The organism is Kitasatospora sp. NPDC001225 (genome assembly GCF_053597855.1).
Window position 1 is genome coordinate 1 of the sequence record NZ_JBSFJC010000071.1, and the last position, 45067, is coordinate 45067.

Genomic DNA, 45067 nt, shown 5'->3' on the forward strand with positions numbered 1-45067 from the left:
GTGCGGACGCGTCCGCACGGACCCCTCAACGGGACGTTAGATCAGACCGGTCAGCCGACCGCCTCGACGCTCTCACCGGGGGGGCGTCCGCTCACCCGTTCGGACTCAAGGGCGGTCTGCAGGATCACCACCGCGGCGGCCTGGTCGACCACCGAGCGGCCCTTCTTCGCCTTGACCCCCGAGGCGCGCAGCCCGTGGGTCGCGGTGACGGTCGACATCCGCTCGTCCACCAGCCGCACCGGCACCGGGTAGAGCCGGTTCGCCAGCCGGGTCGCGTACGCCCGGACCTTCTCCGCCGCCGGGCCCTCCTTGCCGCTGAGCGAACGCGGCAGCCCGACGATCACCTCCATCGCGTCGTACTCCTCGACGATGGCGGCGATCCTGGCCTGCGACTTCACCCCGGCCGGGACGGTCTCCACGGGCGTGGCGAGCACCCCGTCGGGGTCGCAGGACGCGACCCCGATCCGGGCGTCCCCGACGTCGACGGCGATCCGCCGCCCCCGTCGGAAGGGCCTCTCCTCGAGCTCCATCAGCTGGCGCGCTCCGCGACCAGGCCGAGCACCGCGGCGATGGCCTCGCCGACCGCGGCCGGGTTGGAGCCGCCGCCCTGGGCGACGTCGTCCTTGCCGCCACCGCCGCCGCCGAGGGTCTTGGCGGCGGTCCGGACCAGCTCGCCGGCCTTGATGCCGCGGCCGCGGGCGTCCTCGTTGGTGGCGATCACGGTCAGCGGGCGGTCGTTCGCCACGGTGAAGGCGGCGACCACGGCCGGGCGCGAGCCGAGGCGGCCGCGCACGTCCAGGACCAGCTTGCGCAGCTCGTCCGCGCCCACGCCGTCGGCGACCTGCGCGGCGACCACGGCGATGCCGTGCACGTCCTCGGCCGAGTCGGCCAGGCCCGCCGCGGCGGCCAGCACCTTCTCGGCGCGGAAGCGCTCGATCTCCTTCTCGGCGTCCTTGAGCTTGGCGAGCATGCCCGAGATCTTCTCCGGCAGCTCCTCCGGACGGCCCTTGACCAGCTCGGTGAGCTGGGCGACCACGGTGTGCTCACGGGCCAGGAACCGGTAGGCGTCGCTGCCGACCAGCGCCTCGACGCGGCGCACGCCGGAGCCGATCGAGGACTCGCCGAGCAGCTTCACCAGGCCCAGCTGGGCGGTGTTGCCGACGTGGGTGCCGCCGCACAGCTCCTTGGAGAAGTCGCCGATGGTGACGACCCGGACCTCGTCGCCGTACTTCTCGCCGAACATCGCGATGGCGCCGGCCTTGCGGGCCTGGTCCATCGTCATGACCTCGGCGGTGACCTCCAGCTCGCGGGTCAGCACGTCGTTGATCTTCTGCTCGACGTCGACCAGCACGCTGCCGGGAACGGCGGCGGGCGAGCCGAAGTCGAAGCGGAAGCGGCCGGGGGCGTTCTCGGAGCCGGCCTGGGCGGCCGTCGGGCCGAGCGCGTCGCGCAGCGCCTGGTGGGTCAGGTGGGTGGCCGAGTGGGCGCGGGCGATCGCCCGGCGGCGCTCGGTGTCGATCGTGGCGTACGCCGAGGCGCCCAGCACGACCTCGCCGAACAGCACCCCGCCGGAGTGCACGATGACGCCCGGGACGGGCTGCTGCACGTCGCGGATCTCCACCACCGCGCCGGACTCCAGCCGGATCCGGCCCTGGTCGGCGAGCTGGCCGCCGCCCTCGGCGTAGAACGGGGTGCGGTCGAGGATGATCTCGACCTCGTCGCCCTCGGAGGCGGCCGGCGCCGGGACGCCGTCCACCAGCAGGCCGACCACGGTGGCCTCGCCCTCGGTGAGCGAGTAGCCGGTGAAGACGCTGGCGCCGGACGTGTCGGCGACCTCGCGGTACGCGGCGACGTCGGCGTGGCCCATCTTCTTGGCCTTGGCGTCGGCCTTGGCGCGGTCCCGCTGCTCCTGCATCAGGCGGCGGAAGCCGGCCTCGTCCACCTGGAGGCCCTGCTCCTCGGCCATCTCCAGGGTCAGGTCGATCGGGAAGCCGTAGGTGTCGTGCAGCTTGAACGCCTGGTCGCCGGAGAGCACCGCGCCGCCGGACTGCTTGGTCTCGGTGACCGCGGCGTCCAGCAGGTTGGTGCCGGCCTTCAGGGTCTGGAGGAAGGCCGCCTCCTCGCCGACGACGACCGTCTCGATGCGCTTGCGGTCGCTCTCCAGCTCCGGGTACTGCGGGGCCATCGCCTTGATGGCGATGTCGGTGAGGTCCTTGGCCACCACGCCGGTGGCGCCCAGCAGGCGCATGTTGCGGATGGCGCGGCGCAGGATGCGGCGCAGCACGTAGCCGCGGCCCTCGTTGCCGGGGGTGACGCCGTCGCCGATCAGCATCAGCGCGGTGCGGATGTGGTCGGTGACCACGCGCAGCGAGACGTCCGCCTTGTGGTCGGCGCCGTAGGTGTGGCCGGTGAGCTCGGCGGCGCGGTCGAGGATCATCCGGCTGGTGTCGATCTCGAAGAGGTTGTCGACGCCCTGCAGGATGGCGGCGAGGCGCTCCAGGCCGAGGCCGGTGTCGATGTTCCGGCTCGGCAGGTCGCCGAGGATCTCGAAACCGTCCTTGCCGTCGCCGTGGCCGCGCTCGTACTGCATGAAGACCAGGTTCCAGATCTCCAGGTAGCGCTCGCCGTTGACGGCCGGGCCGCCCTCCTCGCCGTACGCGGGGCCGCGGTCGTAGTTGATCTCCGAGCACGGGCCGCACGGGCCGGGGACGCCCATCGACCAGAAGTTGTCCTTCATGCCCAGGCGCTGGATGCGCTCCGAGGGCACGCCGATGACGTCACGCCAGATCTGCTCGGCCTCGTCGTCGTCCTTGTAGACGGTGATCCAGAGCTTCTCCTTCTCCAGGCCGTAGCCACCGTCCGCGACGGGAGTGGTGAGCAGCTCCCAGGCGAACTTGATGGCTCCTTCCTTGAAGTAGTCGCCGAAGGAGAAGTTGCCGCACATCTGGAAGAAGGAGCCGTGCCGGGTGGTCTTCCCGACCTCCTCGATGTCCAGGGTGCGCACGCACTTCTGGACGCTGGTGGCGCGCGAGAACTGCGGCTTGACCTCGCCCAGGAAGTAGGGCTTGAACGGCACCATGCCGGCGTTGACGAGCAGCAGGGTGGGGTCGTCGGCGACCAGGGACGCCGACGGAACGACGGTGTGGCCGCGCTCCTCGAAGAAGCGCAGCCAGCGGCGGCGGATCTCAGCCGACTCCATTAGTGGTCCTTCCGGTTCGGGGTGCCGCCCCGCGGCGGCAGGGCGCGGCGGGGCGTTTCTTCAGTGGTCTGGGGGGTGGTACGGGCGCTGCGGGACGGAGGCAGGGCGGCGGCCGGGCTACCGGGCACCGCCGAGATAGCTCGGTACTGCGGCTCGCCGCGCAGGACCCGGCGGTCGCCGCGGGGCTCCACCACGGCGGTGCCGTGCAGCCCGAGGTCGTCCTTCAGCTGCTCCTCGCGCTCGGCCATGCCGGCCCTCACGTCCTGGGCGAACTGCTTGGCCAGGTCGCCCAGGTGCAGCGCGCCGCGGGCGGCGGTGCCGGAGAGGCTGTCCGGGGTCAGCCGGTGCACGGCCTCGTTGGCCTTGTTCATGGCCCAGACGGTGGCGCCGGCGCCGACCGCCATCCAGAAGATGCGTCGCACCATGCCGTCAGCCCCTCACCGCGCGCCGGACCCGGGAGAACAGTCCGTTCCTGGGCGCCGTCGCGGCGCGGACCTCGGCCCGGATCAGCCGGGCCAGCTCCTCGCGCTCGCCGGCCTGCGAGGGCGCCGGCGGCACGCCGCCCTGCTGCCGGGCGACGGCCTTGCGCACGCCGTAGCTGAACGCCGCGACCTTCACCAGCGGTCCGCCCAGGGTGGCGGCCACGGTGGAGGAGAGCGCGTTGGCGTTGGCGGCGGCGTCCTGCACGTTGGCGGTGATCTCGTCCACCCGCTCCAGCTGCTCGTTGGCGCTGCGCACCGCGGCGCCCGCGTCGGTCAGCAGCGGGACGGCCTGCTCGGTGACGGCGGAGACCAGGACGGCGGCCTCCTTGAGGACCCGGGAGAGGCGGACCAGCACCACGGCGAGCAGGGTGACCAGGACCGCCCAGAAGACGGCGACGAGCAATCCGGCCAGCTCTCCCACGGACACCTTTGCGCGCTCCCTCGCCTTGCAGCTCTTCAGAGGGAACCCTATCGCGCCGACGCCCGGTTTCCGGACCGGGTTCTCTCCCCGGCGATCCGGTCGGGTGTGCGATCGGCGCGCGTAACCTACCGGCCGGTCACCTCGTTCTGCCTGGCAGGCCGTCGCCCGTACGGCCCGACGCACGTCCGGACCGCGACGGTCCGGCCTGGAGCACGGGGAGCAGCCCTTGGCCGGGGACTGGAGAGCGGAGCCCGCGGGGCCCGAGGCGGGGCCGCCCGAGCCGGAGCCCGGCCGGCTGCCGGCCGAGCTGACCGGCTTCGTCGGGCGGCGGGGCGAGCTGGCCGAGCTGGCCGGCCTGCTGGCCACGGCCCGGCTGGTGACGGTCACCGGGCCGGGCGGCGTGGGCAAGAGCCGGCTGGCCCTGCGCGCGGCGGCCCGGGCGGCCGACGCGTTCCCGGACGGCACCTGGCTGGTGGACGTGGCCCCCGTGCAGGACCGGCTGCTGCTCGGCCACGCCGTCCTGGAGGCGCTGCGGCTCACCGACAGCGGCGCCCGTCCGCCGCTGGACGTCCTGACCGACCGGCTGGACGGCCGGCGCCTGCTGCTGGTGCTGGACGGCTGCGAGCACCTGGTGGAGGCCTGCGCCGAACTGGCCGACGCGCTGCTGCGGGCGCTGCCCGAGCTGCGGCTGCTGACCACCAGCCGCACCGCGCTGCGGGCCTCGGGCGAGCACCTGCTGACCCTCGCGCCGCTGCCGGTCGGCCCGGCGCCCGCCGGCCCGGTGCGGTCGGGCGCGCTGCCGGACGCGGTGCGGCTGTTCGCCGACCGGGCCCGGGCGGTGCTGCCGTCCTTCGAGGTGACGGAGGACAACGCGGAGGCGGTCGCGCTGCTCTGCCGCCGGCTGGACGGCATCCCGCTGGCCGTGGAGCTGGCCGCCGGCCGGCTCCGCGCGCTGTCGGTGGAGCAGGTCACCGCCCGGCTGGACGACCGCTTCCGGCTGCTCACCGGCGGCTCCCGGACTGCTCTGCCCCGGCACCGGGCGCTGCGCACGACGATCGGCTGGAGCCATGAGCTCTGCACCGTGCAGGAACGTTTACTCTGGGCCCGCCTGTCGGTCTTCGCCGGCGGTTTCGACCTGGAGGCCGCCGAGTACGTCTGCGCCGGCGAGGGCATCGAGGCCGAAGAGGTGCTCGACCTGCTCGACGAGCTGGTCGCCAAGTCCGTGGTGCTGCGCGAGGACAGCGCCTTCGGCGTGCGCTTCCGGCTGCTGGACACCCTGCGCGAGTACGGCGGCCAGTGGCTGCGGGCCGCAGGCGAGGAGCCGCGGCTGCTGCGCCGCCACCGGGACTGGTACCTGGGCGTCGCCACCTGGGGCGAGGTCGAGTGGTTCGGCCCCCGGCAGGCGGAGACCGCCGAGCGCACCCAGCTGGCCCACGGCAACCTCCGCGCGGCGCTGGAGTTCTGCCTCGCCGAGCCCGGCGAGGAGCAGATCGCCCTGCTGCTGGCCGGCACCCTCTGGTTCTACTGGATCGGCTGCGGCCACCTCGGCGAGGGGCGGCACTGGCTGGACCGGGCGCTCGCCCTGGATCGCGAGCCCACCGAGGCCCGGGCCAAGGCGCTCTGGGTGACCGGCTACACGGCCACCCTCCAGGGCGACCTCGGCTTCGCCCGCCCGGCGCTGGAGGAGTGCCGCCGCCAGGCCCTGAACACCGGCGACGACCGGGCCCTGGCCCACGCCGTCCACCGCCAGGGCTGCGTCGCCCTGGTCGGCGACGACCCCGACCGGGCCGCCGAGCTGTTCGAGGAGGCGCTCTGGCACTACCGGACCATCGGCGAGCTCAACAGCAACGTGGTGATGGCCATGCTGGAGCTGGGCCTGGCCTACCTGTTCCAGGGCGACCTGGACAGCGGCGAGCTCTGGTTCGGCCAGGCCCGCGAGCTGTGCGAGGAGCACGGCGAGCAGTGGGCCTACGGGTACGTGCTCTACGCGATGGCGTACTCGCACTGGCTGGACGGCGCGGTCCAGCCCGCCCGGATGCTGGCCCGGGAGTGCGTGCGGCTGAACCACCTCTTCCGCGACCTGCTCGGCATCGTGCTGGGCATCGACCTGCTGGCGCTGCTGGAGACCGAGCCGAGCCGCCCGGGCGAGCCGGGCGACCTGCGCGAGGCCCGGGTGCTCCAGGGGGCCGCGCACCGGATCTGGCGCGCGGTCGGCAACCCGTTCCTGGGCTCGCGGAACTTCTTCGGCCCGCACCAGGAGTGCGCGGAGCGGGCCCTGGCCGGGCTGAGCGCCCAGGAGTACGAGGAGTGCTACGAGGCCGGCACCCTGCTGGACCTGGACGCGGCGGTCGCCCGGGCGCTCGGCGGCGGGGGCGCGGCGGAGGGCGCGGAGCCGGTGCCGGATCCCCGCGCGGTGCCGCCCGCGCCGGCGCCCTCGGCGGTGCGGAATAGTTGAAACTTGCCGATTGCTTGAGGAGGCAAGGAACTGCTCGGAAGGAGCACCATGGCCGTCCACAACGCCGCCAACGAGTACCGCATGGCGAAGTTCTACTTCGATTCCAAGGCGTACACCGACGCGGCCCGCATGCTCGAAGGCGTCCTGGCCGAGGAGCCGACCAACCTCTCGGTCCGGATGCTGCTGGCCCGCAGCTACTTCCACTCGGCCCAGCTGCGGCGCGCCGAGGCCGAGCTGCTGCGGATCCTGGAGGCCGACCCGGCCGAGGACTACGCCCGGCTGATGCTCGGCCGCACCCTGGAGCGCCAGGGCCGCGCCGAGGAGGCCCGCCCGCACCTGCGGCTGGCCGCCGCGATGGCCGGCGAGAGCATCTGACGGCAGCGGGAGGAACAGCGGGAACAGCGGAAAAGGGGCGAGCCCCCGTCGCCTCGAAAGGCGGCGGGGGCTCGCTCGTGGTGTCGCGAAGAGCGGAACCGGGTCAGCGCGAGTAGTACTCGACGACCAGCTGCTCGTCACAGATCACCGGGACCTCCTTGCGCTGCGGCGCACGGTCCAGGCGGAAGGCCAGGGCCTTCAGGTTGACCTCGAGGTACTTCGGGGTCTGGCCCTCACCCGCGTAGCCACCCTCACGGGCGACCTGGAAGGGGACCTTCTCCTTGGAGCGCTCGCGGACGGTGACCACGAAGCCCGGCTTCATCTGGAACGACGGCTTGTTGACCTTGCCGCCGTTGACCTCGATGTGGCCGTGGACGACCATCTGGCGGGCCTGGTAGATGGTGCGGGCGATGCCCGAACGCAGGACCAGGGAGTCCAGACGGGTCTCCAGGTCGGCGACGAGCGCCTCACCGGTCTTGCCCTCGGCCTTCTTCGCGCGGTCGAACGCGCGCGCCATCTGCTTCTCGCTCAGGTCGTACTGGGCGCGCAGACGCTGCTTCTCGAGCAGACGGACCTTGTAGTCCGAGTTCTGCTTGCGGCCACGGCCGTGCTGGCCGGGCGGGTACGGGCGGGCCTCGAAGTACTTGACGGACTTCGGGGTCAGCGGCACGCCGAGCGCACGCGCGATCTTGACCTTGGGACGCTTCTGGTTCGCCATGAACCAAACCTTCCTTGCTTACGAATACGGCTTCACCAGGTGTTGACGGAGGTCGCATCTCGCGACCCGGAGACAACCCATCGCCGAGGCGATGCGGTCAGCCGCTCTCCGGAGCCGGGCACGGAAGTGCTGGTCACACGGACCGGCCCGGAATCCGGGCCCGTCCGCGACACCGAAACGGTGCGCGACGCTCCTGGTGCGGGCCCCTCGAGGGGGCCTACGGCCGGTGTCCCGCTGGTGCGGCCGGTCGGTGGGGTCTCCCCCGCCGCCGTCCCGGGACATGGCACTCCGATCGAGTATACCGGTGGATCACTCGCCCTTTTCCCCGGGCTGCTCCTCGGCCCCCGCCGCCGCCTTCCGCGGCTTCTGCTCGGGCTTCTGCTCGGCCTTCTTCTCCACCCTGCGCTCCCCGCGCAGCCGCCCGCGCGTCCACTCCACGACCTCCGCGTACCGGGCCTCGCCACCGCGCCTGGTCGGCTGGTAGTACTCCCGGCCGTGCACCGCGTCCGGCGCGTACTGCTGGGCGGCGATGCCCTCCGGCAGGTCGTGCGGGTAGCGGTAGCCCTTGCCGTGGCCGAGCTTGCCCGCGCCGCCGTAGTGCGCGTCCCGCAGGTGGGACGGGACGGCGCCCGCCAGGCCCTGCCGGACGTCCGCCAGCGCCGCGTCGATCGCCAGGTAGGCGGCGTTGGACTTGGGCGCCAGGGCCAGCGCGATGGCCGCCTGGGAGAGGATGATCCGGGCCTCCGGGAAGCCGATCAGGGCCACCGCCTGGGCCGCCGCCACCGCCGTCTGCAGGGCCGTCGGGTCGGCCAGGCCGACGTCCTCGCTGGCCGAGATCATCAGCCGGCGGGCGATGAACCGCGGGTCCTCCCCCGCCTCGATCATCCGGGCCAGGTAGTGCAGGGTGGCGTCCACGTCGCTGCCGCGGATCGACTTGATCAGCGCGCTCGCCACGTCGTAGTGCTGGTCGCCGTCCTTGTCGTAGCGCACCGCCGCCTGGTTGACCGCCGTCTCGGTGGTGGCCAGCGTGATGCTCGGCTCGCCCTTCTCCAGCGCCGCCCCGGCCGCCGCCTCCAGCGTGGTGAGCGCCCGCCGGGCGTCCCCGCCGGCCAGGCGCACCAGGTGGTCCTCGGCCTCCGCGGTCAGCTCCAGCGCCCCCTCCAGCCCGCGCTCGTCGGCCACCGCGCGGCGCAGCAGCGCCCGGATGTCCTCGTCGGTCAGCGACTCCAGGGTGAGCAGCAGCGAGCGGGACAGCAGCGGGGAGATCACCGAGAAGTACGGGTTCTCCGTCGTCGCCGCGATCAGGGTGACCCAGCGGTTCTCCACGGCGGGCAGCAGCGAGTCCTGCTGGGCCTTGGAGAAGCGGTGGATCTCGTCCAGGAAGAGCACCGTCTCCCGGCCGGACATCCCGACCGCCCGCCGGGCACCGTCGATCACCGCCCGGACCTCCTTGACCCCGGCGGTGATCGCGGACAGCTCCACGAAGCGGCCCTCGACCGCCTGGCTGATCACGTGCGCCAGGGTGGTCTTGCCGGTGCCGGGAGGGCCCCAGAGGATCACCGAGCTGGTCGCCGCCGGGCCGCGCGAGCTCCCGACCAGGCGGCGCAGCGGCGAGCCGGGCTTCAGCAGCTGCCGCTGCCCGGCCACCTCGTCCAGGGTGCGCGGACGCATCCGTACGGCCAGGGGCGCCCGGCCGGGCTCCCTGGTCTGGCGTTCCTCGGCGGCGGCGGTGAAGAGGTCCGGTTCGTCCACACCGGAAGCCTATGCGAGGGCTCGGACAGCCCGCCAAGAGCTGCGCGGGCCCGTCCTACTCCAGCCCGGCGGCGTGGTCCGGGACGTACTTCTGGAGGTCCCGCGGGGGCCGCTCGTAGCCGCGCGAGGCGGGGCGGGGCGGCAGCTGCACCCGCGGCTCCCTGATCTCGTGGTACGGCACGGTGGACAGCAGGTGGGCGATCATGTTGATCCGGGCCCGGCGCTTGTCGTCGCTCTCCACCACGTGCCACGGCGAGTCCGGGGTGTCGGTGTGGATGAACATCTCGTCCTTGGCCCGCGAGTAGTCCTCCCAGCGGGTGATCGACTCGACGTCCATCGGGGAGAGCTTCCAGCGCTTCATCGGGTCCTCCAGCCGGTCCCGGAAGCGCCGCTGCTGCTCGGTGTCGCTCACCGAGAACCAGTACTTGCGCAGCAGGACGCCCGACTCGGTGAGCATCCGCTCGAAGGTCGGGCACTGGTGCAGGAACTGCCAGTACTCCTCGTCGGTGCAGAAGCCCATCACCCGCTCGACGCCCGCGCGGTTGTACCAGCTGCGGTCGAACAGGACGATCTCCCCGGCGGCCGGCAGGTGCTCGACGTACCGCTGGAAGTACCACTGGGTCTTCTGCCGCTCGGTCGGTGTGGGCAGCGCCGCGACCCGGGCGATGCGGGGGTTGAGGTACTCCGTCACCCGCTTGATCGCCCCGCCCTTGCCCGCGGCGTCGCGCCCCTCGAAGACCACCACCAGCCGGGCGCCCTCGACGCGCACCCACTCCTGGAGCTTCACCAGCTCCTCCTGGAGGCGCAGCAGCTCCCGCTCGTACGGCTTCCTGGCCAGTCGCGCCGGTTTCCCGGTCCGCTGCTGCTCGGCCACCCTCGGTTCCTCCGTCCGGCTGAATGCTGATCAGCACTCACCGTAGGCGCCCACGGCCGGTTCCGCAGGTCGGCGGGGGGCTGTGGCGACCGGGGCCGGTCTCGTGGACCGGCCCTGGGGAGAGGTGCCTGGGAGAGGCTAGACGGCGACGAAGGGCTCGGGGTAGCGGCAGAGCCCGCGCGGGGTGCCGTCGTACGACGGCAGCGGCAGCACCTGGAAGTACGCCTCCGGCACCTCGAACGGGCCGGTGACCTCGTGCCGCCCGGCCGGTGCGAAGCCGAACCGCGCGTAGTACTCCGGGTCGCCGAGGACGACCACGAGCTTCTCGCCCGCGTCCTCGGCCGCCGCCAGCGCGGCCCGGACGACCAGCTCGCCGACGCCCCGGCGCTGCCACTCGGGCGCCACCGCGACCGGCCCGAGCGCCAGCGCCTTGCCGTCGCCGACGAGCAACCGGGTGAGCAGCGCGTGGCCGATCACCAGCCCGGCCCCGTCGACCGCCACCACGGACAGCCCGGGCAGCCAGGCGGGGTCGCGGCGCAGCGCGTCCACCAGGTCCGCCTCGTCCGGGCCGGGGAACGCGGCCATGTGGACGCGTCTGGTCGCCGGGGCGTCCTCCGGACATTCGATTCTTGTGGTCACCTGCAAGAGTCAACCCTCCCTGTGTCACACACCGTTGTGGACCGGCCCCGGACGGCGGGTGAGCCGTCCGGGGCCGTTGCAGGTTAGCGGATGACGCGGTGTCAGGACTGGGGCTGGGCCTCGCCCTTGGCGTCCTCGCGGACCTTCGGCTTGGCGTCCACGCCGGCCTCGCGGCGCTGCGCCGGGGTGATCGGGGTCGGGGCGCCGGTCAGCGGGTCGCCGCCGGTGGACGTCTTCGGGAAGGCGATGACGTCCCGGATGGTGTCGTACCCGCCCAGCAGGGTGACGATGCGGTCCAGGCCGAAGGCGACACCGCCGTGCGGCGGCGGGCCGTAGTTGAAGGCGTCCAGCAGGAAGCCGAACTGCGAGGCCGCCTCCTCCTCGGAGAGACCGATCGCGTCGAACGCCCGCTTCTGCACGTCGCGCTGGTGGATACGGATCGAACCGCCGCCCAGCTCCGAGCCGTTGAGGACCAGGTCGTAGGCGTTGGAGAGCGCCGAGCCCGGGTCGGTGTCGAAGGTGGCCAGCGACTCCGCGGTCGGGGCGGTGAACGGGTGGTGCACCGCGTGCCAGCCCTGGAACTGGCCCTTGTCGTCCTCGATCGGCTCGAACATCGGGAAGTCGACGACCCAGAGGAAGGCCCACTGGGACTCGTCGATCAGCTCGCAGCGGCGGCCGATCTCCAGACGGGCGGCGCCGAGCAGCTCCTGGGAGGCGCGCTCCTTGCCGGCCGCGAAGAAGACCGCGTCGCCGTTCTTGGCGCCCGCGGCGGCGGCGAGGCCGGCCAGATGCTCCGCGGAGAGGTTCTTGGCGACCGGGCCGCGCAGCTCGCCGGTCTCGGCGTCGATGAGCACGTAGGCCAGGCCCTTGGCGCCGCGCGCCTTGGCCCAGTCCTGCCAGGCGTCCAGCTGCTTGCGCGGCTGCGAGGCGCCGCCGGGCATGACCACGGCGCCGACGTACGGGGCCTGGAAGACGCGGAACTCGGTGCCCTTGAAGTACTCGGTCAGGTCGGTGAGTTCCTGGCCGAAGCGGACGTCCGGCTTGTCCGAGCCGTAGCGGCCCATGGCGTCCGCGTAGGTCATCCGGGGCAGCGGGTTCGGGATCTCGTACCCGTGCACCTCGCGCCAGATGGAGCCGACGATCTTCTCGCCGAGGGCCAGGACGTCCTCCTGGTCGACGAACGAGGCCTCGATGTCCAGCTGGGTGAACTCCGGCTGCCGGTCGGCGCGGAAGTCCTCGTCGCGGAAGCAGCGGGCGATCTGGTAGTAGCGCTCCATGCCGGCCACCATCAGCAGCTGCTTGAACAGCTGGGGCGACTGCGGCAGGGCGTACCAGTGGCCGGGCTGGAGGCGGACCGGGACGAGGAAGTCGCGGGCGCCCTCGGGGGTGGAGCGGGTGAGGTACGGCGTCTCGATGTCGAGGTAGTCGTTCTCCTCCATCACCCGGCGGATGATGTTGTTGACCTTGGAGCGCAGGCGCAGGCCCTTGGCCGGGCCCTCGCGGCGCAGGTCCAGGTAGCGGTAGCGCAGCCGGACCTCCTCGTTGACCGTGCCCGGCTCGTACTCGGCGACCGGGAAGGGCAGCGGGGCGGCCTCGGAGAGCACCTCGATCGCGCTGACGACGACCTCGACGGCGCCGGTCGGGATGTCGGGGTTCTCGTTGCCCTCGGGGCGGACCCGGACGTCGCCGACGACCTTGACGCAGTACTCGGCGCGCAGGCCGTGTACCGAGTCGAGGTCGCGGACCACGATCTGCACGGTGCCGGAGGCGTCGCGCAGGTCGATGAAGGCGACGCCGCCGTGGTCGCGGCGGCGGGCGACCCAGCCGGCCAGGGTGACGGTGGTGCCTGCGTGCTCCGGGCGGAGCGTGCCCGCGTCGTGCGTGCGGATCACAGCTGCTTCTCCTTCAGGGTGGTGACGAGTGCGTCGAGGGCGACGGGGGTCTGTTCGCCGGTGCTCATGTCCTTGAGCTGGACGACGCCCTCGGCGAGGTCCCGGTCCCCGGCGATCAGGGCGAAGCGGGCGCCGGACCGGTCGGCGGACTTCATGGCGTTCTTGATGCTCTTGACGCCGAAGGCGAGGTCGGTGGCCACGCCGGCCCGGCGCAGCTCGACCACCTTGGCGAACAGGGTGTTCTTGGCCTCCTCGCCGAGCGCGACGGCGTAGACGGAGGTGGCCGCCGGCAGGTCGAGGGCGACGCCCTCGGCCTCCAGTGCGAGGTAGGTGCGGTCCACGCCGAGCGCCCAGCCGACGGACGGCAGCGCCGGGCCGCCGATCATCTCGGACAGGCCGTCGTAGCGGCCGCCGCCGCCGATCGCGGACTGGGCGCCGAGGCCGTTGTGCACGAACTCGAAGGTGGTGCGGGTGTAGTAGTCCAGGCCGCGCACCAGCTTGGGGTCGTCCACGAAGGCCACGCCCGCCGCGGTGAGCAGCTCGCGGACCTTCTCGTCGTACGCCTTGCAGGCCTCGCACAGGTAGTCGCGCAGCATCGGGGCGCCGACCAGCTGGGCCTGCACCGACTCGCGCTTGTCGTCGAGGACGCGCAGCGGGTTGATCTCGGCGCGGCGGCGGGTCTCCTCGTCCAGGTCCAGGCCGGCGAGGAAGTCGATCAGCGCGGCACGGTAGACCGGGCGGCACTGCTTGTCGCCGAGGCTGTTGAGCAGCAGCGAGTAGTCGCTCAGCCCGAGCGAGCGGAAGGCGTCGTCGGCCAGGATGATCAGCTCGGCGTCCAGCGCCGGGTCCTCGGCCCCGATCGCCTCGGCGCCGACCTGGGAGAACTGGCGGTAGCGGCCCTTCTGGGCGCGCTCGTAGCGGTAGTACGAGCCCGAGTACCAGAGCTTGACCGGCAGGTTGCCCTGCTTGTGGAGGTTGGCCTGGAGCGCGGCGCGCAGCACCGAGGCGGTGCCCTCGGGGCGCAGCGCGAGCTCGTCGCCGCCCTTGGTGGTGAGGGTGTACATCTCCTTGGAGACGATGTCGGTGGACTCGCCGACACCACGGGAGAACAGCTTCACGTCCTCGAAGACCGGGGTCTCGACGTAGCCGTAACCGGCCCGGCGGGCGGGCGCGGCGATGCGCTCGCGGATCGCCAGGAAGGTCGCGGAGCTGGGGGGCAGCAGGTCGTAGGTGCCCTTGGGGGCGGTGAAGGTGCTCAACTTCTCTTCCGTCACATTCCTCGTCGCGGGAAAGCCGGGGCGCCTGCCGCCCCTGCTGCCTGTCGGAGGTAGGGGTTGGTGGCGCGCTCGCGGCCGATGGTGGTCTGACCGCCGTGGCCGGAGAGGACCACGGTGGAGTCGTCGAGGGGCAGGCACACCCGGGCCAGCGAGTTCATGATCGCCTCGCTGTCCCCGCCCGGGAGGTCGGTACGCCCGATGGAGCCGGCGAACAGCAGGTCGCCCGAGAACAGCACCGGGGGGAGGTCCTCGGCACCGGGCGTCCGGAAGGTCACCGACCCCCCGGTATGGCCCGGGGCGTGGTCCACGGTGAGCTTCAGGCCGGCCAGCTCCAGCACGCCGCCGTCGGTGAGCTCGCGCACGTCGTCGGGCTCGCCGACGGTGAGCTCGCCCATCAGCTGGGTGCCCAGGGAGCGGCCGAGCGCCTTCTCCGGGTCGGACATCATGTACCGGTCCTCGGGGTGGATCCAGGCCGGGACGCCGCGGGCGCCGCAGACCGGGACCACCGAGGCCACGTGGTCGATGTGGCCGTGGGTGAGCAGCACGGCGACGGGCTTCAGCCGGTGCTCGCGGACCATCTCCTCGACGCCGCGGGCCGCCTGGTGGCCGGGATCGACGATGACGCACTCCTCGCCGGCCGCCGGAGCGACCAGGTAGCAGTTGGTGCCCCAGGCTCCAGCGGGGAATCCGGCGATGAACACGCGCGTCCTTCGGGTGTGTGGCGGTCGGCTGCGGCGGCTGCCAGTGGTGATGCCACCAGTGGTGATTCAGGTGCAGCCTACCGGCGCCGCGGGTCCGGTTGCGAACCAGATACGGGCGGCGGGGCGCCGCGGCCCGGCAGGTTCACCGGGTTCTTACAGGCCCGGTCCCTACACTTGGCCGCCGAGGGATGCGATGATCCGCTCCGGAATCCATCCACTTTTCCCGCACATCCGTAGGAGACACGGCCGGTGGTCAGCAGCGAACAGCGGCGGCGGCAGCTCGCCCGAGAGAAGTACGAGCGCCAGTTGGAGCGCCGGGTCGAGGCCCAGGCCGCGCGCAGGCGGCGCAACACGATCCTGGGCGCCTCGCTCGCCGTCGTGGTCCTGGCCGGCGGTGGCACCCTGATCGCCACCGGCGCGTTCAGCTCGGACGACAAGGGCGACAAGAAGGCCTCGAACAGCGCCCAGGCCGCGCCGACCGGTACCGAGGAGCCGTCCGCCCCGACCCGCAAGCCGGTCGAGGGCTGCGCCGCCCCGGCGCCGGGCGCGCCCAACGGCAAGCAGTGGCAGGCCGAGCCGGCCATGACGATCGACGCGGGCGGCTCGTACGCCATGACGCTGGACAGCAACTGCGGCAAGGTGACGATCGCGCTGGACGCGGCGAAGGCCCCGCACACCGTGAACTCCTTCGCCTTCCTGGCCGGTGAGCAGTACTTCGACCACACCAAGTGCCACCGCCTCACCACCGACGGCATCTTCGTGCTGCAGTGCGGCGACCCGACCGCCAGCGCGACCGTCCCGGGCGGCTCCGGCGGCCCCGGCTACAAGTTCGCGGACGAGAACCTGACCGGCGCGACCTACCCGGCCGGCACCGTGGCGATGGCCAACTCCGGTCCGGGCACCAACGGCAGCCAGTTCTTCCTGGTCTACAAGGACACCAAGCTGCCCCCGAACTACACCCCCTTCGGCAAGGTCACCGGCGGCCTGGACGTGGTGCAGAAGATCGCCGCCGCGGGCACCCTGGAGGGCTCGTCGGACGGCCACCCGATGGCCGACGTCACCTTCAACTCCGTTACGGTGGCGAAGGGTTGACCGACTCCGGGGTCGTCGGCGGGTGGCCTGCGCGCCGCCCCCGCACGGCCCCGGACCGAAATCGCCCGGCCCGGATGCGGACAGCACCGGGCCTGGTCGCCTATGTTGGCGTTGTATAGGGTGCCCGGACCCGCCTAGCCGTCACCCTCGGCAGCAAGGCACGGCGGACGGGGACGGCGGACTCTTTCGGTCCGTCGCACATCAACTGTGGACGACGGACGCGCGCCGCCCCGGCGCGGGCGCGACGTCATGTGGAGGACGCGCTATGAGCAGCGACCCGTGGGGCCGTGTGGACGAGCAGGGCACGGTCTACGTCAGGACGGCCGACGGCGAACGAGTCGTCGGTTCCTGGCAGGCCGGCTCGCCCGAGGAGGCCCTCGCCTACTTCGAGCGCAAGTACCAGGGCATCGAGGTGGAGATCGGCCTGCTGGAGAAGCGGGTGCGGACCACCGACCTGGCCGCCAAGGACGCCCTGGCCGCGCTGGAGCACCTGCGCGCCCAGGTGGTCGAGGGGCACGCGGTCGGCGACCTGGAGGGTCTGGCCAAGCGGCTGGACACGCTCACCGGCGAGATCGAGAGCCGGCGCGAGGAGCGCAAGGCCGCCCGCGCCAAGGCCCAGGACGAGGCCCGTGCGGCCAAGGAGGCCCTGGTCACCGAGGCCGAGCAGCTCGCCGAGTCCACCCAGTGGCGGGAGGCCGGGGACCGGCTGCGCGCCCTGGTGGACACCTGGAAGGGCCTGCCGCGGCTGGACCGCAAGAGCGACGACGAGCTGTGGCACCGCTTCTCGCACGCCCGCTCGGTCTTCTCCAAGCACCGCAAGGCGCACTTCGCCACCCTGGACGCCGAGCGCGAGAAGGCCCGGCAGACCAAGGAGGCGCTGGTGTCCGAGGCCGAGGCGCTGTCCTCGTCCACGGACTGGGGCAGCACCGCGGCCGCCTACCGCGACCTGATGGCGCGCTGGAAGGCCGCCGGCCGGGCCCAGCGGGACATCGAGGACGAGCTGTGGGCGCGGTTCCGCGGCGCCCAGGACGTCTTCTTCCAGGCCCGCTCCGCGGTGTTCAGCGAGCGGGACGCCGAGCAGGTGGAGAACCAGAAGCTCAAGGAGGCGCTGGCCTCCGAGGCCGAGACGATCCTGCCGATCACCGACCTCAAGGCCGCCAAGGCCGCGCTGCGCGAGGTCAACGAGCGCTGGGAGGCGATCGGGCACGTGCCGCGCGAGGTCCGTCCGAAGCTGGACGGCCGGCTGAACGCGGTCGAGCGGGCGATCCGCGAGGCCGAGGAGGCCGAGTGGTCGCGCTCCAACCCGGAGGCCAAGGCCCGCGCGGCCGGCATGGTGGGCCTGTTCCAGGCGAAGGCCGACAAGATCCAGGCCGACCTGGACAAGGCCCGCGCGGCCGGCAACGCCTCCAGGATCGCCAAGCTGGAGTCCGAGCTGGACGGCGTGCGGACCCTGCTGGACCAGGCGCACAAGAGCCAGGAGGAGTTCAGCGGCTGATCGCCCCGGCACGCTGGACGGCGAAGGCCCTCGGGACCGTTCCCGGGGGCCTTCCGCGTTCCCCCGCCGTGCTGCCGGCGGGGGCCGCCGCTACTTGCGGGCGGAGGTGACGCGGTAGACGTCGTACACGCCCTCGACGCCGCGCACCGCCTTGAGCACGTGGCCCAGGTGCTTCGGGTCGCCCATCTCGAAGGTGAAGCGGCTCATCGCCACCCGGTCCCGGGAGGTCTGCACCGCCGCCGACAGGATGTTGACGTGCTGGTCGGAGAGCACCCGGGTGACGTCCGACAGCAGCCGCGAGCGGTCCAGCGCCTCGACCTGGATGGCCACCAGGAAGACCGAGGACTGGGTGGCCGCCCACTCGACGTCGATCATGCGCTCCGGCTGCTGGTTCAGCGCCTCCACGTTGACGCAGTCGGCGCGGTGCACCGAGACGCCGTTGCCGCGGGTCACGAAGCCGACGATCGGGTCGCCCGGCACCGGGGTGCAGCAGCGGGAGAGCTTGACCCAGACGTCCTCGACGCCCTTGACGATCACGCCCGGGTCGCCCTTGGCCCGGCGGCGCACCGCGCGCCGGTTGTCGTGGGTCGGGGTGGCGGTCTCCGCCAGGTCCTCGGTCGCGCCCTCCTCGCCGCCGAGCGCCTGGACCAGCTTCTGCACGATGTTCGGCGCGGCGACGTGGCCCTCGCCGATCGCGGCGTAGAGCGAGGAGATGTCGGGGTAGCGCATCTCGTGGGCCAGGGTGACCAGCGAGTCGCCGGTCAGGATCCGCTGGATCGGCAGGCCCTGCTTGCGCATCGCCCGGACGATCGCCTCCTTGCCGTGCTCGATCGCCTCCTCGCGGCGCTCCTTGGAGAACCAGGCGCGGATCTTGTTGCGGGCGCGCGGCGACTTGACGAAGCCCAGCCAGTCCCGGGACGGGCCGGCGTTCTCCGCCTTGGAGGTGAACACCTCGACGGTGTCGCCGTTCTCCAGGGTCGACTCCAGCGGCACCAGCCGCCCGTTGACCCGGGCGCCTATCGTCCGGTAGCCGACCTCGGTGTGCACCGCGAAGGCGAAGTCGACCGGGGTCGCCCCGGCCGGCAGGGCTATCACGTCGCCCTTGGGGGTGAAGACGAAGACCTCGTTGCTGGCCAGGTCGAAGCGGAGCGACTCCAGGAACTCGCCCGGGTCGGCGGTCTCCTTCTGCCAGTCCAGCAGCTGCCGCAGCCAGGCCATCTCGTTGACGGCGCCGGCCTTGTCGTCCTTGCGGACCTGGGTCGGGGTGTCGGTGCGGACCTTGGAGGCCCCGGCCACCGCGCGCTGCTTGTACTTCCAGTGCGCGGCGATGCCGTACTCGGCCCGCCGGTGCATGTCGAAGGTGCGGATCTGCAGCTCGACCGGCTTGCCCCCGGGGCCGATCACCGTGGTGTGCAGCGACTGGTACATGTTGAACTTGGGCATCGCGATGTAGTCCTTGAACCGCCCCGGCACCGGGTTCCACCGCGCGTGGATGGTGCCCAGCGCCGCGTAGCAGTCGCGGACGGTGTCGACCAGGACCCGGATGCCCACCAGGTCGTAGATCTCGGCGAAGTCCCGGCCCCGGACGATCATCTTCTGGTAGACCGAGTAGTAGTGCTTCGGCCGGCCGGTGACGGAGGCGGTGATCCGGGCGCCCCGCAGGTCCCCCTGGACCTGGTCGATGACGGTCGCCAGGTACTCGTCCCGCTTGGGGGCGCGCTCGGCGACCAGCCGGACGATCTCGTCGTACATCTTGGGGTAGAGGATCGCGAAGGCGAGGTCCTCCAGCTCCCACTTGATGGTGTTCATGCCCAGCCGGTGCGCCAGCGGGGCGTAGATCTCCAGCGTCTCGCGGGCCTTCTTCTCCTGCTTCTCCCGCTTGAGGTAGCGCATCGTGCGCATGTTGTGCAGGCGGTCGGCCAGCTTGATCACCAGGACCCGCGGGTCCTTGGCCATCGCCACGACCATCTTGCGGACGGTCTCGGCCTGCGCGGCCTCGCCGAACTTGACCCGGTCCAGCTTGGTGACGCCGTCCACCAGCAGGGCCACCGAGTCGCCGAAGTCCTTGCGCAGGGTCTCCAGGCCGTAGTCGGTGTCCTCGACGGTGTCGTGCAGCAGCCCGGCCATCAGCGTCGGGGCGTCCATGCCGAGCTCGGCCAGGATCGTCGCGACGGCCAGCGGGTGGGTGATGTACGGGTCGCCGCTCTTGCGCTTCTGCCCGCGGTGCCACTTCTCGGCCACCGCGTACGCCTTCTCGATGTCGCGCAGCAGAGCCGGGTCGGCCTTGGGGTCGTTGGCCCGGATCGAGCGGAACAGCGGTTCCAGGACGGGGTTGAGCACGCTGGAGCGCTGGCCGCCCAGGCGGGCCAGCCGGGCCCGCATGCCGCCGGTGGAACCGCGGCCGGAGGGGCCGAGCGAACGCGAGGAGGTCGGCGCCGGGCGTGCCGGGGTGGCCCCCGAGGGCGTGGGACGGTTTTCGGGGGTGGCCGCTTCGGCCGTGGGCACAACCTCGTCGGGCAAGGACTACTCCTCGGGGCACCGGGGCCGACCCCTGCCGAGGCCCGAACGGTCCGGGACAACCGGGAGGGGATGAATCTTCATGGTACCGAGCCGGGCGCCGGGGTGTTCATCCGGCCGGGCCAGGAAACGGAAGGACGGCGGTCGGATGTCCCGACCGCCGTCCTTCCGACGAGTCCCTCAGACCGTGACCAGCGTCTCCAGCGGAGCGCCGCCCAGGTGCCCGGCCAGCCGCTCGCGGCCGTCCAGGAAGCCCAGCTCCATCAGCACCACGACGCCCGCCAGCTCGGCCCCGGCCTCCTTCACCAGGTCCAGCGAGGCGCCGATGGTGCCACCGGTGGCCAGCACGTCGTCCACCACCAGCACCCGCTCACCGGGCGTGAAGGCGTCGCACTGCACCTCCAGCGTCGCCGAGCCGTACTCCAGCTCGTACGAGCGCCGGAACACCTCGCCGGGCAGCTTGCCCTGCTTGCGGATCGGCACGAAGCCGAGCCCGGCCGCGAAGGCCGCCGGGGCCGCCAGCACGAAGCCGCGCGCCTCCAGGCCCACGACCTTGGTCGCACCGAGCTCCGCGGCCCGGTCCGCCAGCGCCCGGGTGAGGGCGCCGAAGGCCTCGGCGTCGGCGAGCAGCGGCGCGATGTCCTTGAACAGCACACCCGGCTTCGGGTAGTCCGGGACGTCCCGGATCCGGCTGTTCAGCAGCTCGGCCAGTGCGGTGTCGGCGGTGGTCACGGTGGGTTCCTCGGGTTCGTGGTCGGGTTCAGCGCTTGGTGGACGGACGGCCCTTGGCACGGGTGCCGGCCGAGCGGCCACGCTGTCCGACCATACCCGCAGGCTGCTCCTCGTCGTCCGGCTCCCCGTCCGCCGTGACGGCGTCCCCGGCCTCCGCCTTGGCGGCGGCCGAGGCCCGGTGCTGGAGGACCCGCTTGCGCAGCGCCTTCATCTCCGGCTGCTCCTCCTTGAGCTGCGCCAGCAGCGGGGTGGCGACGCAGATCGAGGAGTAGGCACCGGCCGCGAGACCGATGAACAGCGCGAGCGAGATGTCGTTCAGGGTGCCGGCGCCCAGGAAGCCGCCGCCGATGAACAGCAGCGCGGCGACCGGCAGCAGCGCCACCACGGTGGTGTTGAGCGAGCGCACCAGGGTCTGGTTGAGGCCCGCGTTGGCGGCCTCGCTGTAGGTGAGCTTGTTCTGCTTGGTGATCCCCTTGGTGTTCTCCTTCACGGTGTCGAAGACGACGACCGTGTCGTAGAGGGAGTAACCGAGGATCGTCAGGAAGCCGATCACCGTACCCGGGGTGACCTCGAAGCCCACCAGGGCGTACACGCCGATGGTGATCAGGAGGTCGTGGATGAGGGCGACCAGCGCGGCCAGCGCCATCCGCCACTCGAAGGCGATCGCCAGGTAGACCGTCACCAGGACCATGAAGACGACCAGGCCGGTGAGCGCCTTCTGGGAGATCTGCTTGCCCCAGCTGGGGCCGATCACCTGGGCCTCGACGGTGTCCAGCGGCACGCCGAGCTTCTGGGAGAGCTCGGAGCGGATCTCGTCGGAGCTCTTCGGCTCCTCGGTGCTGACCTGGATGCGGATCTTGCCGTTGTCGGTCGACTGCACCAGCGGGTGCGAGGAGACGACCCCGTCGGCGGTTTCCTGCGCCTGGGAGACCGTCAGGCCGGGCTTGGCCACGGTGTAGACCGAGCCGCCCTTGAACTCGATGCCCAGGTGCAGGCCCATGGCCAGGCCGATCGCCGCGACCAGCACGATCACGCCGGAGATGGAGTACCAGAGCTTGCGGCGACCGACGAAGTCGAAGCTGACCTCGCCCTGGTAGAGCCGGTGGCCCAGGTTGGAGAAGCGTGACACGGTGTCAGGCCTCCTTCACGGCGGCAGAGGAAGGGTTACGGCGACGGCTGCTGCGAAGCGGCGGGCGGGCGCCCAGTCGCTTCGGGTCCAGGCCGGACCACGGGTGGCCGTTCAGGAAGAACTTGCGGCGGGCCAGCAGCGTGATCAGCGGCTTGGTGAAGAGGAAGATCACCACGACGTCGAGCGCGGTGGTCAGACCCAGGGTGAAGGCGAAGCCCTGGACCTTGCCGACCGAGACCACGTAGAGGACGGCGGCACAGAGGAAGGACACGAAGTCCGAGACCAGGATGGTGCGCCGGGCGCGCGGCCAGGCCCGCTGGACCGCCGGGCGCAGCGGGGCGCCCTCGCGGACCTCGTCGCGGATGCGCTCGAAGTACACGATGAAGGAGTCGGCGGTGATGCCGATCGCGACGATCGCACCGCAGACCGCCGGCAGGTTCAGCGCGAAGCCGATCGCGTTGCCGAGCAGGCTCATGATCGAGTAGGTCAGGGCCGCCGAGACGAGCAGACCGGCGATCGAGACCAGGCCGAGGCCGCGGTAGTAGACCAGCGAGTAGGCGACCACCAGCAGCATGCCGATCGCGCCGGCCACCAGGCCGGCCTTGAGCTGGTCGCTGCCGAGCGCCGGGGAGACGGTGGTGATGTCGCTCTTGACGAACTCCAGCGGCAGGGCGCCGTAGCCGAGCACGTTGGACAGGTCCTGCGCCTCGGCCTGGGTGAAGCGGCCGGTGATCACGGCGCTGCCGCCGGGGATCGCGTTCTTGACCTCGGGGTGCGAGACGACCTGGTTGTCCAGGACGATCGCGAACTGGTTGTTCGGCGGGGCCTGGGTGGCGAGCTGGCCGGTGACCTTGGTGAAGTCGTCGGTGCCGTTGCCGTTGAACTGCAGCTGGACCTGCCAGCCGGCACCCGTCTGGGTGTCGAGGGTCGGCTGCGCCTTGGAGACGTCCGAGCCCTTCACGGCGACGGGGCCGAGCGCGAGCTTCTCGTAGTAGCCGTTCTCGGGCTTCTGCGAGCAGGCGACGACGGCCTTGTCGTCGGGGCCGGTCTGGGCGGTGCGGACCTCGGGCTTGGAGCAGTCGAGGGCGGCGAACGCGGCGCTCAGCTCCGGCGGCACGGTGCCCTGGGTCATCGCGGCGCTGAGGTCGGCGGCGCTCGGCGGGGTGGCCGCGGCGCTCGGGGCGCCGGTGGCGGGGGCGGTGGGCGCGGTGCTCGCGCCGGTGGCCGCGGCGGTCGGGCTGGCGCCCTCGGCGGCCAGCGCCTCGCTCTCGGGGCGGCCCTGCTTGGTGGCGCTCGCGCCCGGGGACGGGGTGCCGGCCGTGGCGGCGGGCGGGGTCGCGCCCGGGGTGCCGGTGGCGGCGGCGGACGGGGTGCCCGTGGGAGCCGGGGCGGTGACGCCGCTGGGCGCCACGGCCAGGACCGGACGGAAGAACAGCTTGGCGGTGGTACCCACCTGGTCCGCCGCGTTCTGCTGGTTCCCGCCCTTGGGGATGTTCACGATGATCGTGTTGTCGCCCTGGGTCTGGACCTCCGCCTCGGAGACACCCATACCGTTGACGCGGCGCTCGATGATCCCGGTGGCGATGTCCATGTTGGACTTGGTGATCGCCTTGGGGTCGGTCGACTTCGCGGTCAGCGTGATGCTGGTGCCACCGGCGAGATCGATCCCGAGCCGGGGCTTGGTGGTGCCCGTCCCGAACATGAGGGCGACCAGTCCGACGGTGACGACCAGGATGAGGGCCAGCGCCCGCCCTGGGTAGCCGTCGCGCGGGCGCGACTTGGGTGTTGCCACCTTGCTCGTTTCTCCCTGTCCATGCCACTTCCCCGACCGGACCCCCGTCCGGCTCGTGGCGGGACAGGGGTCCGGCGGTTCTGCGGCCCTGAGGTCCTGTGGGCTCGCGGCACTGTGCCGCGCGGCCGGGCGGGTTGCCCGTCCGTACTACTTGCTCGCGGGAGCCCCGCCCTCGACGTCGCCCTTCTCGGCGCTGTCCTTGGAGAGCGACAGCGGCTTGTCCTCGACCGGCTCGGCGTCGGCCTCCTCGGCCTCCGGCTCGGGCAGCTCGTCATCGGCGGGGCGGCCGTTGATGATCGCGTCGTACTCCTGGGGGTCCAGGACGGCCGCGATGGCGCTCTTGGTGAAGTGGGTGACCACGCCGGGCGCGATCTCCAGCTCGACGGTCTCGTCGTTGACCGCCTTCACCTGGGCGTACAGACCGCCGATGGTGCGCACACCGGCCCCCGGCTCCAGCGCCGTCTGCATCTGCTGCATCTGCGACTGGCGCTTCTTCTGCGACCGGAACATGAGCACGATCGCGATGATCGGGAGGAGAAGGATGATGAGGTTCACTGCAGCCAGGGTCCTTTACGGGCCGCCGGCCGGCGGCCTGTGTGGTATTGGTCGGCCCGTCAGGTGAGAGGGGCGGTCCGGCGGAGTCTAGGCGACCCCGAATCGATCGGACAACGCCAAGCATCGCATCATGCCGCCGAAAGTGGCGACCCTCCGCCTGCACAGTTTCCCCGGACGCCACTCCCGGCTCTCCCGTGCGCCACCACGGGAGCACCGGCCGGGAACCGACCGGCCCGACTCACCCGTTCAGCCGATGGCGGTCAACTTTCGTCGGCGGGGAACAGGTCCGGCTGCGCCGGAACACGCCCGCGGGTGGTCTGGACCGGCGGGGTCAGGCCGAGGTGCTGCCAGGCGGCCGCGGTGGCGATCCGGCCGCGCGGGGTGCGGGCGAGCAGGCCCTCGCGGACCAGGAAGGGCTCGGCGACCTCCTCGACCGTCTCCGACTCCTCACCCACGGCGACCGCCAGTGTCGACAAACCGACCGGACCGCCGCCGAACAGCCGCAGCAGCGCGTCCAGCACCGCGCGGTCCAGCCGGTCCAGCCCGCGGGCGTCCACCTCGTAGACGTCCAGCGCCTGGGCGGCGATCCCGGCGTCGACCACGCCGTCGTGCCGGACCTGGGCGTAGTCGCGGACCCGGCGCAGCAGCCGGTTGGCGATGCGCGGGGTGCCGCGCGAGCGCCCGGCGATCTCGGCCGCGCCGGCCGGGTCTATCTCCACGTCCAGCAGCGCGGCCGAGCGGTGCACCACCCGCTGGAGCTCGGCCGGGGCGTAGAACTCCATGTGCCCGGTGAAGCCGAAGCGGTCGCGCAGCGGGGGCGGCAGCAGGCCGGCCCGGGTGGTGGCGCCGACCAGGGTGAAGGGCGGCAGCTCCAGCGGGATGGCGGTGGCGCCCGGGCCCTTGCCGACGATCACGTCGACCCGGAAGTCCTCCATCGCCATGTAGAGCATCTCCTCGGCCGGCCGGGACATCCGGTGGATCTCGTCGAGGAAGAGCACCTCGCCCTCGGTGAGCGAGGAGAGGATCGCCGCGAGGTCCCCCGCGTGCTGGATGGCCGGGCCGGAGGTGATCCGGATCGGGGCGCCCAGCTCGGCGGCGATGATCATGGACAGGGTGGTCTTGCCGAGCCCGGGCGGGCCGCTCAGCAGCACGTGGTCGGGCGCGCTGCCGCGCTGGCGGGCGGCCTGGAGCACCAGCGACAGCTGCTCGCGCACCCGCTCCTGGCCGATGAACTCGTCCAGGAGCTTGGGGCGCAGCGCCGCCTCCACCGCCTGGTCCTCACCGTCGGCGGCGGCCGTGACCAGCCGGTCGGTGGGTTCCGGGTCGTACATCGTCGCGGGCTCCAGAGTCTCCGGTGTCGACAAAAGGACAGATCGTCAGTTGGTCAGCGGGCGCGGTTGAGGCCGCGCAGGGCGAGCCTGAGCAGGGCGCCGACGTCCGTCACCGCCTGCGCCTCGGCCTCCGGGGTGACGGCCGCGACCGCCTCGTCCGCCTCGCGCGGGGCGTAGCCGAGGCCGGTCAGCGCGGAGTGCAGCTGCTCGCTCCACGGCGCCGGGCCGCTCGCGATCGGCTTCTGCGCGGGCACCGCCCCGTGCGGGGCGCCGAGCTTGTCCTTGTACTCCAGCAGCAGCTTGGCCGCCTTGGCCTTGCCGATGCCCGGCACCGCGACCAGCGCCTTCTCGTCGCCGCCCGCGATCGCGGCGCGCAGCGCGTCGGGGCTGTGCACGCCCAGGATCGCCTGCGCCAGCTTGGGGCCGACGCCGGGCGCGGCCTGGAGGATCTCGAACACGGCGCGCTCGTCGTCGTCCGCGAAGCCGAACAGGGTCAGCGAGTCCTCCCGGACCACCAGCGAGGTGGCCAGCCGGGCCGGCTCGCCCAGCCGCAGCCCGGCCAGGGTGTTCGGGGTGCACTGCACGGCCATGCCGACCCCGCCGACCTCGACCACCGCGATCCCGGAGGAGACGGCCGCCACGGGCCCTTGCACGAAGGCGATCATCGGACGGTGCCTTTCGGAGGAGTGGAGCGGGAGGTGGCGCGGGCGGCCCGGACGGCGGCCTCCAGCCGGTTGGTCGCCCCGCCGCGCCAGATGTGGCAGATGGCCAGCGCCAGCGCGTCGGCGGCGTCGGCGGGCTTGGGCGGCGCGTCCAGCCGCAGCAGGCGCTGCACCATGGCGGTGACCTGCGCCTTGTCGGCCCGGCCGGAGCCGGTGACGGCGGCCTTGACCTCGCTGGGGGTGTGCAGGGTGACGGGGATGCCGCGCCGGGTGGCGCAGAGCATCGCGACGGCGCTGGCCTGGGCGGTGCCCATCACGGTGCGGACGTTGTGCTGGGCAAAGACCCGCTCGACGGCCACCAGGTCGGGCCGGTGCTCGTCCAGCCAGGCCTCGATGCCCTGCTCGACCTGGAGCAGCCGCTCCCCGATCTCCGCCTCGGCGGGGGTGCGCACCACGCCGACCCCGGCCATCCGCAGCGGCCGGCCCGGCGCGCCCTCGACCACGCCGACCCCGCACCTGGTCAGCCCCGGGTCCACGCCCAGTACCCGCACCACTCGCCCGTCTCCCTGCCACTCGCCACGAAGGACCTCCGCAGGCTACCGCCCGGGTCCGACAACCCCGCCGACGACACCGGCCCGGTGGTCCAGGGACCACCGGGCCGGGCAGTGGGACCGGTCACCCACCGACGATCACTGGGCGGTGATCACTCGGCGTCGAGCTGCGCGCCGACCTCGTCGGAGATGTCGAAGTTGGCGAAGACGTTCTGCACGTCGTCGCTGTCCTCGAGCGCGTCGATCAGCTTCAGGATCTTGCGGGCGCCGTCGACGTCCAGCTCGACCTGCATGCTGGGGAGGAAGTTGGCCTCGGCCGAGTCGTAGTCGACGCCGGCGTCGACCAGCGCGGTGCGCACGGCGACCATCTTCGAGGCCTCGGAGACGATCTCGAACGAGTCGCCGAGGTCGTTGATCTCCTCCGGCTCCTGGTCCAGGACGACCTCGAACAGCTTGTCCTCGTCCACGCCGTCGGCCTTGGGGACGATGACGACACCCTTGCGGGTGAACAGGTACGAGACCGAGCCCGGGTCGGCCATCGAGCCGCCGTTGCGGGTCATCGCGACGCGCACGTCGGAGGCGGCGCGGTTGCGGTTGTCGGTGAGGCACTCGATCAGGACCGCGACACCGTTCGGGCCGTAGCCCTCGTACATGATGGTCTGGTAGTCGGCGCCGCCGGCCTCCAGACCGCCACCGCGCTTGACGGCGCGGTTGATGTTGTCGATCGGGACCGAGCTCTTCTTCGCCTTCTGGATGGCGTCGTAGAGGGTCGGGTTGCCCGCCGGGTCGGGTCCGCCGGTGCGCGCCGCCACCTCGATGTTCTTGATCATCTTGGCGAAGAGCTTGCCGCGCTTGGCGTCGATCACGGCCTTCTTGTGCTTGGTGGTAGCCCACTTAGAGTGGCCGGACATCGCCAGCTCCTTTACGTCGCCAAAGGGAAATGAACAGATGAGATCTTACCGGTGTCGCCGGCGGTGGGGCGCACACGGTGGGCGGCGGTCTACCGACCGGCGAGGTGCTCCTCGACCATCCGCACGAAGTACGCGTGGACCCGGTGGTCGCCGGTCAGCTCCGGGTGGAAGGAGGTGGCCAGCAGGTTGCCCTGGCGCACCGCGACGATCCGGCTCTCCGGGCCGTCCGCGGCGGGCAGCTCGGCCAGCACCTTGACGCCCGCGCCGACCCCCTCGACCCAGGGGGCGCGGATGAAGACGCCGTGCACCGGCGCGTCGTCCAGGCCCGCGAACTCGATCCCGGACTCGAAGGACTCGTTCTGGCGGCCGAAGGCGTTGCGGCGCACCGTCATGTCGATGCCGCCGACGGTCTGCTGGTCGTCGCGGCCGTCCAGGATCTTGTCCGCCAGCATGATCATGCCCGCGCAGGTGCCGTAGACCGGCATCCCGTCGGCGACCCGCTCGCGCAGCGGCTCCATCACGCCGAACAGCAGCGCCAGCTTGGACATGGTGGTGGACTCCCCGCCGGGGATCACCAGCGCGTCGACCTCGGCCAGCTCCTCGGCGCGGCGCACCGGACGGGCGAGCGCGTCGGCCTCGGCCAGCGCCACCAGGTGCTCGCGGACGTCGCCCTGGAGGGCGAGGACGCCGATGACAGGAGTGCTCACGGTCTTCAACCTCTATCGATCGTTACGACGGACTACGTGGCGCGGCCCGCCGCGCGCCGAGGCGCTGCGGCGGGCCGGCTCGGAAACTGCGGGTGGTTACCAGCCGCGGTTGGCGTAGCGCTCGGTCTCCGGCAGGGTGTCGCAGTTGATGCCGACCATGGCCTCGCCCAGGTTGCGGGAGGCGTCCGCGATGACCTTCGGGTCGTCGAAGAAGGTGGTGGCCTTCACGATCGCGGCGGCACGCTTGGCCGGGTCGCCCGACTTGAAGATGCCGGAGCCGACGAAGACGCCCTCGGCACCCAGCTGGCGCATCAGCGCGGCGTCGGCCGGGGTGGCCACGCCACCGGCGGAGAACAGCACGACCGGCAGCTTGCCGAGCTCGGCGACCTCCTTGACCAGCTCGTACGGGGCGCGCAGCTCCTTGGCGGCGGCGAACAGCTCGTTGTTGTCCAGCGCGCGCAGCTTGCCGATCTCGTTCTTGATCTGGCGCAGGTGGCGGACGGCCTCGACGACGTTGCCGGTGCCGGCCTCGCCCTTCGAGCGGATCATGGCCGCGCCCTCGGCGATGCGGCGCAGGGCCTCGCCCAGGTTGGTGGCGCCGCAGACGAAGGGGGTGGTGAAGGCCCACTTGTCCGAGTGGTTGACCTCGTCGGCCGGGGTCAGCACCTCGGACTCGTCGATGTAGTCGACGCCCAACGACTGGAGCACCTGGGCCTCGACGAAGTGGCCGATGCGGGACTTGGCCATCACCGGGATGGAGACCGCCTCGATGATCTCCTCGATCATGTTGGGGTCGGACATGCGGGCCACGCCGCCGTCCTTGCGGATGTCGGCCGGAACCCGCTCCAGGGCCATGACGGCCACGGCGCCGGCGTCCTCGGCGATCTTGGCCTGCTCGGCGTTGACCACGTCCATGATCACACCGCCCTTGAGCTGCTCGGCCATGCCGCGCTTGACCCGGGCGGTGCCGATCTGCGGCTGGTCTGCGGTGGTGGGGGTCGTGGACACGTGAGACCTCACTCGAAGATGAATCAGTGCTATCGCCCTATGGTAGGCAGACCGGATGGCCCACTCATGCGCCACCAAGTCCAGCCAGGACGACGGGACACGACAAACGGGCCGTATCCGGGGGACACCTTAAGCAGGCGCCCCTTCGGGCGTGAGAGCGGGCGGCGGTGCATCGTCCATCTCGAACGCCAACGGGAACGGCGCCTTCCCCGCCAACCGGAAGTACCGCACCAGCCGGTGCTCGCGCACCGCCCGCGCCGCCCGCACCGCGTCGTTGTGGAACCGGCGGGCCATCGGCACCCGCCGCACCGCGGCCGTCAGCTCACGAACCGCGTCCTCGCCACCCGGCTCCGCCACCAGCGCCGCCATCTGCTCCGGCTCCTCGAACACCGCCCGCAGCGCCAGGCTCAACTGGCTCTCCGCCACCTCGCGCTGCTCGTCATCGGCCTGCCGGGCCGCGTGCGCCGCGTCCAGCAGCAGCAACGAGGCCGCCGGATCCAGCAGCGAGGACGTCGCCAGCTCCATCGCCACCGAGGCCCGGCGCACCAGCTGCGCGTCCAGCGCCGCCCGCGCCGCGTCGATCCGGGCGTGCAGCCGGTCCAACCGACCGGCCGTCCAACTCAGGTACATGCCGAACAGCACCACGGCCACGCCGGCCCAGATCCAGGTAGTCACGGGCCGCTACGTTACCCGGTGTCACCGGTTCAGCCCCGGGCGGTCGCGTTCCGGTAGCTCTCCCGGTCGATGTCCGCGATGTTCACCGCCGTGAACAGCCGGGTGCCCGGCCTCGGCCGGACGAACCGCGCCAGCAGCGCCAGCACGCCCTCGCTCAGCGCCGCCTTCGCCTCCGGCGAACGGCCCGGGAAGATCTGGAACTCCACGAACACCTGGGTGTCCCCGGCCGCCCCGCTGGTCCCGACCACCAGCAGCTCGCTCTGCCGGAACACCGTCTTGCAGGACTCCGGCTTCGCGTCGATCGTCGCCTCGGCCAGCCGGTTGATCGCCAGGCCGAGGCCCCGGCGGTCGAAGGTGCCGGCCAGGTCGGCCGAGTAGTCGACGGAGATCTGCGGCATCGTCGCCCCCGTGGATCGCAGTGGTACGGACGCCCGACCCTAACCCCACCGACCCCGGGGATCAGTCCCGGGCCAGCCCGAACCGGCCGCGCCGACCGCTGCGCACGTCCTCCTCGACCACCGCCGCCTGGCCCGCCGTCACCGTCTCGTACACCGCCAGGATGTCCGCGCCGACCGTCGACCAGTCGAACCGCCGCACGTGCCGCGAAGCCGCCTCCCGCAGCTCCTCCAGCCGCGCCGGATCACCCAGCAGCCGCAGCGCCGTACGGGCCAGCGCGTCCGCGTCCTCCACCGGGAACAGCTCGCCCGCGTCCCCGCCGTCCAGCACCTGCTTGAACGCGTCCAGGTCGCTCGCCAGCACCGGCGCACCCGCGGACATCGCCTCGACCAGGATGATCCCGAAGCTCTCGCCCCCGGTGTTCGGCGCCACGTACAGGTCCACGCTGCGCAGCAGCCGGGCCTTGTCCCGGTCGCTCACCATGCCGAGGAACTCCACCTGCCGGCGCACCTCCGGCGCCAGGCCCGCGACCGCCTCCTCCTCGTCGCCCTTGCCCGCCACCAGCAGCCGCACCCCCGGCCGCTCCGCCAGGATCCTCGGCAGCGCCGCCAGCAGCGTCGGCAGGCCCTTGCGCGGCTCGTTGATCCGGCCGATGAAGCCGATCGTGCCCGGCTCCCCCTTCGCCGCACCGCCCGTCCAGCGCTCGTCCGGCTCGGCCTCCGCGAAGAAGCCCACGTCCACGCCGTTGGGGATCACCACCGCGTCCCCGCCCAGGTGCTCCACCAGGGTGCGCCGGGCGTACTCCGACACCGCGATCCGGGCCCGGATCTTCTCCAGCCCCGGCTGGAGGATCGGCGAGGCCGCGATCATCATCCGGGACCGCGGGTTGGAGGTGTGGAACGTCCCCACCATCGGCCCGGTCGCCGACCAGGCGGCCAGCATCGACAGGCTCGGCGCGGCCGGCTCGTGCACGTGCAGGATGTCGAAGCGGCCGTCGTGCAGCCACCGCCGCACCCGCGCCGCCGACAGGATGCCGAAGCTCAGCCGCGCCACCGACCCGTTGTACGGCACCGCCACCGCCCGCCCGGCCGGGACCACGTACGGCGGCAGCGCCTCGTCGTCCTCGGCCGGCGCCAGCACCGACACCTCGTGCCCCAGGCCGATCAGGTGCTCGGCCAGGTCCCGGATGTGGAACTGCACCCCACCGGGGACGTCCCAGTCGTACGGGCAGACGATGCCGATCTTCACGGGTTCCTCAAGCTCCTTCGGACGGTCGTGCGGGCGGGACGGCGGAACGGATCAGGACCCGGAGGCCTCGGCCACCGGCTCCGGGGCCCCCTCCGCGCGCTCCGCGGGCGCCGCCTTCACCGTCTCACGGACCGGAAGGTCGGCGAGCCAGAACCTCTGCAGCATGTGCCAGTCCTGCGGGTGCTCGCGGATGCCCCGCTCCCACACCCCCGCCATCGCCTGGGTCATCGCCCGGGTGCGCTCCTTGCGGTCGCCCTCCTCGGGCACCGGCACCTCCGGGTGGATCCGGCCCCGCAGCACCGGACCGTCGTACCAGAGCGTCACCGGCATCAGCGCCGCCCCGGTCCGCTGGCACAGCGCCGCCGGACCGGCCGGCATCCGGGTCTCCTCACCGAAGAACGTCACCCCGATACCCGCCTCCGACAGGTCCCGGTCCCCCACCAGGCAGACCAGCCGGCCCTCGCGCAGCCGCCGCGCCAACGTCCCGATCACGTTCACCGAACCGCCGGTCAGCGCCAGGACCTCCATGCCCTGGCCCTCCCGGAACTCCACGAACCGGTCGAACAGCCGCTCCGGCTTCAACCGCTCCGCGACCGTGGTGAACGGGTAGCCCTGCTGCGCCACCCAGGTCCCCGCGAGGTCCCAGTTGCCCATGTGCGGCAGCGCTATCACCGCGCCCCGACCGGCCTCCAGCGTCTCCCGCAGGTGCTCGAAGCCGTCCACCTGGACATCCCGGGCCACCCGCTCCCGGCTCCACACCGGCAGCCGGAACGACTCCATCCAGTACCGCAGGTACGAGCGCATCCCGGCCCGCGACAGCTCCCGCATCGCGGCCTCGTCCAAGCCCGGACGGACCCGGCGCAGGTTCGCCTCCAACTGGAGCACCCGCTTGCCGCGCTTGCGCCACGCGTAGTCCGCCAGCCGGTCGAACAGCCCCGCGGCCACCCGCTCCGGCAGGTGCTTCAGCAGCCCCCACCCCAGCGCGTACGCCCAGTACACCAGTCGGTCCGTCACCGCAGGACGCCCCCCATCAGCTCCCGGCCGCCGCTCGGTCGGCCTCGAACGCCTCCCGGCGCACGGTCAGCATGCGCTGGAACACCGTCACCAGGCTGCCCGCCGCCACCAGCCACAGCGCCACCGGCAGCAGCCACTCCACGTACGGCACACCGAACGTGTGCAGACCCGCGACCCCGGCCGCCACCAGGCTGGCCACCAGCCGCTCGGCCCGCTCCACCAGCCCCGACACGTCGCACGGCAGACCCTGGCTCTCCGCCCGCGCCTTCGTGTACGACACCACCAGACCGCTCGCCAGGCAGAAGATCGCCACCGCGCAGAGCAGGTTGTCGTCACCCTTGCCCGCGTACCACATCGCCAGACCACCGAAGATCGCCGCGTCCGCGACCCGGTCCAGGGTGGAGTCGAGGAACGCCCCCCACTTCGAGGTCCGGCCCAACTGGCGGGCCATGTTCCCGTCGACCAGGTCCGAGAAGATGAACAGCGTGATCGTGATGGTGCCCCAGAAGAACTCCCCGCGCGGGAAGAACACCAGCGCACCGGCCACCGAACCGGCGGTACCGATCAGCGTCACGGCGTCCGGACTCACACCGAGGCGGATCAGGAACGCGGCGAACGGGGTCAGGACACGTGTGAAGAAGGCACGCGCGTATTTGTTGAGCATGGCCTTCCCAGCCGCTCCGATCTCCCAGATACCGCCTGGCGCGGAACGCGCGGCAGACGGCCGGGCGGATCAGCCCGTCCGGCCCACCCATCGTAGCCACGCCGGAGACACGCTCCGGCGCACGCACCGCCGGGTCGGCGCCCCCGCCACCACCCACACACGGACCGTCACCGACCGGCCCCTACGACACGCGCCCCGCAGAACCCGACCCTAGACTGCCAAAGACAGCCTCGGCGCCACGGGAGGAGACCCCGATGCCCGACCGCAGCACGGCACGAGCCGGCCAGGCACCCCCCGTCAACGGCCCGAAGGACCTGCGCAACGTCGTCCTCATCGGCCCCAGCGGTGTGGGCAAGACCACCCTCGCCGAATCCCTCGCCCTCGCCTCCGGCGCCACCGGCCGGGCCGGCCGCGTCACCGACGGCACCACCGTCTCCGACCACGAGGACATCGAGCACCAGCAGCAGCGCTCCGTCCAACTCGCGCTCCTCCCCCTCGAATGGAAGGGCGTCAAGATCAACCTGATCGACCCGCCCGGCCACCCCGACTTCACCGCCGACCTGCGCGCCGCCCTGCACGCCGCCGACGCCGCCGTCTTCGTCGTCTCCGCCACCGACCCGGTCACCGCCCCCACCCGCGCCCTGTGGCACGAATGCGCCGCCGAAGGCATCCCCCGCGCCATCGCCGTCGCCAAACTCGACCTCGCCCACACCGGCTTCGACGACATCCTCACCGCCTGCCACGACGCCTTCGACCTCGGCCCGGACACCCTCCGCCCGCTCTTCCTGCCCGTCCTCCACGACGGACACCCCGACGGCAGCGTCGACCTCCTCACCGGCGACACCTACGGCGACACCGACCCCCTCCCCGACACCACCCCCGCCCACGACAGCCTCGTCGAGGCCATCTCCGGCCAGGACGACACCCTCATGGAGCGCTACCTCTCCGGCGACCCCCTCGACACCGACTCCCTCGAAGCCGGCCTGCGCCGCGAAGTCCTCTCCTGCACCCTCCACCCCGCCGTCCCCACCAGCGAGAACGGCCTCGGCGCCGCCGAACTCCTCGACCTCATCGCCCACACCTTCCCCGACCCCACCGAACGCACCCGCCCCGCCCCCGCCTGCGACCCCGACGCCCCGCTCGCCGCCCAGGTCGTCCGCGTCACCGGCGACGCCTACGTCGGCCGGATCAGCCTGCTGCGCCTCTACGCCGGCACCCTGCGCCCCGACACCCGGATCCACCTCACCGGCACCGCCCACACCGCCGACCAGAACGGCGACGAACGCGTCACCGCCCTCACCAGCCCCTTCGGCAAACTCCAGCGCCCCGTCCCGCACGCCGTCGCCGGCGACCTCGTCTGCGCCGCCAAACTCACCACCGCCCGCGCCGGCGACACCGTCCACGACCCCGGCCACCCCGTCGAACTCGACGGCTGGAACCTCCCCGAACCGCTCCTCCCGATCGCCGTCGAAGCCCACAGCAAGGCCGACGACGACAAGCTCTCCCAGGCCCTCGCCCGCCTCACCGCCGAGGACCCGGCCCTACGCCTCGAACAGAACCCCGACACCCACCAGCTCGTCCTCTGGTGCACCGGCGAGGCCCACGCCGAGGTCGTCCTCGACCGCCTCCGCACCCGCCACGGCGTCCACGTCGACACCGTCGAACCCAAGGTCGCCCTGCGCGAGACCTTCGGCACCGCCGCCGCCGGCCACGGCCGCCTGGTCAAACAGTCCGGCGGCCACGGCCAGTACGCCATCTGCGACCTGGAGGTCGAACCGCTCCCGGCCGGCTCCGGCTTCGAGTTCCAGGAGCACGTCGTCGGCGGCGCCGTCCCCAAGCACTTCATCCCCTCCGTCGAGAAGGGCGTCCGCGCCCAGCTCGCCAAGGGCGTCGCCACCGGCCACCCGCTCGTCGACGTCCGGGTCACCCTCACCGACGGCAAGGCGCACTCCGTCGACTCCTCCGACGCGTCCTTCCAGAACGCCGCCGCCCTCGCCCTGCGCGACGCCGCCGAGCACGCCGTCATCCGCCTGCTCGAACCCGTCGCCGCCGTCAGCGTCCTGCTCCCCGACGACTACCTCGGCGCCGTCCTCGGCGACCTCTCCGCCCGCCGCGGCCGCGTCCTCGGCAGCGAGACCGGCGGCACCGGCCTCACCCTGCTGCACGCCGAGGTCCCCGAACTCGAACTCGTCCGCTACCCGGTCGACCTGCGCTCGCTCACCCACGGCACCGCCGAGTTCTCCCGCGCCTACCTGCGCCACGAGCCGATGCCCACCGCCCTGGCCGAGCGCTACACCGACTGAGCGGCCCCGCGCCCGACCACGGCCGGACGGGTCTACGGCCGGACGGGCTTCCGGGCCGGCAGCGCACACGCCGCCGTACCCCCCGGCATCCGGTGCCGGTTGCGCGCCACCCAGCGGTAGACCACCCCCGCCACCGGCCGCACCGGCGCCGCCGTCAACACCGCGCCCAGATATGCCCACGCCCCGCCGGAGCGCATCAGCAGCCGCGCAACCCCCTGCGCGCCCCCGTACACCCGGCCGGTCGGCGTCACCCAGAGCACCTCGCGCTCCGCCCGCTCCGCCGACACCTCGCCCCGCCCGCCCGCACGCCCGTCCAGCCCCGCCAGGTCCGCGAACTGGAACGGCACCGCCTCCCAGCCCCCCGACGCCAGCGTCTGCCGCAGGTACCGCTCCGCCCAGCGCACGCAGGACGAGCAGAACGAACAGTCCCCGTCGAAGACCAGCACCGGATCCTTCACGGCCGCGCCCCTTTCGTCACTCCCACCACCCATCCTGCCCCACCGCCCCCATCCCTCCCACGGCGGGCATCGACCCGCCCGAAGCTGGGCATCATGCCCCTCAGGCCTCCGGTGACGGTACTTCAGACGATCATCCGCGCGGGGGTGCCACGGCACGGTAACCTGCCGCTGACAAGGGGAGGAGGGGACGCCACCGTGACCACACTCGACATGACCCCGGGTGCGCAGATACCCCGGACCGACACCGGGCCGCAGACCGCCATCACCCAGGGACTCTCCTCGACCGCCTACCGCGACGGCGAGATCCAGGGCTTCGTCGGCGCCGTCACCGACGCCACCGCGAAGAAGGGCCGCTTCGCGCTCTTCCGCCCCAACCTCGGCGAGGCCTTCAGCAAGGCGCTGGTCTCCCGCGCCCTGGGCGGCGCCCGCAAACCCCTCGTCCCGGCCTTCGGGGTCGACACCCGCCAGGTCGTCGAGCACTGCCTGGCCGCCGAGGAACTGCGCAACACCCGCGACCGGCAGCTCAGCACCGTCTCCATCGCCACCGGCGTGCTCTTCCTCCCCGGCACCCTCGTCTGGCTCGGCGCCTTCCAGCTCCGCGCCTGGCTCAAACGGGACAACCCGAAGAACGCGGCCGTCTACGGCGGCATCGTGCTCGCCGCGGCCGCCGCCCTCGCCGTCCTGCTCGCCCTGCGCCCGCCGGCCACCGGCTTCATCGGCGTCTACCTGCGCGTCACCATGCTCGCGCCGGTCATCGGCTGGTACCTCGCCCGCCGGATCGTCGAACGCTCCGCCAAGGACCTGCGCAGCCGCTGGCAGGCCCTGGTCGAGGGCAGCGCCGTCGCCGCCACCGTCGCCAAGGCCGTCCCCCGGGACGACCTCGACAAGAAGGCCGCCGACCTGCGCGACAAGCTCGGCCGCCTGGACGCCGAGCAGGAGACCAACATCCACCACTACGCCGGCCCCAAGGGCATCCTCGGCGCCGGCCGCCGCTGGGGCGAATGGCGCCTCGCCGACACCCTCCACCCCGCCGAGGGCCACGTCGACTTCCGCGCCTTCCACCCCTGGGACCTGATCCGCCGGATCTCCTCCCACCTGAAGGGCCTCGGCGTCAGCCACGTCGCCAACAGCGGCATGCCCAACGTCGCCATCAAGCAGTGGGTCGTCTTCGACATCGGCGAGGGCGCCGACGAGATCAGCCGCCCCGGCAACGCCGACATGGACGGCGACCGGATGCGCGACTTCGCCGTCCAGAGCGTCGCCGACAAGCAGACCTTCTCCGGCGGCCCCCGGCACTACCTCGCCACCCAGTTCATCACCCACGACGGCAAGCTGGTCCTCACCTTCACCGTCACCGTCACCCTGCTCGCCAACGTCCTCAACATCACCGTGTCCGGCTACGCGCTCGGCCCGGTCAAGGGCGTCTTCTTCGACAAGCCCAAGGACAAGGAGAAGTCGGTCGCCAAGACCGTGAAGTTCTGGGAGGAGCGCACCGTCAAGCTCCCCCTGATCGACAACGACGAGGTCGTCCGCCAGGCCGTCCGCGCCCCGTTCTACCGGATGCCCGGGCTGCTCACCTGGCTCGGCGGCGGACTCGGCCTGCCCGAGCCGTTCGGGCTGCGGCACATCTGGGCCGGCCGGGCCTGGGAGAACCGCTCCATGGTCGACAACGCCCAGAACGCCTCCGTCCCGGTGCTCGCCGCCGTCCACGCGGCCACGCTGGAGTTCCTGGAGGAGCACGACCTGGACGCCGACCGCTTCTTCAAGAACCGCACCTCGATCATCAAGTCCGAGGCGCAGAGCCCCCGCCCGTACGACGTCGACACCTTCAACGCCGGCTGACCCGCGGAACGCGGAAGGGCCCCACCGGGATCTCTTCGGTGGGGCCCTCTTGCGCTCGTGCTGTGGATCAGCCCTGCGGCCAGACCTCGGCCAGCATCTTCCGGGTGTCCGCCAGCAGCTGCGGCAGCACCTTGGTGTGGCCGACCACCGGCATGAAGTTGGTGTCCCCGCCCCAGCGCGGCACCACGTGCTGGTGCAGGTGCGCCGCGATCCCGGCCCCGGCCGCCGCGCCCTGGTTCATCCCGATGTTGAACCCGTGCGCCCCGGAGGCCGCCCGCAGCGCCGTCATCGCCTTCTTGGTGAAGTCCGCCAGCTCGGCCGTCTCGGCCTCGTCCAGGTCGGTGTAGTCGGCGACGTGCCGGTACGGGACCACCATCAGGTGCCCACCGTTGTACGGGTACAGGTTCAGCACCGCGAACACGGCACTCCCCCGGGCGATGACCAGCCCCTCCTCGTCGCTCAGCGACGGGATCGAGCAGAACGGACAACCGTCGTCCGGAGCCGGGCCGGTGGGCTTGTTCTCACCCTGGATGTACGCCATCCGATGAGGCGTCCACAAGCGGCGGAAGCCGTCCGGCTCGCCGACGCCCCGCTGAAGTTCCGGCTCAGTCGTCATGCTGATCAGCATATTCGCCCGACGGGGCTTGCAAAGCCGCGCGGGGCAGACTCATCGAGAGCCTGCCCCGCGCAACCCCGCGAACGCGGGGCCCACCACGCTGTCCCGTAGATCCGTTGCAGGATCGGCGGGCCACCCCCGCTCAGGCGGGGTCCACGTCACACCTGGATACGACGCGCCACAGCATCAACGATCTCGGCGATGGCCTCGTCACGGGGCACGCCGTTCTTCTGCTCGCCGTTGCGGTAGCGGAAGGACACCGCGCCCGCCTCGACGTCGTCGTTGCCCGCGATCAGCATGAACGGCACCTTGGAGCGCTGTGCGTTGCGGATCTTCTTCTGCATGCGGTCATCCGAGGTGTCGACCTCGACCCGGATCCCGTGCTTCTTGAGCTCGGCCGCGACCTCCAGCAGGTACGGCACGTGCTCGTCGGTGATCGGGATGCCGGTCACGGTGACCGGGGCCAGCCACGGCGGCATGGCGCCGGCGTAGTGCTCCAGCAGCACCGCGAAGAACCGCTCGATGCTGCCGAACAGCGCCCGGTGGATCATGACCGGCCGCTGACGCGAGCCGTCCGCGGCGGTGTACTCCAGGTCGAAGCGCTCGGGGAGGTTGAAATCCAACTGAATCGTCGACATCTGCCACGTCCGGCCGATGGCGTCCCGCGCCTGCACCGAGATCTTCGGGCCGTAGAAGGCCGCGCCGCCCGGGTCCGGCACCAGCGGCAGGCCCTGCTTCTCGGCCACGCTCGCCAGGACGGCGGTGGCCTCCTCCCAGGTCTCGTCGCTGCCGACGTACTTGACCGGGTCCTTGGTCGACAGCTCCAGGTAGAAGTCGGTCAGACCGTAGTCGCGGAGCAGGTTGAGCACGAAGGTCAGCGTGGAGTCGAGCTCCTCCGCCATCTGCTCGCGGGTGCAGTAGATGTGCGCGTCGTCCTGCGTGAAGCCGCGGGCCCGGGTCAGGCCGTGCACGACGCCGGACTTCTCGTAGCGGTACACCGTCCCGAACTCGAAGAGGCGCAGCGGCAGTTCACGGTACGAGCGGCCGCGCGCGTCGAAGATCAGGTTGTGCATCGGGCAGTTCATCGGCTTGAGGTAGTAGTCCACGCCCTCGTCGAGCTGCATGGGCGGGTACATGCCGTCCGCGTACCAGTCGAGGTGGCCGCTCTTCTCGAAGAGCTTCCCCTTGGTGGCGTGCGGGGTGTAGACGAACTCGTAGCCCTCCTCCTCGTGCCGCTTGCGCGAGTAGTCCTCCATGGCCCGGCGGATGATGCCGCCCTTGGGGTGGAAGACGGCGAGGCCGGAGCCGATCTCCTCGGGGATGGAGAAGAGGTCGAGCTCGTTGCCGAGCTTGCGGTGGTCGCGCTTCTCGGCCTCGACGAGGAAGTCGAGGTGGGCCTTGAGCTCGTCCTTGGTCGGCCAGGCGGTGCCGTAGATGCGCTGCAACTGGCGATTCTTCTCGCTGCCGCGCCAGTAGGCGGACGCGTTGCGCATCAGCTTGAACGCCGGGATGTGGCGGGTGCTGGGCAGGTGCGGGCCGCGGCAGAGGTCGCCCCAGCACTGCTCGCCGGTCTTGGCGTCCAGGTTGTCGTAGATGGTGAGCTCGCCGGCGCCCACCTCGACGTCGGCGCCCTCGCCGGCGGTGGCGGCGGAGCCCTTGAGGCCGATCAGCTCCAGCTTGTACGGCTCGGCGGCCAGCTCCTCGGCGGCGGCCTCGTCGGTGACCACGCGGCGGGAGAACTTCTGCCCGCGCTTGATGATCTCCTGCATGCGCTTCTCGATGGCCTTGAGGTCATCGGGGTGGAAGGGCTTCTCGACGTCGAAGTCGTAGTAGAAGCCGTCCTTGACCGGCGGGCCGATGCCGAGCTTGGCCTCGGGGTAGAGCTGCTGCACGGCCTGGGCCATGACGTGCGCGGTGGAGTGGCGCAGGATGTCGAGGCCGTCCTTGCTGCCGATCTCGACCGGCTCGACCTCGTCGCCGTCCTGGACGGCGTAGGCGAGGTCCTTGAGCTGGCCGCCGACACGGGCGGCGATGATCGAGCGGTCGTCGGCGAAGAGCTCGGCGGCCGTGGTGCCCGTCGTCACCACGCGCTCTTCCCGATCGGGTTCGCGGCTGATGATTACCCGGACGTCCGTCACCGGTCTCTCCTGACGTGCTGGATTTCAGAGGACGCAACACTGCGCTGCGCGTGACGATGGTACCGAGAGCGCCGCCCCTGCCGTCCACCTACGCCCCCTCTCCCCCTTCCTCCGTCTTCTCTCCGAGCGACTTCAGCAGCCGCTCGCGGTCCCCGTCCTCCCAGCCGCGGAGCTCCAGCCCGTGCGGGCGGACGAGCCGGCGGAAGCCGTCGTGCCGGTCCAGCCGGCCGGAGACCCGGACGGGCAGGCCCGCGAGGTGGGCCTCGGCGGCGAGCCGGTAGTCGGGGTCGGGCAGGCGGAGCTTGAGCTCCCGGACGTCGGCGCCGGTCAGTACCCGGAGCCGTACCGAGCCCGGTCCGGCCGGGTCGGCGCGCTTGAGGCGGGTGACCACGCCGAGCACGGTGACGGCGATGGCGGGTTCGGTCCGTTCCAGCAGGTCGGCGGCCTCCGCCAGGGCGGGCAGGTCGCCGGGCGAGAAGTCGAGGTCGATCCGGCGGTCGCCGAAGCCGCCCGGCGTCCCGGCGGCGGGTGACCAGGCGACGCTGAGCCGGGCGGCCGTGGCGTCGCGCACCAGGTCCTCGACGGACCGGACGAGCTCGCGGCTGACCCCGGCCCGGACGGCGTTCCCGAAGGCCTCGGGCCCGCCGCTGACCCGGCGGTAGTCGACCGCGTCGCGCAGCGCCTCCAGGGCCCGGACCAGGGTGGTGACGGCGGCGCGGCCCTCGGGGGCGGGGGTGTACGCGGTGAGGGCGGCGCCCTGTTCGACCAGCAGGACGCGGTCCAGGTAGTCCCCGGCGAGGCCGTCCAGCCGGGCTCCGAAGTAGCCGGCCCTGGTGCGGGCGGCCTTGGCGCCGGCGGCGAGCATCCCTCGGGCCGCCCCTCTGAGCCGCTCGGCCTCGTCCCAGGAGACGGTCCCGGCGGGGCCGGGCGGCTCGCGGTGCCAGCGCAGTTCGTCGCCGGGAACGGCGAGGGCGAGCAGGATCGAGCGGGCGGAGGGGGTGCGGGCGCGGGAGAGCGCGGCGACGGCGTCGGTGAGGAGTTCGACGGCGTCGTCGAAGCCGTCCCCGGCCGGGACGAGCAGGCTGGTGCCGGGCTCCTCGTCGGGCGGGGTCCAGCGTCCGTACCGGGCGGCCGGGCCGCCGCGGCGGACCCAGCCGTGCCGGGCGAGCAGGGTGGCCAGCACGGCGGGGTCGACGGCGGCCGGGTCGGGCAGGGGCCGGGCCGGCTCGCCCGGTGGGTACGGCGGTGTCATGGGTCCGGTTCCTCCCTGCCGCGGCCGGGCCGTCACGGGCTGCCGCCCGCGCCGATCCGGGCCATGATGTCGCAGAGCGCGCGGTCGTCGAAGACCTTGTCGGTGGGCACCCGGACGTTGGTGCGCCGCTGCCCGGTGACGGGGTGGCCGGCCAGGTTGACCCAGTAGCAGCAGTGCCGCAGTTCCAGGGCGTCCGGGCGGGCCCGCAGCCAGTGGTCGACCCGGCGCGGGAGCAGCATCACGACCAGGATCCGCGGTACGGCGACCCGGGGCCGGGCGAGCTTGCGCAGGTGGTCGTTGTCCAGGGTGAAGCTGAAGAACGGTCCGGCCGGGTCGGGCGCGACCTGCTGGGTGGCCTTGAGCTGGATCTTGACGGTGACCTCGTCGTCCACCTCGTGCGCCCGGGAACCGTGGCTGACGTGCCAGTCGATGCCGTTGTCCGGGAACGGCTGGGAGAGCGAGCAGCCGGCCGCGGCGGCGACCGCGTGCAGGTAGCCGACCTGCAACGTCTCCATGCAGGCGGTGACCGCGAGGTTCCCCCGCGGTGCGGCCGCCGCCTCCTCGGGCTGCGGCTGGGTCAGTGCCATCGCCCCGTGGCCTCCCCCGGCTCGGGCCCGTCCCGGTGTCCGGACGGGTCGGTCGATTCGATCGGGACAGTCATGGGCAGGATCCCCGGTCGGGCTTGGGCCAAACGGGTTGAAGGGGCGTCAGAACCGGGTATCAACCGGGCGCAACGCTCGTCTGAGGGGCAGTCATGCAGCAGCACTGGTACACCGGCCCGCTCGCCTCCTTCGACACCGAGACGACCGGCGTGGACGTGGAGAACGACCGGATCGTCTCCGCCGCCCTGGTCGTCCAGCTCGCGCCGGGCGCACCGGCGCGGACCACCACCTGGCTCGCCGATCCGGGGGTTCCGATCCCGGACGGCGCCCGCGCGGTGCACGGCATCACCGACGAGCGGGTGCGCGCCCACGGGCGTCCGGCCCGCGCGGTGGTGGCGGAGGTCGCCCACGCGCTGGCGGCCGAGGCGCTGGCCGGGCATCCGGTGGTGGTGATGAACGCGCCCTACGACCTGACGCTGCTGGACCGCGAGCTGCGCCGTCATCACGGGCTGACGCTGGCCGGGGGGCCGGCGGCGGCCGGGCTGGTGGTGCTGGATCCGCGGGTGCTGGACAAGCACGTGGACCGCTACCGCAAGGGCCGCCGGACGCTGACCGACCTGTGCGCCCACTACGGCGTGGAGCTGGCCGGGGCGCACGACGCGGCGGCGGACGCGGCGGCGGCGCTGGCGCTGACCCGGCGGATCGGCGCCCGCTACCCGGCGGCGCTGGGCGGGCTGTCGGCGGCGGAGCTGCACCTGCGGCAGGCGGTCTGGCACGCGGCGCAGGCGCGGGGGCTGCAGAACTGGTTCGACCGCTCGGGGAAGGCGGAGCGGGTGGACCTGTCCTGGCCGCTGCGGCCGGCCCGGTGCGGCTGCGGGCGCCGGCTGGAGCCGGAGCACGGCTGCGAGGCGGCGGCGTAGACGGGCGGCCCCGGTATCCCGGGCCTGAACGCGCCGCAGGCCCTGACCTGTTTCCTGGTCAGGGCCTGCGTGCTGTCCGGGTGGGCGATACTGGGATCGAACCAGTGACCCCTTCGGTGTGAACGAAGTGCTCTCCCGCTGAGCTAATCGCCCGGGCAACGAGAAGAACTGTAGCACCATTCGGGGCCGGTCGTACAACTCGCCCGTTCCGGGTACTGCCGACACCTCCGCAGAACTCGCGCCCCACGCGGAAGATGACTGCGCCTCAGGCGATTACCGACGGCTCTTCGGGCGGATTCCGGAAATACACGTGAGGCCCAGCCGATAATCGGCTGGGCCTCACGTATCACTGTGCATTCCGGTGGGCGATACTGGGATCGAACCAGTGACCCCTTCGGTGTGAACGAAGTGCTCTCCCGCTGAGCTAATCGCCCGGGTGCAGAGAAAACATTACCGCATCCCGGAGGGTGCTCCGACCACCCTCCCCGCCCGTGACCCCGCTCCCGGTCGCCCCCTGGGCTCCCGTCCGGCCGCCCCGGTTCGCGGCGGCGCACCCGCGGGTCACGGCCCGCCGGGCGGCCTCCGTGACCTCGCGGCGGATCCGGTGCGGGGCCGGGGCCGGTCGGTCGGGCCCCCGCACCCAGGAAGATCACCAGCCGGGCGGCGGCGCGACCGGTCCGAACGCACCCCCGCGGGGCCGGCCAGGGAGATCACCACCCGCCGGACCGGGTGCGGCGGACGCCGGCCGGGGCCCGTCAACCGGTCGCCCGTCCGCCGTCGACGACTGCGTCAACCGCCACAGCCGCTTCACCCGTTCCCGTGTTCCCGCGCCTCTTGTCGTTTCGCACAGTCATGCCAGGAAACTAACCAAGTAGCGCCCGGGTAATGCCCGGCCCGGCCGCTGCGGGGCGATTCCGCAATGCGCCGTAAGGGGTACGACTCGCGCCCGAATCGGGACAGAGGGGTTTACATCGGTCTTGGGGGTGGGATGGTCCGTTCGCCGACGTGCGATTCCCCGAGCGCACACTGAGCGAAAGGCCATGGCGCTTATGAACACCACGGTCAGCTGCGAGCTGCACCTGCGCCTCATCGTGTCCAGCGAGTCCTCACTGCCCGTCCCCGCGGGCCTGCGCTATGACACCGCCGACCCCTACGCCGTGCACGCCACGTTCCACACGGGCGCCGACGAGACCGTGGAGTGGGTGTTCGCCCGAGATCTCCTCGCGGAGGGGCTGCACCGACCCACCGGTACCGGCGACGTCCGGGTGTGGCCGTCCCGTAGTCACGGGCAAGGGGTGGTCTGCATCGCACTGAGCTCTCCGGAAGGAGAAGCCCTGCTGGAGGCCCCGGCCCGAGCGCTTGAGTCGTTCCTCAAGCGGACGGACGCCGCGGTGCCCCCCGGCACCGAACACCGTCACTTCGACCTCGACCGGGAGCTGTCCCACATCCTCGCCGAAAGCTGACCCCGTCCGGAGGGCGGTCACGCCCCGCTGTCGGCGGGGCCATACCGCCTGCCGCCATCGCAGCCGTCCTACTCGGGGGCACGGCAGCGGACTCAGCCGCGCACGACGCGGTCTCGGGGCCGGTGAGGCGGTCCCGCTCTCCCCGGAGCGGGCCCCAGCACCGCAGGCGCCCGGCACCGAGGCCGGTCATCCTCACGGGTGGCCGGCCT

At 72.3% G+C, this 45067-nt stretch carries 40 protein-coding genes and 2 tRNA genes; 8 read left to right on the forward strand and 34 right to left on the reverse strand.

Features of this window, described 5'->3' with window-relative positions:
* Window positions 1–50: 50 nt before the first annotated feature.
* From ruvX to ACWDCZ_RS23585, 4 genes are read right to left on the reverse strand one after another with little or no spacing between them, the layout of a single operon-like run.
* Window positions 51–530 (reverse strand): Holliday junction resolvase RuvX, encoded by a 480-nt coding sequence (ruvX, locus tag ACWDCZ_RS23570; protein WP_049653990.1) that lies wholly within the window; start codon window positions 528–530, stop codon window positions 51–53.
* Complete coding sequence (gene alaS / locus ACWDCZ_RS23575) at window positions 530–3199, reverse strand: alanine--tRNA ligase (RefSeq protein ID WP_049653992.1); 2670 nt, start codon at window positions 3197–3199, stop codon at window positions 530–532. The genes ruvX and alaS overlap by 1 nt, the downstream gene beginning before the upstream one ends.
* Complete coding sequence (locus ACWDCZ_RS23580; RefSeq protein WP_375876759.1) at window positions 3199–3624, reverse strand: DUF6167 family protein; 426 nt, start codon at window positions 3622–3624, stop codon at window positions 3199–3201. The genes alaS and ACWDCZ_RS23580 overlap by 1 nt, the downstream gene beginning before the upstream one ends.
* A 4-nt stretch (window positions 3625–3628) precedes the next feature.
* On the reverse strand, window positions 3629–4108 hold the full coding sequence (locus tag ACWDCZ_RS23585) for a DUF948 domain-containing protein (RefSeq protein WP_387966766.1): 480 nt from the start codon (window positions 4106–4108) through the stop codon (window positions 3629–3631).
* 220 nt (window positions 4109–4328) lie between these two features.
* On the opposite strand from ACWDCZ_RS23585, the gene ACWDCZ_RS23590 reads away from it, so the two are divergent.
* Together ACWDCZ_RS23590 and ACWDCZ_RS23595 are read left to right on the forward strand one after the other, a co-directional pair.
* The gene (locus ACWDCZ_RS23590) at window positions 4329–6557 is read left to right on the forward strand and encodes an ATP-binding protein (RefSeq protein ID WP_449816893.1); all 2229 of its coding nucleotides are present in this window, start codon (window positions 4329–4331) and stop codon (window positions 6555–6557) included.
* Window positions 6558–6605: 48 nt separating this feature from the next.
* On the forward strand, window positions 6606–6932 hold the full coding sequence (locus ACWDCZ_RS23595) for a tetratricopeptide repeat protein (protein ID WP_049651814.1): 327 nt from the start codon (window positions 6606–6608) through the stop codon (window positions 6930–6932).
* Window positions 6933–7035: 103 nt separating this feature from the next.
* On the opposite strand, the gene rpsD is transcribed toward ACWDCZ_RS23595, so the two are convergent.
* The 7 genes from rpsD to ACWDCZ_RS23630 form a co-directional block, all read right to left on the reverse strand.
* Window positions 7036–7650, reverse strand: coding sequence for a 30S ribosomal protein S4 (gene rpsD / locus ACWDCZ_RS23600; protein ID WP_030240707.1), 615 nt, complete (start codon window positions 7648–7650; stop codon window positions 7036–7038).
* A gap of 309 nt (window positions 7651–7959) precedes the next feature.
* Window positions 7960–9402: a replication-associated recombination protein A gene (locus ACWDCZ_RS23605; protein WP_234348384.1), complete on the reverse strand. Its 1443-nt coding sequence runs from the start codon at window positions 9400–9402 to the stop codon at window positions 7960–7962.
* Between the two features lie 55 nt (window positions 9403–9457).
* Entirely contained in the window at window positions 9458–10276 is an 819-nt protein-coding gene (ppk2, locus tag ACWDCZ_RS23610; RefSeq protein ID WP_117487155.1) for a polyphosphate kinase 2, read from the reverse strand.
* Between the two features lie 138 nt (window positions 10277–10414).
* Window positions 10415–10915 carry a GNAT family N-acetyltransferase gene (locus ACWDCZ_RS23615; RefSeq protein WP_259316510.1) on the reverse strand — a complete coding sequence of 167 codons (501 nt, stop codon included), beginning with the start codon at window positions 10913–10915 and terminating at the stop codon, window positions 10415–10417.
* Between the two features lie 101 nt (window positions 10916–11016).
* Window positions 11017–12807, reverse strand: coding sequence for an aspartate--tRNA ligase (aspS, locus tag ACWDCZ_RS23620; protein ID WP_049651817.1), 1791 nt, complete (start codon window positions 12805–12807; stop codon window positions 11017–11019).
* Complete coding sequence (hisS, locus tag ACWDCZ_RS23625; protein ID WP_449810852.1) at window positions 12804–14066, reverse strand: histidine--tRNA ligase; 1263 nt, start codon at window positions 14064–14066, stop codon at window positions 12804–12806. The genes aspS and hisS overlap by 4 nt, the downstream gene beginning before the upstream one ends.
* 11 nt (window positions 14067–14077) lie before the next feature.
* On the reverse strand, window positions 14078–14785 hold the full coding sequence (locus tag ACWDCZ_RS23630; RefSeq protein ID WP_049651819.1) for an MBL fold metallo-hydrolase: 708 nt from the start codon (window positions 14783–14785) through the stop codon (window positions 14078–14080).
* 249 nt (window positions 14786–15034) lie between these two features.
* Here ACWDCZ_RS23630 and ACWDCZ_RS23635 point away from each other — a divergent pair, with 249 nt between their 5' ends.
* Both ACWDCZ_RS23635 and ACWDCZ_RS23640 read left to right on the forward strand, forming a co-directional pair.
* A complete protein-coding gene (locus tag ACWDCZ_RS23635) occupies window positions 15035–15877 on the forward strand; it encodes a peptidylprolyl isomerase (RefSeq protein WP_049651820.1) in 843 nt (280 codons plus the stop codon).
* Window positions 15878–16142: 265 nt separating this feature from the next.
* Window positions 16143–17372 carry a DUF349 domain-containing protein gene (locus ACWDCZ_RS23640; protein ID WP_449816894.1) on the forward strand — a complete coding sequence of 410 codons (1230 nt, stop codon included), beginning with the start codon at window positions 16143–16145 and terminating at the stop codon, window positions 17370–17372.
* 90 nt (window positions 17373–17462) lie between these two features.
* On the opposite strand, the gene ACWDCZ_RS23645 is transcribed toward ACWDCZ_RS23640, so the two are convergent.
* From ACWDCZ_RS23645 to pgsA, 16 genes are all read right to left on the reverse strand, one after another.
* On the reverse strand, window positions 17463–19892 hold the full coding sequence (locus ACWDCZ_RS23645) for a RelA/SpoT family protein (RefSeq protein WP_181970527.1): 2430 nt from the start codon (window positions 19890–19892) through the stop codon (window positions 17463–17465).
* 177 nt (window positions 19893–20069) lie between these two features.
* Window positions 20070–20621 carry an adenine phosphoribosyltransferase gene (locus ACWDCZ_RS23650; RefSeq protein WP_049651822.1) on the reverse strand — a complete coding sequence of 184 codons (552 nt, stop codon included), beginning with the start codon at window positions 20619–20621 and terminating at the stop codon, window positions 20070–20072.
* A gap of 28 nt (window positions 20622–20649) precedes the next feature.
* A complete protein-coding gene (gene secF, locus ACWDCZ_RS23655; RefSeq protein ID WP_049651823.1) occupies window positions 20650–21750 on the reverse strand; it encodes a protein translocase subunit SecF in 1101 nt (366 codons plus the stop codon).
* 4 nt (window positions 21751–21754) lie between these two features.
* Window positions 21755–23542, reverse strand: a complete 1788-nt coding sequence (gene secD / locus ACWDCZ_RS23660; RefSeq protein ID WP_380781165.1) for a protein translocase subunit SecD — start codon at window positions 23540–23542, stop codon at window positions 21755–21757.
* A 147-nt stretch (window positions 23543–23689) separates the two neighbouring features.
* Window positions 23690–24097 (reverse strand): preprotein translocase subunit YajC, encoded by a 408-nt coding sequence (gene yajC, locus ACWDCZ_RS23665; RefSeq protein WP_053112055.1) that lies wholly within the window; start codon window positions 24095–24097, stop codon window positions 23690–23692.
* Between the two features lie 260 nt (window positions 24098–24357).
* On the reverse strand, window positions 24358–25428 hold the full coding sequence (gene ruvB / locus ACWDCZ_RS23670; protein ID WP_380667329.1) for a Holliday junction branch migration DNA helicase RuvB: 1071 nt from the start codon (window positions 25426–25428) through the stop codon (window positions 24358–24360).
* Window positions 25429–25481: 53 nt separating this feature from the next.
* A complete protein-coding gene (ruvA, locus tag ACWDCZ_RS23675; protein ID WP_117487159.1) occupies window positions 25482–26093 on the reverse strand; it encodes a Holliday junction branch migration protein RuvA in 612 nt (203 codons plus the stop codon).
* Entirely contained in the window at window positions 26090–26641 is a 552-nt protein-coding gene (gene ruvC / locus ACWDCZ_RS23680) for a crossover junction endodeoxyribonuclease RuvC (RefSeq protein WP_049651444.1), read from the reverse strand. Before ruvC ends, ruvA begins: the two co-directional genes overlap by 4 nt.
* Window positions 26642–26793: 152 nt before the next feature.
* Window positions 26794–27552 carry a YebC/PmpR family DNA-binding transcriptional regulator gene (locus ACWDCZ_RS23685; RefSeq protein ID WP_049651428.1) on the reverse strand — a complete coding sequence of 253 codons (759 nt, stop codon included), beginning with the start codon at window positions 27550–27552 and terminating at the stop codon, window positions 26794–26796.
* A gap of 89 nt (window positions 27553–27641) precedes the next feature.
* On the reverse strand, window positions 27642–28259 hold the full coding sequence (pdxT, locus tag ACWDCZ_RS23690) for a pyridoxal 5'-phosphate synthase glutaminase subunit PdxT (RefSeq protein ID WP_049651445.1): 618 nt from the start codon (window positions 28257–28259) through the stop codon (window positions 27642–27644).
* A gap of 96 nt (window positions 28260–28355) precedes the next feature.
* Window positions 28356–29267 (reverse strand): pyridoxal 5'-phosphate synthase lyase subunit PdxS, encoded by a 912-nt coding sequence (gene pdxS / locus ACWDCZ_RS23695; protein ID WP_049651429.1) that lies wholly within the window; start codon window positions 29265–29267, stop codon window positions 28356–28358.
* Between the two features lie 129 nt (window positions 29268–29396).
* Complete coding sequence (locus tag ACWDCZ_RS23700; protein ID WP_049651430.1) at window positions 29397–29942, reverse strand: LemA family protein; 546 nt, start codon at window positions 29940–29942, stop codon at window positions 29397–29399.
* A gap of 29 nt (window positions 29943–29971) precedes the next feature.
* Complete coding sequence (locus ACWDCZ_RS23705; protein WP_049651431.1) at window positions 29972–30340, reverse strand: 5-carboxymethyl-2-hydroxymuconate Delta-isomerase; 369 nt, start codon at window positions 30338–30340, stop codon at window positions 29972–29974.
* 61 nt (window positions 30341–30401) lie between these two features.
* Window positions 30402–31586 carry a glycosyltransferase family 4 protein gene (locus ACWDCZ_RS23710; RefSeq protein WP_049651432.1) on the reverse strand — a complete coding sequence of 395 codons (1185 nt, stop codon included), beginning with the start codon at window positions 31584–31586 and terminating at the stop codon, window positions 30402–30404.
* Window positions 31587–31637: 51 nt separating this feature from the next.
* Window positions 31638–32600, reverse strand: coding sequence for a phosphatidylinositol mannoside acyltransferase (locus ACWDCZ_RS23715; RefSeq protein WP_241852867.1), 963 nt, complete (start codon window positions 32598–32600; stop codon window positions 31638–31640).
* Window positions 32601–32616: 16 nt separating this feature from the next.
* Window positions 32617–33264, reverse strand: coding sequence for a phosphatidylinositol phosphate synthase (gene pgsA, locus ACWDCZ_RS23720; RefSeq protein WP_049651434.1), 648 nt, complete (start codon window positions 33262–33264; stop codon window positions 32617–32619).
* Window positions 33265–33518: 254 nt separating this feature from the next.
* Between pgsA and ACWDCZ_RS23725 the strand changes: the two genes are divergently transcribed.
* The gene (locus ACWDCZ_RS23725) at window positions 33519–35567 is read left to right on the forward strand and encodes an elongation factor G-like protein EF-G2 (RefSeq protein WP_449816895.1); all 2049 of its coding nucleotides are present in this window, start codon (window positions 33519–33521) and stop codon (window positions 35565–35567) included.
* 32 nt (window positions 35568–35599) lie between these two features.
* Here the strand turns inward: ACWDCZ_RS23725 and ACWDCZ_RS23730 are convergent, their stop codons facing one another.
* Window positions 35600–36025, reverse strand: coding sequence for a thiol-disulfide oxidoreductase DCC family protein (locus ACWDCZ_RS23730; protein ID WP_234348356.1), 426 nt, complete (start codon window positions 36023–36025; stop codon window positions 35600–35602).
* A 195-nt stretch (window positions 36026–36220) separates the two neighbouring features.
* Between ACWDCZ_RS23730 and ACWDCZ_RS23735 the strand changes: the two genes are divergently transcribed.
* Entirely contained in the window at window positions 36221–37867 is a 1647-nt protein-coding gene (locus ACWDCZ_RS23735; RefSeq protein WP_079272097.1) for a hypothetical protein, read from the forward strand.
* Window positions 37868–37934: 67 nt separating this feature from the next.
* Here the strand turns inward: ACWDCZ_RS23735 and ACWDCZ_RS23740 are convergent, their stop codons facing one another.
* From ACWDCZ_RS23740 to ACWDCZ_RS23755, 4 genes are all read right to left on the reverse strand, one after another.
* Window positions 37935–38495 carry an HIT family protein gene (locus ACWDCZ_RS23740; RefSeq protein ID WP_049651438.1) on the reverse strand — a complete coding sequence of 187 codons (561 nt, stop codon included), beginning with the start codon at window positions 38493–38495 and terminating at the stop codon, window positions 37935–37937.
* Between the two features lie 146 nt (window positions 38496–38641).
* A complete protein-coding gene (gene thrS / locus ACWDCZ_RS23745) occupies window positions 38642–40621 on the reverse strand; it encodes a threonine--tRNA ligase (RefSeq protein ID WP_449816896.1) in 1980 nt (659 codons plus the stop codon).
* Window positions 40622–40709: 88 nt separating this feature from the next.
* A complete protein-coding gene (locus ACWDCZ_RS23750) occupies window positions 40710–41873 on the reverse strand; it encodes a hypothetical protein (protein ID WP_380737392.1) in 1164 nt (387 codons plus the stop codon).
* 32 nt (window positions 41874–41905) lie between these two features.
* Window positions 41906–42460: a DUF4365 domain-containing protein gene (locus ACWDCZ_RS23755; protein WP_049651441.1), complete on the reverse strand. Its 555-nt coding sequence runs from the start codon at window positions 42458–42460 to the stop codon at window positions 41906–41908.
* 167 nt (window positions 42461–42627) lie between these two features.
* Between ACWDCZ_RS23755 and ACWDCZ_RS23760 the strand changes: the two genes are divergently transcribed.
* Window positions 42628–43395: an exonuclease domain-containing protein gene (locus tag ACWDCZ_RS23760; protein WP_074002368.1), complete on the forward strand. Its 768-nt coding sequence runs from the start codon at window positions 42628–42630 to the stop codon at window positions 43393–43395.
* An 81-nt stretch (window positions 43396–43476) separates the two neighbouring features.
* Here ACWDCZ_RS23760 and ACWDCZ_RS23765 read toward each other — a convergent pair.
* Window positions 43477–43548 (reverse strand) — tRNA-Val (locus ACWDCZ_RS23765).
* A gap of 209 nt (window positions 43549–43757) precedes the next feature.
* Window positions 43758–43829 (reverse strand) — tRNA-Val (locus ACWDCZ_RS23770).
* Window positions 43830–44444: 615 nt separating this feature from the next.
* On the opposite strand from ACWDCZ_RS23770, the gene ACWDCZ_RS23775 reads away from it, so the two are divergent.
* The gene (locus ACWDCZ_RS23775) at window positions 44445–44858 is read left to right on the forward strand and encodes an SsgA family sporulation/cell division regulator (protein WP_030056266.1); all 414 of its coding nucleotides are present in this window, start codon (window positions 44445–44447) and stop codon (window positions 44856–44858) included.
* Window positions 44859–45067 lie beyond the last annotated feature (209 nt).

Excerpts from the sequence above, each read along its gene's own strand:
- ACWDCZ_RS23750 (WP_380737392.1), bottom strand. The coding sequence starts at position 41,873 with ATGACACCGCCGTACCCACCGGGCGAGCCGGCCCGGCCCCTGCCCGAC.
- rpsD (WP_030240707.1), bottom strand. The coding sequence starts at position 7,650 with ATGGCGAACCAGAAGCGTCCCAAGGTCAAGATCGCGCGTGCGCTCGGC.
- ruvX (WP_049653990.1), bottom strand. The coding sequence starts at position 530 with ATGGAGCTCGAGGAGAGGCCCTTCCGACGGGGGCGGCGGATCGCCGTC.
- ACWDCZ_RS23685 (WP_049651428.1), bottom strand. The coding sequence starts at position 27,552 with ATGTCCGGCCACTCTAAGTGGGCTACCACCAAGCACAAGAAGGCCGTG.
- ACWDCZ_RS23580 (WP_375876759.1), bottom strand. The coding sequence starts at position 3,624 with ATGGTGCGACGCATCTTCTGGATGGCGGTCGGCGCCGGCGCCACCGTC.
- ACWDCZ_RS23725 (WP_449816895.1), top strand. The coding sequence starts at position 33,519 with ATGCCCGACCGCAGCACGGCACGAGCCGGCCAGGCACCCCCCGTCAAC.
- alaS (WP_049653992.1), bottom strand. The coding sequence starts at position 3,199 with ATGGAGTCGGCTGAGATCCGCCGCCGCTGGCTGCGCTTCTTCGAGGAG.
- ACWDCZ_RS23705 (WP_049651431.1), bottom strand. The coding sequence starts at position 30,340 with ATGCCGCAGATCTCCGTCGACTACTCGGCCGACCTGGCCGGCACCTTC.
- ACWDCZ_RS23760 (WP_074002368.1), top strand. The coding sequence starts at position 42,628 with ATGCAGCAGCACTGGTACACCGGCCCGCTCGCCTCCTTCGACACCGAG.
- ACWDCZ_RS23740 (WP_049651438.1), bottom strand. The coding sequence starts at position 38,495 with ATGCTGATCAGCATGACGACTGAGCCGGAACTTCAGCGGGGCGTCGGC.
- ACWDCZ_RS23595 (WP_049651814.1), top strand. The coding sequence starts at position 6,606 with ATGGCCGTCCACAACGCCGCCAACGAGTACCGCATGGCGAAGTTCTAC.
- pgsA (WP_049651434.1), bottom strand. The coding sequence starts at position 33,264 with ATGCTCAACAAATACGCGCGTGCCTTCTTCACACGTGTCCTGACCCCG.
- ACWDCZ_RS23640 (WP_449816894.1), top strand. The coding sequence starts at position 16,143 with ATGAGCAGCGACCCGTGGGGCCGTGTGGACGAGCAGGGCACGGTCTAC.
- ruvB (WP_380667329.1), bottom strand. The coding sequence starts at position 25,428 with ATGTACGACCCGGAACCCACCGACCGGCTGGTCACGGCCGCCGCCGAC.
- ruvA (WP_117487159.1), bottom strand. The coding sequence starts at position 26,093 with ATGATCGCCTTCGTGCAAGGGCCCGTGGCGGCCGTCTCCTCCGGGATC.
- ACWDCZ_RS23775 (WP_030056266.1), top strand. The coding sequence starts at position 44,445 with ATGAACACCACGGTCAGCTGCGAGCTGCACCTGCGCCTCATCGTGTCC.
- ACWDCZ_RS23755 (WP_049651441.1), bottom strand. The coding sequence starts at position 42,460 with ATGGCACTGACCCAGCCGCAGCCCGAGGAGGCGGCGGCCGCACCGCGG.